This window comes from Pseudomonas alkylphenolica (genome assembly GCF_000746525.1).
In the GTDB taxonomy this organism is placed as follows: domain Bacteria; phylum Pseudomonadota; class Gammaproteobacteria; order Pseudomonadales; family Pseudomonadaceae; genus Aquipseudomonas; species Aquipseudomonas alkylphenolica.
Genome location: NZ_CP009048.1, coordinates 766,079 through 823,749, shown reverse-complemented (window position 1 = coordinate 823,749; position 57,671 = coordinate 766,079). Strand labels below are relative to the sequence as shown.

Genomic DNA, 57,671 nt, shown 5'->3' with positions numbered 1-57,671 from the left:
TCTGGCTTATGCCTGTACCTGTTCGCGCAAGCAACTGGAAGGTTACAACGGCATTTACCCCGGTCTGTGCCGCAATGCCGGCCATGCCCAGCAGGACGCCGCCATCCGCCTGCGCGTGCCGGAGCTGACCTATCGTTTCGAAGACCGTGTCCAGGGCCCTTTCGAACAACACCTGGGCCGTGAGGTAGGTGATTTCGTCATCCGTCGTCGCGACGGGCTCTATGCGTATCAGCTGGCGGTGGTGCTGGACGATGCCTGGCAAGGTGTGACCGACATCGTACGCGGCGCCGATCTGCTGGATAACACCCCGCGCCAGCTTTACCTGCAGGAACTGCTGGGGCTGTCGCAACCGCGTTATCTACATGTGCCGCTGATTACCCAGCCTGATGGCCATAAGCTGGGCAAGAGTTACCGTTCCGCGCCGTTACCCGCCGAGCAAGCCACGCCACTGCTGCTGCGAGCCCTGCGCGCCCTGGGACAAACCACCGATGCCAGCATGACGCAAGGCTCCCCGGCCGAAGTGCTGGCGCACGCTGCTTTACACTGGACCCCTGACGCCATCCCTCGTCGCCTGAGCGTGCCTGAAGCGGACCTTCACTGATCGGGTGGGAGCGGGCTTGCCCCGCGACATGATGCGACTGACAAACCGCAATCGCGGGGCAAGCCCGCTCCCACCTAGCCAAGCCTGTTACACCAACAAAGCCCAATAAATTCAAATCTTTGGCTAAATTGCTCAAGGTCGTTTGCAGCCGTCAGCCCATCCGTTACCATCGCCGCAGCCATTTGCGCCAATAATAAGTCCAAGCCGCAGCGCCCTAACCTTTGAGGCCAGCATGTATATCTATCGTTTGGTCCTGCTTCTGGTCGTGGGGATCTATCTGTTCTCCCCGGCCATCATGGACTGGTGGATCGAGCCAACCGGAGCCTGGTATCGCCCTTACCTGCTCTGGCTGATCCTGATCGTCGTGACCTTTATCCTGCAGAGCCAACGTGATGCCGATGAGCTTTAGCCTGACCCAGATGATCCTGATCAGCGCCGCCTACCTGCTGGTGCTGTTCGGCGTGGCCTGGATCAGCGAACGCGGCATGATCCCGCGCGCAATCATTCGCCACCCCCTGACCTACACCCTGTCGCTGGGTGTCTATGCCAGTGCCTGGGCGTTTTACGGCTCAGTCGGCCTGGCCTACCAGTACGGGTACGGCTTTCTGGCCTGTTACCTGGGGGTTTCCGGGGCCTTCCTGCTGGCGCCGGTACTGCTTTACCCGATCCTGAAGATCACTCGTACCTATCAGCTGTCGTCACTGGCCGACCTCATCGCTTTCCGCTTTCGCAGCACCTGGGCCGGGGCACTGACCACGGTATTCATGCTGATCGGCGTCCTGCCGTTGCTGGCCCTGCAGATCCAGGCGGTGGCCGACTCGATCAGCATCCTCACCGGCGAACCGGTCAAAGCGCGGGTGGCCATGGCCTTCTGTGCCTTGATTACCTTGTTCACCATCTTTTTCGGCTCCCGGCATATCGCTACCCGGGAAAAACACGAAGGCCTGGTGTTCGCCATTGCCTTTGAGTCGGTGATCAAGCTGCTGGCCCTGGGCGGCATTGGCCTGTACGCGCTGTACGGGGTATTCGGCGGGCCACATCAGCTGGAAGTCTGGCTGCTGCAGAACCAGACTGCCCTGGCCGCCCTGCACACGCCATTGCAGGAAGGCCCATGGCGGACCCTGCTGCTGGTGTTCTTCGCCTCGGCCATCGTCATGCCGCACATGTACCACATGGCCTTCACCGAGAACCTCAACCCGCGCTCGCTGGTCAGCGCCAGTTGGGGCTTGCCACTGTTCCTGCTGCTGATGAGCCTGGCTGTGCCTTTGATCCTCTGGGCGGGCTTGAAGATGGGCGCCAGCACCAGCCCGGAATACTTCACCCTGGGCCTGGGGATCGCCGCCAACAACCAGGCGCTGGCACTACTCGCTTATGTGGGTGGGCTGTCAGCCTCCAGCGGCTTGATCATCGTTACCACCCTCGCCCTCTCGGGCATGGCCCTGAACCACCTGGTACTGCCGCTGTACCAGCCTCCGGCCGAGGGTAATATCTATCGCTGGCTGAAATGGACCCGCCGCGCGCTGATCGTTGCGATCATCGCCGCCGGCTTCGGCTTCTACCTGACCCTGCAGAGCCAGCAGGACCTGGCCAACCTCGGCATCGTCGCCTTTGTCGCCACCCTGCAGTTCCTGCCGGGCGTACTCTCGGTACTGTACTGGCCGACCGCCAACCGTCGCGGCTTCATCGCCGGTTTGCTGGCCGGGATCCTGGTGTGGATGGTGACCATGTTGCTGCCACTGGTGGGCAACCTGCAGGGCTTCTACATCCCGTTGCTGAACATGATCTATGTGCTCGACGACACCAGCTGGCACATGGCGGCCATTGCCTCGCTGGCGGCTAACGTGTTGCTGTTCACCCTGATTTCGCTGTTCACCAACGCCAGCAGTGAAGAAGTCAGCGCCGCCGAAGCCTGCGCAGTGGATAACGTGCGCCGTCCGCAACGCCGCGAACTGCATGCCGCCTCGCCGCAGGAGTTCGCCACGCAACTGGCCAAGCCACTAGGGGCAAAGGCCGCACAGAAGGAAGTCGAACAGGCCCTGCGTGATCTCTACCTGCCTTTCGACGAACGCCGCCCCTACGCCTTGCGCCGCCTGCGCGACCGTATCGAAGCCAACCTGTCGGGGCTGATGGGGCCGAGTGTGGCTCAGGACATGGTCGAGACCTTCCTTCCTTACAAGTCGGGTAACGAAAACTACGTTACCGAAGACATCCACTTCATCGAAAGTCGCCTGGAAGACTACCACTCGCGCCTCACCGGCCTTGCCGCCGAGCTCGATGCCCTGCGCCGCTACCATCGCCAGACCCTGCAGGAGCTGCCCATGGGTGTCTGCTCGCTGGCCAAGGATCAGGAGATCCTGATGTGGAACAAGGCCATGGAAGAGCTCACCGGCATTCCCGCCAAGCGTGTGGTCGGTTCACGCCTGACCACCATCAGCGAACCTTGGCGTGGCCTGCTGCTGGGCTTCACCAACATCCCCGATGAACACCTGCACAAGCAGCGCCTGGGCCTGGACGGCCAGACCCGCTGGCTGAACCTGCACAAGGCCGCCATTGACGAGCCCCTGGCGCCGGGCAACAGTGGCCTGGTGGTGCTGGTCGAAGACCTCACCGAGACCCAGGCTCTGGAAGACAAACTGGTGCACTCCGAACGCCTGGCCAGTATCGGTCGCCTGGCGGCCGGGGTGGCCCACGAGATCGGCAACCCGGTCACTGGCATCGCTTGCCTGGCGCAGAACCTGCGCGAAGAGCGTGAAGAAGATGGCGAGATCACCGAGTTGAGTAGCCAGATCCTTGAGCAGACCAAACGCATTTCCCGCATCGTTCAGTCACTGATGAGCTTTGCCCACGCCGGCAGCCATCAGCACAGCGACGAGCCCGTATGCCTGGCCGAAGTGGCGCAGGACGCCATCGGTCTGCTGGCCTTGAACCGGCGCAATTTCGAAGTACAGTTCTTCAACCTGTGCGACCCCGAGCACTGGGTCGATGGCGACCCGCAACGCCTGGCCCAGGTCCTGATCAACTTGCTGTCCAACGCCCGCGATGCCTCACCGCCCGGCAGTGCCGTGCGGGTCAAGAGTGAAGCGAGCGAGCATACCGTTGACCTGATCGTCGAGGACGAAGGCAGCGGTATTCCGAAAAACATCATGGATCGTCTGTTCGAACCCTTCTTCACTACCAAGGACCCGGGCGAAGGTACCGGACTGGGGCTTGCTCTGGTCTATTCCATCGTGGAAGAGCATTATGGACAAATCACCATCGACAGCCCGGCCGATACCCAGAGCCAGCGTGGCACTCGGATCCGAGTCACCCTGCCGCGCCATGTCGTAGCGACGTCCGCTGTGAACTGAGACCGTCGAGAGAATTGAATCAATGCCGCATATTCTGATCGTCGAAGACGAAACCATCATCCGCTCGGCACTGCGTCGACTACTGGAACGGAACCAGTATCAGGTCAGCGAAGCCGGATCGGTGCAGGAAGCACAGGAGCGCTTCAGCATTGCCACCTTCGACCTGATTGTCAGTGACCTGCGCCTGCCCGGCGCCCCGGGTACCGAACTGATCAAGCTCGGCCAGGGCACACCGGTGCTGATCATGACCAGCTACGCGAGCCTGCGCTCGGCCGTCGATTCGATGAAAATGGGCGCGGTGGACTACATCGCCAAGCCTTTCGATCATGACGAAATGCTCCAGGCCGTGGCGCGCATCCTGCGTGACCGCCAGAACGCGCCAGCCGCGCCTGCCGAAGCACGCGGTAACGGCAAGACCGGCATCGCCGACAAAGGCAGCAGCAATGCCGCCAATGGCGAGATCGGCATCATTGGCTCCTGCCCGCCGATGCAAGACCTGTACGGCAAGATCCGCAAGGTCGCCCCGACTGACTCGAATGTGCTGATCCAGGGCGAGTCGGGGACCGGTAAAGAGCTGGTTGCCCGCGCCCTGCACAACCTCTCGCGCCGCGCCAAGGCACCGATGATCTCGGTGAACTGTGCGGCCATTCCGGAAACCCTGATCGAGTCGGAACTGTTCGGCCATGAGAAAGGCGCCTTCACCGGTGCCAGCGCCGGTCGCGCCGGCCTGGTCGAAGCTGCCGACGGCGGCACCCTGTTCCTCGACGAAATCGGTGAATTGCCGCTGGAAGCCCAGGCTCGCCTACTGCGGGTGCTTCAGGAAGGCGAAATCCGCCGAGTCGGGTCGGTGCAGTCACAAAAGGTCGATGTGCGCCTGATCGCTGCGACCCACCGCGACCTGAAAAACCTGGCCAAGATCGGCCAGTTCCGCGAAGACCTTTATTACCGTCTGCACGTTATCGCCCTCAAGCTGCCTGCCCTGCGCGAGCGCGGCGCCGACGTCAACGAAATCGCCAATGCCTTCCTCGCCCGCCAAAGCGCGCGTGTCGGCCGTAACGACCTGCGCTTCGGCCACGATGCCGAACAGGCCATCCGTCATTACTCCTGGCCGGGTAACGTCCGTGAGCTGGAAAACGCCGTTGAGCGTGCGGTGATTCTCTGCGAGAGCCCGGAAATCTCTGCCGACCTGCTGGGCATCGATATCGAGCTGAGCGACCTGGAAGACGACGAGCCGTTCGCCAGCCTGTCCGGCAATGGCAGTGCAGCCAACAATACCAGCCACGAGCCAACCGAAGACCTGTCCCTGGAAGACTACTTCCAGCACTTCGTCCTCGAACATCAGGACCACATGACCGAGACCGAGCTGGCACGCAAACTCGGGGTCAGTCGCAAGTGCCTGTGGGAACGTCGCCAGCGCCTGGGCATCCCGCGGCGCAAGAGCGGTGCCACCAGCGATAGCTGATCCCTTTCAGCTGTCAGCGAGGTGCTAAGGGGTAACACAGACAAATGTGAAAAAACTGTTACCTCGCCACAATCTCGTAACAAAAACCGGGGCTTACGGTAACGAAGCCCCGGTTTTTTTTCGCCCCAACGACACGGTGAAATCGCTCCAAGCCCTTGTTTTACTGGGGTTTGCAAAAGTTGGCACGGCACCTGCTATATGTTTGGTACAAGAACAATAACAAGCACTGCAAAAGACAATAAAAATAAGACGAATCGGCTCACGCACAATAAGAACAAGACGGCGGAGGCGCAGCTAACTGATTCTTTTGGAGAGGAGTTGTATTTGGGGCTTGCCCCACAACCAGGCAGAGAACAACAAAAACTGCACTCAAGCAGGGCCTGAACTGGTTGGATCGCATGATCATTGCAACCTCAGCGACCAAAGCAATCCGTTTGCTCTTGAATCCCGGTTAGGGAGATCGTCCACAAGCTTTGCGTTTTGTGGATAGGGCACTCAACAAAAACAAGAAGCCCGGCAAAAAAACAATAAGAGCACGCAACTACTTTCTTGGGGAGCTTCGGCTCCCCTTGTAGTTTCTCCCCTCCGCATCACCCCCCGCTTTGCTAGCGCCTACACCATCCGCCCAGTAAATGCTAGAATCCCCGCCCATCATGCGGCCATTCTTCGTTTTTGGCCGAACATTCCTTCAAACAGTGCATCCCATGCTGAAGAAGCTGTTCCAGTCGTTCCGTCCTCCCGTACGTGGCCCGCACCACAAGCGCACCACGCCTGAAGTGATCAATAGCGGTCAACACTCGCTGCAACGTGGCCAATTCAGTCGTCATGCGGTGAGTATCGTTGAGCGCCTGCAAAATGCTGGCTACCAGGCCTACCTGGTCGGTGGCTGCGTGCGCGACCAACTCCTGGGTATCACCCCCAAGGACTTCGATGTCGCCACCAGCGCCACCCCCGAACAAGTCCGTGCCGAATTTCGCAATGCGCGCATCATCGGCCGCCGTTTCAAGCTGGTTCACATCCATTTCGGTCGTGAAATCATCGAAGTCGCCACCTTCCGCGCCAACCACCCGGAAAGCGAAGCAGAAGACAGCCACACCTCGTCGCGTAACGAGAGCGGGCGCATTCTGCGTGACAATGTCTACGGCACCCTGGAAGAAGACGCGCAGCGCCGCGACTTCACCATCAACGCCCTGTACTACGATCCGGTCAGCGAGCGCATCCTCGACTACGCCAATGGCGTACACGACATCCGCAATCGTTTGATCCGCCTGATCGGTGACCCGACCCAGCGTTACCAGGAAGACCCGGTACGGATGCTGCGCGCCGTGCGTTTCGCCGCCAAGCTGAACTTCGGCATCGAGAAGCACACGGTGCAGCCGATTCGCCAGCTGGCATCGATGCTGCGCGAGATCCCGTCTGCCCGCCTGTTCGAGGAAACACTCAAGCTGTTCCTCTCCGGGCATGCCGCCGACACCTTCGAAATGCTCGTCGACCTGCAGTTGTTCGATCCGCTGTTCCCGGCCAGTGCCGAAGCCCTGGAAGAACACCCGACCTACACCCATACCCTGATCAGCCAGGCGTTGATCAACACCGACCTGCGCATCAAGCAGGGCAAACCGGTAACCCCTGCGTTCCTGTTTGCCGCGCTGCTCTGGCCGGCCCTGCCGGGTCGTGCTCTGCGCCTGCAAAGCCGTGGCATGCCGCCAATTCCGGCGATGAACGAAGCCGCCCACGAGCTGATCAGCGAACAGTGCCAGCGCATCGCGATCCCGAAACGCTTCACCCTGCCGATCCGCGAGATCTGGGACATGCAGGAGCGCCTGCCACGCCGCAGCGGCAAGCGTGCCGACCTGCTGCTCGACAACCCGCGCTTCCGTGCCGGTTACGACTTCCTGCTACTGCGTGAAAGCGCAGGTGAGGAAACCGATGGCCTGGGCCAATGGTGGACCGACTATCAGGACAGCAACGACAGCGAGCGGCGCGACATGATCCGTGACCTGGGCAGCCGCGATGAAGGCGCCTCTGCCGGCCCGCGCAAACGCAAGCGCAGCCCGAGCAAACGCAAGCGTGCCGATGGCGGCGCAGGCGAATAAGCATGGAACGCGTGTACATCGGCCTGGGCAGTAATCTGGATGAACCGCAGGAACAACTGCGCAGTGCTATTGATGCGCTGCGTGAGTTGCCCGACACATCGCTGGCAGCAACCTCTGCTTTCTACAGCAGCGAATCGCTGTCACCCGGCCAGCCTCGCTACACCAATGCCGTAGCCGCCCTGGACACTGCGTTGGCGCCTCTGGACCTGCTCGACAGCCTGCAAGCGATCGAAACCGCCCAGGGCCGTGAGCGCAAGGAGCGCTGGGGCCCGCGCACCCTGGACCTGGATATCCTGCTGTACGGCGATCATCTGATCGACATCCCGCGCCTGAAAGTCCCGCATTACCACATGCAGGCGCGACCGTTCGTCCTTTACCCGCTGGCCGAACTGGTCCCGGCCGACTTCCTGCTGGCCGACCAGCGCAGCCTTGCCAAACTGCTGGCAGATTGCCCGTTCGTCGGCCTGGAACGCCTGTAACCGGGCGTTCCCCCATACGGTTACGCCTGTAACAGTGCATTCGTAACAATGCGGTAACAGGGTAATTGACTTCAGCCCCCTCCCTCACGACTATAGGCGTCCGACGGCGCCTGTGCGCCGAAAAAAGGCGTATATAGGCCTGGAACAGGTCGCAATTAAAACACCACGATCGATGATGTGCTGTTCCAGAAGATGAATACACGCGTTGTACGCAGTCGTTTTTCACAGCGCCTGAATGAGGATTCCTTTTCATGCCAGATGTAACCCTGACCACCCTGCAGAGCCTCAAGGCCAAGGGTGAGAAAATAGCCATGCTGACCTGCTACGACGCAACCTTCGCCCAGGCTGCCAGCCGTGCCGGCGTGGAAATCCTGCTGGTCGGAGACTCGCTGGGCATGGTCCTGCAGGGTCATGACAGTACCTTGCCGGTGACCAACGCCGAGATGGCTTATCACACCGCCTGCGTCAAACGGGGCAACGAAGGCGCATTGATCCTCGCTGACTTGCCGTTCATGGCCTGTGCCACCATTGAGCAGGCTTTCGCCAACAGCGGCGCCCTGATGCAAGCGGGCGCGCACATGGTCAAAGTCGAGGGCGCCGCCTGGCTCGCGGATACCATCCGCCTTCTGGCCGAACGTGGCGTTCCGGTTTGCGCGCATATGGGCCTGACCCCGCAGACCGTGAACATCCTCGGCGGCTACAAGGTCCAGGGCCGCCAGGAAAACCAGGCGCGGCAGATGCGTGCCGACGCCATTGCCCTGGAGCAGGCTGGTGCGGCGATGCTGCTGCTCGAATGCGTACCCAGCGAACTGGCCGCGGAAATCACCCAGGCGGTGAGCATCCCGGTGATCGGTATCGGTGCCGGCAGTGCGACCGATGGCCAGGTACTGGTGCTGCACGATATGCTCGGCTTGTCGCTGACCGGACGCGTACCGAAGTTTGTGAAAAACTTCATGGTCGGCCAGAGCGATATCCAGGGTGCGCTCAAGGCTTACGTAACAGCCGTCAAGGACGTCAGCTTCCCAGGCAGCGAACACGGGTTCAGTGCATGAATACAGTCAAGACCGTCCGCGAATTGCGCGCCGCTGTGGCGCGGGCACGCAGTGAAGGCAAACGCATCGGTTTCGTACCGACCATGGGCAACCTGCACAGCGGCCACGCCGCACTGGTGACCAAGGCCGCACAGCGCGTCGATTTCGTCGTTGCGAGTATCTTCGTCAACCCGCTGCAGTTCGGCCCCAGCGAAGACCTCGACAAGTACCCGCGAACTCTCGCTGCCGACCAGGAGAAACTGCTCCAGGCCGGGTGCCACCTGCTGTTCGCCCCCAGTGTCGAGGAGATGTATCCCGACGGTATGGACGGCCAGACCCGCGTCAACGTTGCACAGCTGTCCGACGGACTGTGTGGCGCCAGCCGTCCAGGCCATTTTGAAGGTGTGGCGACCGTGGTCAGCAAGCTGTTCAATATGGTCCAGCCGGATCTGGCCGTGTTCGGTCAGAAAGACTTCCAGCAGTTGGCGGTGATCCGCGCCCTGGTGCGCGATCTGAACATGCCGATCCAGATCATTGGCGAACCGACCGTGCGTGCCGAGGATGGCCTGGCGCTGTCCTCTCGCAACGGTTATCTGAACGAAGAACAACGTGCCATCGCGCCAGCGCTGTATCGACTGCTGAGCCAGATGGCTGCGGCCATCGAACAGGGTGAACGCGACTATCCGGCCTTGATCGCCAACGGTCAGCAACAGCTGCAAAACGCCGGTTTGCGTCCTGACTACCTGGAAATCCGCCAGGCCCTTAGCCTGCGTCCGGCAACCGCCGAAGACCGCGATGTGGTGATCCTGGCCGCCGCCTACCTCGGTGCCACCCGCCTGATCGACAACCTGCATCTGAATCTCGACGACAAGTAACAAGGTCGCCCGCCGAGCCCACTCCCTGTAACCCGGGCTGATGCCTATAATTGGCATCAGCCTGCAAACGGGGCGCTGGTTTCAGTGTCCAAGGCAGTTCACGTAATAAGGAAACCTGCAGCGATGGCTTACTACCGCACCCCCCATGATGTCACCGCTCTGCCCGCCTGGCAGGCGCTCCAGCAACACCGCGAAGCCATGCAGGACTTCAGCATGCGCGAGGCATTCAATGCCGAGCCAAAGCGCTTCGAACAGTTTTCCCTGAGCACCTGCGGACTGTTTCTCGACTATTCGAAGAACCTGATCAACGGCCAAAGCCGTGACTTGCTGGTCAATCTGGCCAATGAAGTCGACCTGCAAGAGGCAATCAAGGCACTGTTCGCCGGCGAAATTCTCAACGCCTCCGAAGGCCGCCCGGCCTTGCACACCGCACTGCGCCGGCCAGTAGGCGACAAATTGAGTGTCAACGGTGTCAACGTGATGCCTGAAGTGCACAAAGTCCTCAACCAGGTCACCGAGCTGGTCGGCCGCATCCATGACGGCCTGTGGCGCGGCTACAGCGAGAAGCCGATCACTGACGTGGTCAACATCGGTATCGGTGGCTCGTTCCTCGGCCCTGAACTGGTCTCCGAGGCGCTGCTGCCCTACGCCCAGCGCGGCGTGCGCTGCCATTACCTGGCCAATATCGACGGCAGCGAGTTCCACGAACTGTCGGCCAAACTGCGCGCTGAAACCACCCTGTTCATCGTTTCCTCGAAATCCTTCAATACCCTGGAAACCCTGAAGAACGCCCAGGCCGCTCGCGCCTGGTACCTGGCCCAGGGCGGCTCGGAAGCCGAGCTGTACAAGCACTTCATCGCCGTGTCGAGCAACAAGGCCGCCGCTGTGGCCTTCGGCATCCGCGAAGAAAACATCTTCCCGATGTGGGACTGGGTCGGCGGTCGTTACTCGCTGTGGTCAGCCATTGGTCTGCCGATTGCCCTGGCCATTGGCACCGCCAACTTCAAAGAGCTGCTGTCCGGCGCCTACACCATGGACCAGCACTTCCAGAACGCCCCGTTCGAGCAGAACATGCCGGTGCTGCTGGCTCTGCTGGGTGTCTGGTACGGTAACTTCTGGGGTGCACAGAGCCACGCGATCCTGCCGTACGATCACTACCTGCGTAACATCACCAAGCACCTGCAGCAACTGGACATGGAGTCCAACGGCAAGAGCGTTCGCCAGGATGGCACACCGGTCAACCATGACACCGGTCCGGTGATCTGGGGTGGCGTCGGCTGCAACGGCCAGCATGCCTACCACCAGTTGCTGCACCAGGGCACCCAACTGATCCCGGCCGACTTCATCGTTCCGGTAGTCAGCTTCAATCCGGTTGCCGACCACCATCAATGGCTGTACGCCAACTGCCTGTCGCAGAGCCAGGCGCTGATGCTCGGCAAGACCCGTAGCGAGGCCGAAGCCGAGCTGCGCGACAAGGGCATGAGCGAAGCCGATATCCAGAAGCTGGCACCCCACAAGGTGATCCCGGGCAACCGTCCGAGCAACACCCTGGTGGTCGAGCGCATCAGTCCACGCCGTCTCGGCGCGCTGGTGGCGATGTACGAGCACAAAGTGTTCGTGCAGAGCGTGATCTGGGGTATCAACGCCTTCGACCAGTGGGGCGTGGAGCTGGGCAAAGAGCTCGGCAAGGGTGTCTATCAGCGCCTGACCGGTGGTATCGAAGAAGCTGCCGAAGACGCGTCGACCCAGGGCCTGATCAACTTCTTCCGCAGCCGCCACCGCGGTTGATCGCCCGTGTTACCCCTGGCTGAACGAACACAGCCAGGGGTAGCGGCTACACTGTCCTGACAAAAACAATCAGGACAGGACCCCGCCATGTTCGATATCAGCGCCTATCCCCATGCCGATGCCGTCAGCAAAGCGGCGCGCCTGAGCCAGGCCGAGTACCAGCGTCTGTACCGCCAGTCGATTGAAGAGCCTGACGTGTTCTGGGCAGAACAGGCCCAAGCCCTGAACTGGATCAAGCCTTGGAGCAGCATCCAGCACAGTGACATGAAGACCGGCCAGGCCACCTGGTTCAGGGATGCCCAACTTAATGTCAGCTACAACTGCATCGACCGCCACCTGGCTACACGGGGCAACCAGCCGGCGATCATCCGTGAAGGCGACAATCCTGCCGACTCCAGCATCATTACCTACCGCGAACTGCACCAGCATGTCTGCCGTCTGGCCAATGTGCTTAAACAGCGCGGAGTCAAAAAAGGTGATCGGGTATGCATCTACATGCCCATGGTCCCCGAGGCCGCCTATGCCATGCTTGCCTGCAGCCGCATCGGTGCAATTCATTCGGTGGTGTTCGGCGGTTTCTCACCCGATGCTCTGCGTGACCGTATCCTCGACGCCGATTGCCGCACCGTAATCACTGCCGATGAAGGCATTCGCGGCGCCAAGACCGTACCGCTGAAGAACAACGTCGACAAGGCGCTGCTCAGTTGCCCGGATGTCAGCACGGTGGTGGTGATCAAGCGCACCGGCGGCCAGGTCGCCTGGAGCGAAGGCCGCGACCTCTGGTACCACGAAGCGATCAAACAGGTCAGCGATGACTGCCCGCCCGAACCAATGGACGCTGAAGACCCACTGTTCATCCTCTACACCTCCGGCAGCACCGGCAAACCCAAAGGCGTACTGCACACCACCGCCGGCTACCTGCTGCAGGCCACCCTGACCTTCAAGACCGTATTCGATTACCGTGAAGGCGAAGTGTTCTGGTGCACCGCCGATGTCGGCTGGGTAACCGGGCACAGCTATATCGTTTACGGGCCGCTGGCCAATGGCGCGATCACCTTGATGTTCGAAGGCGTGCCCAACTACCCCGACACCTCGCGTTTCTGGCAGGTGGTCGACAAACACAAGGTGAACATTTTCTATACCGCCCCCACCGCGCTGCGCGCCTTGATGCGTGATGGTAATGGGCCGCTGCAGAACACTTCGCGCAAGAGCCTGCGCCTGCTCGGCAGCGTCGGCGAACCGATCAACCCGGAGGCCTGGGAATGGTATTTCAATGCGGTGGGCGAGCAACGCTGCCCGATTGTCGATACCTGGTGGCAGACCGAAACCGGCGGCATCATGATCAGCCCACTGGTAAGCAGCCGGCGGATAAAACCCGGGTGCGCCACCCAACCGATGTTCGGCGTACAACCCGTGCTGCTCGATGACCAGGGCAAGCTGATCGAAGGCCCGGGCAGCGGCATGCTGGCGATCAAGGCCAGCTGGCCCGGGCAGATCCGCAGCGTGTATGGCGATCCGCAACGGATGATCGACACCTACTTCAAACCGCTGCCGGGTTACTACTTCACTGGCGACGGCGCCCGCCGCGATGAAGACGGCGACCTGTGGATAACCGGGCGCATCGATGACGTGATCAACGTCTCCGGGCACCGCATCGGCACCGCCGAAGTCGAAAGTGCGCTGGTATTGCACGACAGCATCGCCGAGGCCGCGGTAGTCGGGTACCCTCACGATCTCAAGGGGCAAGGCATCTATGCCTTTGTCACGCCAATGAACGGGGTAAACCCGGACGACACGCTCAAGCAGGCGCTGCTGGCCCTGGTCAGCAAGGAAATCGGCAGCTTCGCCAAGCCGGAACTGATCCAGTGGGCGCCAGCACTGCCCAAGACCCGCTCCGGCAAGATCATGCGTCGCATTCTGCGCAAGATCGCCTGCAACGAGCTGGACAACCTGGGTGACACTTCGACCCTGGCCGACCCCAGTGTGGTCCAGGGCCTGATCGAAAAACGTTTGAATACATAACCGGCAGCCGGTCATGGCTGCCTCGCACGCAAGGTAACCATGGAAGCGATTCGCCGCCGTATCGAAACCCAGGTGATGAGCCTGACCGGCTTGTCCCTGGGGCAGCTTGACCTGGAAAACCCTAAGGGCGACCCCGGCCTGTTCGGCCCGGACAGCATCAGCTGGCGTGTACACGGCGACTTCCCGAGCATGCTGGTGGGCGGTATCAGTGCTCTGCTCCTGCAACTGCTGCATCCGCTGGCCCTGGCTGGGGTCTGGGATCACTCCAATTTTCGCCAGGATCTGCTCGGACGCCTGCGCCGCACCAGCCAGTTCATCTCCGGCACCACCTTCGGTGCCACCGGCGATGCCAACTGGCTGATCGAGAAAGTCCGCACCATCCATCTACAGGTCGTCGGTAGCGCTGCCGATGGGCGCCCCTATGCAGCCAGCGACCCAGAGCTGTTGACCTGGGTGCATGTGGCCGAGGTCAGCAGCTTTCTTGCCGCCCACCTGCGTTACCGCAATCCGAACCTGCCCCACGCCGAACAGGATGCCTACTACGCCGAAATCGCCCTGATCGCCGAACGCCTGGGGGCCCGGGATGTACCACGCTCGCGTCAACAGGTAACGGATTACCTGCAGGCCATGCGTCCACAGTTGTACGCCGATGAACGAAGCCAGGAAGTGGTGCAGGTATTGCTCGATGCCCCCGCGCCCAGCCGTCTGGCCAAGCCGGTGGGTAGCCTGATGTTGCGCGCGGGTATCGATTTGCTGCCTGATTGGGCCAGCGCCATGCTGGACCTGCAGCAACATTCCTTGCAACGGCGCCTTATTCGCCTGGGTATCAACAGCACAGCCCCGGTGCTGCGCTGGGCCATGCGTGACGGCTCGGCGCATCGAGCGCGGCGGCGCATGGGTATTCACTGAAGGCGACCGAGCGGTTCGCCATTAGCGATTTCCCGAGCATCTATGCCACCATGACGGTTGATCAAGGCCCCGCAGGGGCCTGTGCTGTTCTGACGCCAAATCGAATAATAGTGAGGACCCGCGCCATGCAAGATGTTGTTATCGTTGCCGCCACCCGAACCGCTGTCGGTAGCTACCAAGGAGCGCTGGCCGCCATTCCCGCCGTTGACCTCGGCGCTGCGGTGATTCGCCAACTGCTGACCCTGACCGGCATCGATGCCGAGCTGGTCGATGAAGTGATCCTCGGCCAGGTGCTGACCGCTGGTGCCGGGCAAAACCCTGCGCGCCAGGCCGCGATCAAGGCCGGCCTGCCCCACGCGGTACCGGCCATGACCCTGAACAAAGTCTGCGGCTCCGGCCTCAAGGCCCTGCACCTGGCAACCCAGGCCATCCGCTGCGGCGACGCCGAAGTGATCATCGCCGGCGGCCAGGAAAACATGAGCCTGGCCAACTACGTCATGCCCGGCGCCCGTACCGGTTTGCGCATGGGCCACAGCACCCTGATCGACAGCATGATCAGCGACGGTCTGTGGGATGCCTTCAACGACTACCACATGGGCATCACCGCCGAGAACCTGGTGGAAAAGTACGGCATCAGCCGTGAAGACCAGGATGCCTTCGCCGCCGCCTCCCAGCAAAAAGCTGCTGCCGCCATCGAAGCCCGACGCTTCGTCGACGAAATCACCCCGATCCTGATTCCTCAGCGCAAGGGCGATCCGGTTGCCTTCGCCACTGACGAACAACCACGTGCCGGCACTACCGCCGAATCGCTGGGCAAGCTCAAGCCGGCCTTCAAGAAAGACGGCACCGTCACTGCCGGTAACGCTTCGTCGCTCAACGACGGTGCCGCCGCCGTGATGCTGATGAGTGCAGCCAAGGCCCAGCAACTGGGTCTGCCGATCCTGGCGCGGATCAAGGCCTACGCCAATGCCGGCGTCGACCCTGCGATCATGGGCATCGGCCCGGTCAGCGCCACCCGCCGCTGCCTGGAAAAGGCCGGCTGGGATCTGGCCGACCTGGACCTGATCGAAGCCAACGAAGCCTTTGCCGCCCAGGCCCTGTCGGTAGGCAAGGAGCTGGGTTGGGACGCCAGCAAGGTCAACGTCAACGGCGGCGCCATTGCCCTGGGCCACCCGATCGGTGCTTCGGGTTGCCGGGTGCTGGTGACCCTGTTGCACGAGATGATCAAGCGTGATGCCAGCAAAGGCCTGGCCACCTTGTGCATCGGCGGCGGCCAGGGTGTAGCCCTGGCGATCGAACGCTGATAACAGCGGGAGGGGCTGCAACGGCCCCTCCCCTGGCGTGAACTGATAAACTGCACGTCCGCAAACCAAGGCCACGTGCATGTCCCTCTTGAATCAGGCGCTGCGCGCCGCCCTCGACGCCCGCCAGGGCCTAATCGCCGAACTGCATGCCCAGGGCACTGACTGCTACCGCCTGTTCCATGGCAGTCAGGAAGGCGCCAGCGGCCTGACCGTTGACCGCTATGGCCCGCAACTGCTGGTGCAGAGTTTCCATCAGACGCTTGAGAGCAGCGCCTTGCTTGAACTGCACGCCATGGTTGAGGCGCAGCTTGGCCTTGAGCTGCTGCTGGTCTACAACGACCGCTCCCAGGGCAACAGCCGCATCGACCGCCGTGACCCGGTTTACCAGGCCAGCGAAGCGGCCCTGGCCGACCATGTCGGTCATGAGTGGGGGCTGAACTACCGTGTCCGTGGCCGCCATGCCGGCCAAGACCCACTGCTGTTCCTCGACCTGCGCAACGCCCGCGGCTGGGTCAAGCAACACAGTGCCGGTAAGCGTGTGCTGAACCTGTTCGCCTACACCTGTGGTGTCGGCCTTAGCGCGGCAGCAGGTGGCGCCCGTGAGGTGTGTAACCTGGACTTCGCCGAAGGCAACCTGGCAGTGGGCAAGGAGAACGCGGCGCTCAACCCGGGGCTGGTGCCGATGAGCTTCATCCAGTCCGATTACTTTCCGGCGATCCGCCAGTTCGCCGGTTTGCCGATCAGTCAGCGCCGCGGTCACAAGCTGCCAGCGTACCCGCGCCTGGAGCAGCGCCAGTTCGATCTGGTGTTTCTCGACCCGCCGGCCTGGGCCAAGAGCGCCTTCGGCACCGTCGATTTACTGCGCGACTACCAGAGCCTGCTCAAACCGGCCCTGCTCAGCACCGCCGAAGACGGCGTACTGATCTGCTGTAACAACCTGGCCAAGGTCAGCCTCGACGACTGGCGCGAACAAGTACTGCGCTGCGCGGAAAAAGCCGGGCGCCCGGTACGCGACTGCCAGGTACTTAAACCGGCCAGTGACTTTCCGTCGCAGGACCAGCAACCACCGCTGAAGACCTTGATTCTTCAGCTTTAAAACAAAAAACCGGTAACTTCCGAGCTATCTTCGGAACCGATTTTACGTGCCATACTCCAAGCACTCCCGTTCCAGACAGACGACGCCGCACATGCCCAAAGGATTGAAACGCGCCCTCGGCGCCATGTTGGCCGCTTTGGCCCTGTACAGCCTGCTTGGCTTTCTGATTCTCCCAGGGGTTGCCCTGCGTATCGCCAACCAGCAATTGGCCAACTACGCCACGGTGCCTGCGCACTTGCAGCGCATCGAGCTCAACCCCTTCAGTCTTGAGCTGACTCTCTGGGGCCTGCAGATTGGCGAGCCGGACAAGAAACAGGTCGGCTTTGAACGCCTGTACGCCAACCTTGAACTCGACAGCCTGTGGACCGGTGCCCTGCACCTGGCGGGCGTCGAGCTGGAAAAGCCGCATACCGAATTGCTGTTCGCCAAGGATGGAAAACTGAACCTCGCACAGCTGTTCAAACTTCCGCCCAGCGAAGCGAAACCCGAAGCGCCACCCAGTGACCCGTTCCCGCTGCGCATCGACAGCATCAAGCTCGTCGAAGGCCTCCTGCACTTCGAGGACTTGCGGCCCAGCGAACCCATCGAGTTCCTCTACGATTCGATGAACCTGGAACTGAAGAACCTCAGCACCCTGCCTGAAGACAGCTCCGACATGACCCTGGTGGCGGTCGGACCGCACGGTGGCCGCATCGACTGGAGCGGGTCCTTCAGCCTTGTGCCCATCGCTTCCGAAGGTACGTTGAAAGTCACCGACGGTAAGATGAAAGCCTTCTGGCCCTACGTCCGCGATGCCGTGCCGCTGGTACTGGAAGAAGGCGTCATCAGTCTCGACACCCACTACAAACTGAACCTGTCCAAGGAAACCGAGCTGCTGCTCGACAATACCTCGGTGAGCATCGCACCCTTTGCCATCAAGGCGCCGGATGGTCGCCCACTGGCGCGTCTGGCACGCCTGGATGTCAGTGAAACGTCTGTAGATCTCGCCAAACAACTGGTAACCGTAGGCAAGATCCGCAGTGAGAAGCTGGAAACCTGGGCCGCGCTGGAAGCCGATGGCCAACTCGACTGGCAAAAGCTGTTCGCCAGCCAGCCGGCCAAGGCCACGCCGAAGGAGAAAGCCGAACCTGCCGCTGCCGAACCTGATAACCAGGCGCAAGCGACCCCTGCCGAGCCAGGCAAGCCCTGGCAGGTGCTGCTCAAGGATGTGCAACTGCGCAACTACCAGGTGCACCTGGCCGATCGTTCGCAGAAGCAACCGGTGGCGCTGGATGTGGGCCCGTTGAACCTCGACCTGCAGAACTTCGACAGCCTCAACCAGTCGCCTTTCACCCTCAAGCTCGATACCGGCGTGGGCAAGCAAGGCAAGTTGCAGGCTGCCGGTGAAGTCAACCTGGCGCCTGTTACCGCCAAGCTCAAGGTCAGCACCCAGGACATCGACTTGCGCATCGCCCAGGCCTACATCACGCCGTACATCCGTCTGGAGCTGCGCAGCGGCATGCTTGGCAGTGACCTCAACGTCAACCTCAGCAACGTTGATCCGCTGGCCTTCAGCATTGACGGCAAGGCGCAGGTCAACCAGTTGCATACCCTGGACACCATCAAGGATCGCGACTTCGTCAAATGGCAACAGCTCAACCTTGACGGGCTGTCCTACCGTCACGGTGATGCATTGAGCATCGGCAAGGTCAGCCTGAAGCAGCCTTATGCGCGCTTCATGATCAACGAAGACCGCACCACCAACGTCGACGACCTGCTGATCCCGCAGCCGACCACCGCGCCAACCAGTACCCAGGCGAAATCCAAGGCGCCGGCCAGCAGCGACAAGCCGTTGGGCATCCGCATCGGTGCAATCGACATCAACGATGGCTCGGCGAACTTTGCCGACTTCAGCCTGACCCCCAACTTCGCCACCGCCATCCAGCAACTCAACGGCCAGATTGGCACCATCGACAACCGCCAGCCCAAGCCGGCCAAGGTCGATATCAAGGGCAAGGTCGATCGCTACGCACCCGTGACCATCAAGGGCGCGCTGAACCCTTTCGACCCGATGGCCAGCCTGGACATCGCCACCAGCTTCAAACGCGTCGAGCTGACCACCCTGACGCCTTATTCAGGCAAGTTCGCCGGCTTTCGCATCCGCAAGGGCCGGCTGAACATCGACCTGCACTACGTCATCACCCAGGGCAAGCTCAAAGCCGAGAACAAAGTGGTGGTCGAGCAGTTGCAGCTGGGTGAGAAGGTCGAAAGCCCGGATGCGGTGGATCTGCCGATTCGCCTGGCAGTGGCCTTGCTCAAGGACACCGAAGGCAAGATCTCCATCGAATTGCCGGTGACCGGCGACCTGAACGATCCCCAGTTCAGCGTCATGCCGATCGTCTGGCAGACTCTGCGCAACCTGGTGCTGCGCGCCGCCCAGGCGCCATTCAAGTTCATCGGTGGCCTGATCACCGGTGGCGATGCCCAGGACCTGGGCAGCGTCGCCTTTGCCGCCGGTTCCAGCGATCTGGCACCTGATGCCAAGAGCGCCCTCGACAAGCTGGCGGCGGCACTCAAGGAACGCCCTGCCCTGCGTCTGGAGATCGAAGGTACCAGCGCGCAAAGCAGCGATGGACCGTTGATTGCCCAGCAACGTCTGGAGCGTGAGTACCAGAGTACCTACTACAAGATCCTCCAGCGTCGCGGTGACAAGGTGCCAGCCCAGGCTTCCGACCTGAAGGTCCCGGATGGTGACAAACCGGCGATGCTTGAAGGGATCTATCGCACCCGCATGAAGCAGCAGCCGCCGGCCGAATGGGAGCAGCTGGACCGCGAGCAGCGCACCACTCAGTTGCGCGATGCAGTGCTCAAGTCCTGGGGCGAGAGCGCTCTACTGCTGCGCCAGCTGGGTCAGGCCCGGGCCAGCAGTATCAAGGACTACCTGGTCGACAAGGGCAAGCTGGAGGACGATAGGGTGTACTTCATTGATGCCAGCCTCGGCCAGGCGGAAGCAGATGGGCGGGTAATCACGCCGCTGCATCTGGATGCTGAGTAACCGAACGGTGGGAGCGGGCTTGCCCCGCGATTGTAGACTGCCAGTCACATTGCATCGCGGGGCAAGCCCGCTCCCACCGTTCAAACAAAAGCCCCGGCAACCTGTGCCGGGGCTTTTGTTTACGCAGGTCAGTCGGTTTTCAGGCCATCAGCCGAAACCGCCTTAACGCCATCGATCTTCTTGGTGATCATGACCGCCGTGTCTTTCTGCGACTTGGTCAGCGCAGTATCGGAAGACAGGGAAACCACACCTTTATTGGTTTCTACCTTGATGTCTGTGCCTGGAATACCTTTCTCGGTCATCAGGTCGGATTTGACCTTGGTGGTGATCCAGGTGTCTTTGGTCGCTTCTGTTGCCTTGTCCATTTCACCGGCAGCAACAGTCAGCGGAGCCTGGGCAGGCTGTTGGGCAAATGCCGCGTTAGCCAGGGTCAGAGTCAGGGCGGTGGCAGTAGCGGCAGCAATAGCGAACTTCTTCATACGAGACACTCCTGTTTTTCGAAAAGTCTGCGCCGTAAGTCCTGGCAGCAGGGGTATGACTACCGTTGCAGGGTCTATGCCAGCTTTTCTAATTGATTATTTCCTTATAAATCAGTCGTTTAGAGTTAGACGAAAAAACCGCAATCGTGCAATTTGCAAGCCTCGGCAGAATCCTGCATGCAAGATGCAAGTCCGCAAGACAATTGCCACAGGCATAAAAAAAGGACCCCGAAGGGTCCTTTTCTTTACGCTACGTTCTTAGACGCCGGATGCCTTGGCAGCGGCAACGTCCTTGATCGACAGCTTGATACGACCGCGGTTGTCCACGTCCAGTACCAGTACTTCAACTTCCTGACCTTCTTTCAGGATGTCGGTCACTTTCTCAACGCGAGCATCGCTCAGCATGGAGATGTGAACCAGACCGTCCTTGCCTGGCAGGATGTTGACGAAGGCACCGAAGTCAACGATGCGCTCGACCTTACCAACGTAGATCTTGCCGATTTCAGCTTCTGCAGTGATGCTCAGAACGCGCTGACGAGCAGCTTCAGCGGCGTCTTTGGTTTCACCGAAGATCTTGATCGAGCCGTCGTCTTCGATATCGATCGAAGCCTTGGTTTCTTCGCAGATGGCACGAATGGTCGCGCCACCTTTACCGATGACGTCACGGATCTTGTCGGTGTCGATCTTCATGGCGATCATGGTCGGAGCATTTTCCGACAACTCGCTACGCGACTGACCGATGATCTGGTTCATCTGACCGAGGATGTTCAGGCGCGCTTCCAGGGCCTGGCCCAGGGCGATTTCCATGATCTCTTCGGTGATGCCGTTGATCTTGATGTCCATCTGCAGCGCGGTAACACCTTTGGCGGTACCGGCTACTTTGAAGTCCATGTCGCCCAGGTGGTCTTCGTCACCGAGGATGTCGGTCAGGACAGCGAACTTCTCGCCTTCTTTAACCAGACCCATGGCGATACCGGCAACCGGAGCCTTCATCGGCACACCGGCGTCCATCAGGGCCAGGGAAGCACCGCAGACCGAAGCCATGGAGCTGGAGCCGTTCGATTCGGTGATTTCCGATACCACGCGGATGGTGTACGGGAACACGTCAGCGGCAGGCAGCATGGCCTGGACCGAACGACGGGCCAGACGGCCGTGACCGATTTCACGACGCCCAGCACCGCCCATGCGACCACACTCGCCTACCGAGAACGGCGGGAAGTTGTAGTGCAGCATGAAGGGGTCTTTCTTCTCGCCTTCGAGGGTGTCCAGCAGCTGGGCGTCACGCGCAGTACCCAGGGTCGCAACGACCAGGGCCTGGGTTTCGCCACGGGTGAACAGCGCCGAACCGTGAGTCTTCGGCAGAACGCCGACTTCGATGTTCAGCGGACGAACAGTCTTGGTGTCGCGGCCGTCGATACGTGGCTTGCCGTTAACGATGTTTTCGCGAACGGTGCGGTATTCGATTTCGCCGAAGATTTCTTTGACTTCGCCGGCCGATGGCTGACCTTCTTCACCGGAGAACTTGGCAATCGCCTGATCGCGCAGTTCGCCCAGGCGAGCGTAACGGTCGGCCTTAACGGTGATGGTGTAAGCCTGGGAAACCGCTTCGCCCAGTTCAGCGCGAATGGCGCTCAACAGGGAAGTGTTCTCAGCCTTGGCAGTCCAGTCCCAGGTCGGCTTGGCAGCTTCGGCAGCCAGCTCTTTGACAGCCTGGATAACAGCCTGGAATTCGTCGTGGGCGAACAGTACCGCGCCCAGCATCTGGTCTTCGGTCAGCTCTTTGGCTTCCGATTCAACCATCAGAACGGCGTCGGAAGTACCAGCAACGACCATGTCCAGGCTCGAGGCAGCCAGTTGCTCGTAAGTCGGGTTCAGCAGGTAGCCGGTGCTTTCGTGGAAAGCAACGCGCGCGGCACCGATCGGGCCTTCGAATGGAATGCCGGAGATTGCCAGGGCAGCCGAGGTACCGATCATCGCAGCGATGTCCGGATCGGTCTTCTTGCTGGTGGAAACGACGGTGCAGACAACCTGCACTTCGTTCATGAAGCCTTCTGGGAACAGCGGACGGATCGGACGGTCGATCAGACGCGAGGTCAGGGTTTCTTTCTCGGAAGGACGACCTTCACGCTTGAAGAAACCACCAGGGATCTTGCCGGCGGCGTAGGTCTTTTCCTGATAGTGAACGGACAGGGGGAAGAAGCCTTTGCCTGGATCGGCCTGTTTGGCACCGACCACGGTCACCAGTACGGTGACATCGTTGTCGACGGTGACCAATACGGCGCCGGACGCTTGACGAGCAATACGGCCCGTCTCGAGGGTAACGGTCGATTGACCGAACTGGAATTTCTTGATTACCGGGTTCACGGTTTCCTACCTTCTTCAGTGGCTCTGGGGGAACTGGTTCTTGCGAATTCTTGGGCAGCACAGGGAATCGGCCCTGTCGGCAGTCCAGATAAAACTAGAGGTTGGGAGCCTGCCCTGCCCTTGCGGAAAACCGCTCAGGCGAGACAGACAGCCAACCTCATAGATACGCGCGGCGTGCTCATCGCTCCCAATGCCAGGCACTGGAAGCAATGAATGCAGCACGCCGTGCACACCACTGGCCAGGCCGCTATTAGCGACGCAGACCCAGGCGACCGATCAGGGCGCTGTAACGAGTGGTGTCTTTGCCCTTCAGGTAGTCCAGCAGCTTACGACGCTGGTTAACCATGCGGATCAGACCACGACGGGAGTGGTGGTCTTTGCCGTTGGCCTTGAAGTGGCCTTGCAGCTTGTTGATGTTGGCGGTCAGCAGTGCAACTTGCACTTCTGGGCTACCGGTGTCACCGGCGGCTTGCTGGTATTCGCCAACGATCTTTGCTTTTTCTTCAACGCTGAGTGCCATCTGGCTTCTCCAAATCAAGGGAAACCGAACAAACGGTTTCCAATAGGCCAGGGACAAATCCCTGTATTCATAAAGTGAGGCGTAACCGTGCCTATTGACAGCCATCCTCTTTGCCACCAGTACCGGACCGGGGCCCGACACTGAAGGTTTCGATCATTCTGACCGAATCAGTCGACGCGGCGCGATGCGCCCGTCTTCGCTCACTTCACCGATACCGATGAAACGACCGTTGTGATCCTGTACCCGGACCATGCCGAACTTCGGCGCGTCGGGGGCTCTGACCGGCTGACCGTGCAGCCAGTAGAAAGCACTGTGCTCGGAAAACTGCAGCAGAGGCCAGTCTTGCAGGCCGCTGTCCGAGGGCATCAGGAAGCGATCAACCGCTTCGTTGCCACCTTCGGCGTGAACCGCTTCGAGTTCCTCGAGGGTCACGGTCTGCGCCAGTTCAAATGGCCCGGCGTGCGTGCGACGCAGTTCGGCGACATAGGCGCCACAACCGAGCATCTCGCCGATATCTTCGACCAGGGTGCGGATGTAGGTGCCTTTGCTGCAGCCAACCGACAGTCGAACGCGGGTGCCTTCGCACTCGAGCAACTCCAAGCGGTTAATAGTAACAGAACGCGCCTCGCGCTCCACTACTTCACCTGCACGGGCGAGCTTGTACAGCGGCTGTCCGTCGCGCTTGAGGGCCGAGTACATCGGTGGTATCTGACTGATTTCACCACGAAATTGTGGCAGAACGGCTTCAACATCGGCGCGACCAACGGTCACTTCGCGGGTTTTCAGCACTTCACCCTCGGCATCGCCGGTGGTGGTGGTCTGCCCCAGTTGCATGACCGTCTCGTAACCTTTGTCGGAATCGAGCAGGTACTGGGAAAACTTGGTGGCCTCACCGAAGCACAGCGGCAGCACGCCACTGGCCAGCGGGTCGAGACTGCCGGTGTGACCGGCCTTCTCGGCATTGAGCAGCCAGCGGACCTTCTGCAGCGCAGCGTTGGAGGTAAACCCCAACGGCTTGTCGAGCAGGATGATGCCACTGACGTTACGACGAATACGTTTGACCTGGGCCACCGCTTACTCCTTGGTGTCCGGGGTATCGGCGGCCTGGTGCTGACTGTCTTCGGCAACAGCACGCTCGATCAGCGCCGACAGGTGGGCGCCACGCGTCACGCTCTCGTCGTAGTGGAAATGCAGCTGCGGCACACTGCGCAGCTTCATTTCCTTGCCCAATTGCATGCGCAGAAAGCCTGCGGCGGAATTGAGCACTTTAAGGCTTTGCTTGATGTCTTCAGCGCTGTCCTGGCCCATCACGGTGATATACACCTTGGCGTGGCCGACATCGCGACTGACGTCGACGGCAGTGATGGTCACAAGACCCACGCGTGGATCTTTGACTTCGCGACGAATCAGTTGCGCGAGTTCACGCTGCATCTGATCGCCAATGCGTTGGGTACGGCTATATTCTTTGGCCATTTTTGCTACCTGTAACTAAAGCGGCAAACGCCCGACCAGGCTTGAGCCTGACCGGGCGTTGCGTTCAGAGGCGCTGGCGACCGCCTTGCGACGGGCATTTCGCGCTTCCCATGCTCGATGCTTAGAGCGTACGAGCCACTTGGACTTTCTCGAAGACTTCGATCTTGTCGCCGACTTTGACGTCGTTGTAGCTCTTCACGCCGATACCGCATTCCATGCCGGCACGCACTTCGGACGCATCGTCCTTGAAGCGACGCAGCGATTCCAGCTCGCCTTCGAAGATCACCACGTCTTCGCGCAGTACGCGGATCGGACGGTTGCGGTAGACCACACCCTCGGTGACCATACAGCCAGCGATGGCGCCGAATTTCGGCGAACGGAACACATCACGCACTTCGGCGATACCCAGGATGTTCTCGCGAACATCGCTGCCGAGCATACCGGTCAGGGCTTTCTTGACGTCTTCAATGATGTCGTAGATCACGTTGTAGTAACGCATATCCAGACCTTCCTGCTCGACGATCTTGCGCGCGCCAGCATCGGCACGCACGTTGAAGCCGAACAGTACTGCATTGGAAGCCAGGGCCAGGTTGGCGTCGCTCTCGGTGATACCACCGACACCGCCACCGATCACACGAACCTGTACTTCGTCGTTGCCCAGGCCGCTCAGGGAGCCCTGCAGGGCCTCGAGAGAACCACGTACATCGGACTTGAGTACGATGTTGAGGGTCTTCTTCTCTTCCTGGCCCATGTTCTCGAAGATGTTTTCGAGTTTGCCGGCATGTGCGCGAGCCAGTTTGACTTCGCGGAACTTGCCTTGACGGAACAGCGCGACTTCACGGGCTTTCTTCTCGTCAGCCACTACCGACAGCTCGTCACCCGCATCCGGGGTGCCGTCCAGGCCGAGGATCTCGACCGGGATTGCCGGGCCGGCTTCCTTAACAGGCTTGCCGTTTTCGTCGAGCATGGCCCGTACACGGCCATAGTTCGAACCGCACAGGACCATATCGCCCTGACGCAGGGTACCGTCCTGAACCAGCACAGTAGCCACCGGGCCGCGGCCCTTGTCCAGACGCGACTCGACGACTACACCACGGCCCGGGGCCGATGGAGTGGCCTTGAGCTCGAGGATCTCGGCTTGCAGCAGAACGGCTTCGAGCAATTCGTCGACACCGGTACCCATCTTCGCGGAAACCTTGACGAACGGCGTGTCTCCACCCCAGTCCTCGGAGGTAACGCCTTCGACGGACAGCTCGTTACGGATGCGATCGAGGTCGGCACCTGGCTTGTCGATCTTGTTCACGGCAACAACCAGTGGAACGCCAGCAGCCTTGGCATGCTGAACGGCTTCACGGGTTTGCGGCATCACACCGTCGTCCGCCGCGACCACCAGGATCACGATGTCGGTAGCCTTGGCACCACGGGCACGCATGGCGGTAAACGCGGCGTGACCTGGGGTATCGAGGAAGGTGACCATACCGCGGTCGGTTTCCACGTGGTAGGCACCGATGTGCTGGGTAATACCACCGGCTTCGCCAGCAGCTACCTTGGCACGACGGATGTAGTCGAGCAGCGAGGTCTTACCGTGGTCAACGTGGCCCATTACGGTCACGACCGGTGCACGGGTCTCGGTCTCACCTTCAAACTTCAGCGATTCGGCCAGGGAGTCTTCCAGGGCAGTGTCGCTGATCAGGGTGACCTTGTGGCCCAGCTCTTCGGCGACCAGCTGAGCGGTCTCCTGATCGAGCACCTGGTTGATGGTCACCGGAGTGCCCAGCTTGAACATGAACTTGACCACTTCAGCGCCCTTGACGGACATCTGGTTGGCCAGATCGGAAACAGTGATGGTCTCGCCGATCTGCACGTCACGGATAACCGGACCGGTCGGGCTCTGGAAACCATGGGCATTGCGCTTCTTCGGCTTGCCCTTGCCACGGCCACCACGACGGAAGCCATCGCTTTCTTCGTCGGTGGTACGCGGAGCGGCACGCGGCGTTGGCGCCTTTTCCTTTTCCTTGACCTTGACCGAAACGCGTGGCGCTTCGTTACGGCGCTCGCCACCACGACGATCGTCGTCACGCGACTTGTCGTTGCGACGCACGTCGTCTTTCTTGCGCTCGGCAACCGGCGCCGGAGCGACGTCGGCAGTCTCGATCACCGGGGCCGGAGCCTGGGCAACCGGGGCTGCGGCAGCGGCAGCAGGTGCGGCAGCTGGCTGGCGACGGTTTTCTTCCTCGGCACGCTGACGTGCTTCGGCGTCGGCCTTCTCACGGGCAGCGTTTTCGGCTGCACGGCGCTCTTCCAGCTCGCGCTTCTGCTCGGCCTGGATTTCTTCCGGGCTGCGCTGAACGAATACTTTCTTCTTGCGTACTTCTACGCTGATGCTCTTGCTACCGGCAACACGCAGGGTGCTGGTGGTCTTGCGCTGCAAGGTGATCTTGCGCGGCTCTTCCACCTTCGCCTTGTGGCTGCTCTTCAAATGAGCCAGCAGAGCCTGCTTCTCATTGTCGGTCACTACCTGACCGGCGTCGGTGTGCGGCAGACCTGCCTCACGCATCTGCTGCAGCAGGCGCTCTACCGGTGCAGCGACCTCTTGGGCCAATTCTTTCACCGTGACTTGCGTCATGCACTTCTCTCCTCAGGCCGCGCCTAATTACTCGAACCAGTGGGCTCGGGCGGCCATGATCAACTTGCCGGCACGCTCTTGGTCGATGCCGTCGATGTCGAGCAGGTCGTCAATCGACTGCTCGGCCAGGTCTTCGCGGGTAACTACGCCGCGCACCGCCAGTTCCATCGCCAAATCCTTGTCCATACCCTCAAGCGAGAGCAGGTCTTCGGCCGGATGGGCGTCTGCCAGCTTTTCCTCAGTAGCGATGGCTTTGGTCAACAAACGATCCTTGGCGCGAGCACGAAGCTCATTGACGATGTCTTCGTCAAAGCCGTCGATGTTGAGCATTTCTTCCAACGGTACGTAGGCAATCTCTTCCAGGCTGGTGAAGCCTTCATCGACCAGCACCTGTGCCAGCTCTTCGTCGACTTCCAGCTCGTCGATGAAGTTGCGCAGGATGTCACCGGTTTCAGCTTGCTGCTTGGCCTGGATGTCCGATTCGGTCATCACGTTCAGGGTCCAGCCGGTCAACTGGCTGGCAAGACGCACGTTCTGGCCACCACGGCCAATTGCCTGGGCCAGGTTGTCGGCACCCACGGCGATGTCCATGGCGTGGGCATCTTCATCGACGATGATCGCCGCGACTTCAGCCGGCGACATTGCGTTGATGACGAACTGTGCAGGGTTGTCGTCCCAGAGGACGATATCCACACGTTCGCCGCCCAGTTCACCGGACACAGCCTGGACACGCGAACCGCGCATGCCGATACAGGCACCTTGCGGGTCAATGCGTTTGTCCTTGGAGCGTACGGCGATTTTGGCGCGCGAACCCGGATCACGGGACGCGGCCATGACTTCGATCAGGCCCTCGGCGATTTCCGGCACTTCGATGCGGAACAGTTCGATCAGCATCTGTGGCGCGGTACGCGACAGGATCAGCTGCGGGCCGCGGTTCTCGGTGCGGATTTCCTTGAGCAGGGCGCGCAGGCGCACACCGACACGGAAAGTCTCGCGAGAGATGATGTCTTCACGGGCCAGCAACGCTTCGGCGTTGTTGCCCAGGTCAACGATGACATTGTCACGGGTGACCTTCTTGACGGTACCGGAGATGATCTCGCCCAGACGCTCGCGGTAAGCATCTACAACCTGAGCGCGCTCGGCTTCACGGACCTTCTGGACAATGACTTGCTTGGCGGTCTGGGCGGCAATACGGCCGAACTCGATCGACTCGATCTTTTCTTCGATCACGTCACCGACTTTGGCTTCAGGATGAGTCTCCTGAATCTTCGCCGGCCACACTTCGATCGCTGGATCGTCCAGATCTTTCTCTTCGACGACAGTCCAGCGACGGAAGGTTTCGTAGCTACCGGTGTGGCGATTGATTTCCACACGCAGGTCAACTTCGTCGTCAAAACGTTTTTTGGTTGCAGTGGCCAGAGCCACTTCCAGCGCTTCAAAAATTACGCCGGCCGGTACGCCCTTTTCGTTGGATACCGACTCAACAACCAGCAGTACTTCTTTGCTCATCGTACGCCTCGCCTTTCGCAAGCCATTGGATCCGCGCGGTCCGCGGGATCCGGCACGTCTCAGTCAAAACTGGGAATAATGTTGGCCTTGTCGATCGAATCGATCGGCAACAGGAATTCGTTGTTGTCTACCTGGACAACCACATCCTGCTCCTCCACGCCACGGAGAAGGCCCTGAAAGTTACGACGACCTTCAAAGGGCGTACGCAGCTTGATCTTCACTTGTTCGCCGGCATGCGAAGCAAACTGTTCCAAAGTGAACAGCGGGCGTTCCATGCCAGGAGAGGACACTTCAAGGGTGTACTCAGAACTGATCGGATCTTCGACATCGAGAACACCGCTGACCTGACGACTGACAATCGCGCAGTCATCAACCAGGATTCCATCCTCTTTATCGATATAGATACGCAGTACCGAATGTTTGCCTTGAGAGATGAATTCGATCCCCCAGCATTGATAGCCAAGAGCCTCGACCACCGGGGCCAACAAGGCCTGCAACTGTTCTAGCTTGCTCGACACCTGAACCCCCTCGTGCATGCTATGCAAATAAAAAATGGGCGAAGCGCCCATCCCTGATACGCCGTTGAATACCGGCGTTATGACTGTTCAGCCAAGAAAAAGCCCCTGCAAAAGGGGCTCCGCTGAAACTGGTTGCGGGGGCTGGATTTGAACCAACGACCTTCGGGTTATGAGCCCGACGAGCTACCAGACTGCTCCACCCCGCGACAAAGCTGGGGCGAAAGTATACGACCGAACCCTGTTAGGGTCAATCTAACCTCCACCTACAAGAAAGCCCGCTGTAGCGGGCTGTCTTGTTTCAATTGGTACCGAGAAGGGGACTCGAACCCCTACACCCTATGGGCACAACCACCTCAAGGTTGCGTGTCTACCAATTCCACCACCTCGGCAATACTACTTTGAAACCCGTTACTTCTGCTCTTGAGCGGGAGGAACATCGCCAGTGTTAGTGGCTTCGCTCTTCTGCTCCTGGAGCACCGGTACATCATCTGTTGCCGGCTTTTGCTGCTTCACTTCAAGTACCGCTGGATCTGGCAACCCTACCTGAGTCAGCTCATGAGCTTTCTCTTTAGCAAAGTATCCTAACCCAAGAGCAGTTAAGAAGAAAGAGGCAGCTAGTATAGCAGTAAACTTACTCAGAAAGGTAGCAGAACCTTGGCTTCCGAACACAGTATTTGAAGCACCTGCGCCGAAAGATGCACCCGCTTCCGCACCTTTACCCTGTTGCAGCAACACCAGCACTACCAAACCCAGTGCGCCCATCAGATGCAAAACAACGATCACTGTTTCCAGCATTTTTCAGTTTCCTGCGGCGCGACAAATTGCACCGAATTCGTCTGCGTTCAGAGAAGCCCCACCAATCAGGCCCCCATCGATATCCGGCATGCCGAACAGTTCAGCCGCATTGGCCGCCTTCACGCTGCCGCCGTATAGAAGCCGCACATTCTTCGCGACTTCCGGGTTCTTTGCCGCCAGTTGCTCGCGAATGGCCTTATGCACATCCTGAGCCTGCTGTGGCGAGGCTGTCAGCCCTGTACCGATGGCCCATACAGGCTCATAAGCAATCACCGCACTGGCGAAGACATCAACACCGAACGCTTCGATGACGCTGTCCAGCTGACGCCCGACAATCTCAAGCGTTTTACCTGCTTCGCGCTCTTCGAGGGTTTCCCCTACACAGAGCACCGGCTTCAAACCGCAAGCCTGTGCCGCAGCGAACTTACGGTTGAGGACTTCGTCGTTCTCGCCAATGATCTGGCGGCGTTCGGAGTGCCCAATCAGTACCAGCTCGCAACCTGCCTCAGCCAGCTGGCTCGGTGCAATTTCACCGGTCAGCGCGCCTTGTTCAGGCTGTACCGCAGAATTCTGAGCGCCAACGGCGATCGACTTACCCTGCAACCCATCAATCACCTGATTGATGAACAGCGAGGAAGGAAACACCGCGACCTCAACACCGCTCGGCAAGGCCTGATTACTCAAGCCATTGATCAGCTCAGCGACGCTGGCGCGGGTACCGTGCATCTTCCAGTTACCAGCTACCATAGGGCGACGCATGCTGTACCTCGTCGGTCAAAGTGGGCGCAGATGTTACCCAACCAAATCACTGCTGGCAAGCGTATTTCAAACGCAAACTTCACTTACCAGCTTTGCCAGGGTTTCGGCGTGTGCGCGAACCTGACTTTCGTCGTCGCCTTCGACCATTACCCGCACCAATGGCTCTGTTCCGGACTTGCGCAGCAACACGCGGCCACGCCCGGCCATTTCTTCGGTTACCCGGGCAGACGCTTCTTTCACTGCCGGATGCTCCAGCGGGTCGACCTTGCTGGCACCGAAACGCACATTGATCAGCACCTGCGGGCACTTGCGCAAGGCCTGACGGGACTGGGCAAGGGTCTCGTCGCGACGCTTGAGGGCCATCAGCACCTGCAGCGCAGCGATAATCGCATCCCCCGTAGTGGTGTGGTTGAAGCACACCACATGCCCGGAGTTCTCGCCGCCAATGATCCATTCGCGCTCGAGCAACTCAGCCATCACATAGCGGTCGCCGACCTTGGCACGCACAAAGGGGATATCAAGGTCCTTGAGCGCCAGCTCCAGGCCCAGATTGCTCATCAGCGTGCCAACCACCCCACCCTGCAGCTTGCCGCGCTCCTGCAGGTCACGGGCGATGATGAACAGCAACTCATCACCATCGACGACCGCACCGGTATGGTCGACCATCAATACCCGGTCGCCATCGCCATCGAAGGCAATACCCAGGTCAGCATGACCAACCAGAACCGCCGCCTGCAGCGATTCGATATGGGTCGAACCACAGTTTTCGTTGATGTTCAGGCCGTCTGGCTGTGCCGAAAGCACCGTGACATCAGCACCCAGCTCGCGAAACACGCTTGGCGCGACCTTGTAGGTAGCGCCGTGAGCGCAATCGACCACCAGTTTGAGGCCGGCAAAATCGGTGCTGGTCGGCACACTGCTTTTGCAGAATTCGATATAGCGCCCGGCAGCATCGTTGATTCTCGACACCTTGCCCAGCTTGCTCGACTCGACCACCGTCATTGGCTGATCGAGCAACTCTTCGATCATCAGCTCGACTTCGTCAGGCAACTTGGTGCCTTGACCGGAGAAGAACTTGATACCGTTGTCATCATGTGGATTGTGCGAGGCACTGATAACGATACCCGCCTCGGCATGGAAGGTCCGGGTCAGGTAGGCGATGGCTGGGGTCGGCATCGGCCCGAGCAACATCACATCAGCGCCAGCGGCGGACAAGCCAGCCTCCAGGGCCGATTCGAACATGTACCCGGAAATGCGGGTATCCTTGCCCACCAGCACCCGGCAAGCGCCCATCTTGCGAAAGGCCATGCCCGCGGCCCAGCCGAGCTTGAGCATAAAGTCAGGGGTAATGGGGTATTCGCCGACACGGCCACGGATACCGTCGGTACCAAAATATTTTCTGCTCATAGATGCTCCATCACGCTTATTCGGCGGTTTGAACCGCTGCAATCATCCGCACTACATCGGCGGTTTCGGCGACATCGTGAACACGCAGGATGCTCGCACCCTTGGTCATCGCCAGCGCAGCCAGGGCAAGGCTGCCATAGAGCCGTTCTCCGACCGGACGACCAAGGGCCAGGCCGATCATGCTCTTGCGCGAAACGCCCACCAGCAAGGGACGCCCCAGCTGATAAAGTGCTTCCATGTGTTTGAACAGGCTAAGGTTGTGCTCCAGCGTCTTGGCAAAGCCGAAGCCCGGATCGAGGATGATCCGCCCGGCGTCGATGCCGACGGCCGCGCAAGCCGCCATTCGCTCTTCAAGATAGCTCGCTACCTCGGCCGTGACATCCTGGTAATGCGGATTGTCCTGCATGTCACCCGGCTCGCCGCGCATATGCATCAGACACACTGGCAAACCGGTAGCGGCAGCAGCATCCAGAGCACCGTCACGGCTGAGCGAACGCACATCGTTGATCAGCCCTGCACCGAGCCTGGCCGACTCACGGATGACCGCTGGCGTCGAGGTATCAACCGAGATGATCACATCGAGTTCACGATTGATGGCTTCGACGATCGGGGCAACGCGCTCCAGTTCTTCAAGCGCAGACACCGCTCGAGCCCCAGGACGAGTGGACTCGCCACCGACATCGACCAGGGTCGCACCGGCAGCCACCATCGCCTCGGCATGACGCAATGCCGCATCACGCTGGGTGAAACGACCGCCATCGGAGAAGGAATCGGGGGTGATATTGAGAATACCCATGACATGGGCACGGGACAAATCAAGAACCCGGTTGCCGCAAGGCAACCGGGTTGGGTACTGCTTTGACGTCATAAAAGCCCTTAGATTTGCGCCGCCGGGCCGCCAATCGGCGATTCCGGGCGATCACTCTGCGGTGCAGGCGTACCCGAGCCATCTTCCCAGTCACGCGGCTCGCGCGGGGTACGGCCAGCCATGATGTCGTCGATCTGCTCGGCATCAATGGTCTCGTACTTCATCAGCGCATCAGCCATAGCGTCGAGCTTGTCACGGTTATCCGTAAGGATCTGCTTGGCGGTGGCATAGCACTGATCGATGATGCTGCGCACCTCGGAGTCGATCAGCTTGGCCGTTTCGCCCGAGACGCTGGCATGCTGGGAGCCGGCGCTGCGACCCAGGAAGACTTCACCTTCTTCTTCGGCATACATCAGCGGCCCGAGTTTTTCCGACAGGCCCCATTTGGTGACCATGTTCCGGGCAATCTGGCTGGCACGCATGATGTCATTGGAAGCACCGGTAGTCACACCGTCGAAACCAAGGGTCATTTCCTCGGCGATACGGCCGCCGTACAGCGAGCAGATCTGGCTGATCAAGGCACGTTTGGACAGGCTGTAACGATCTTCCTCAGGAAGGAACATGGTGACGCCCAGGGCGCGACCACGCGGAATGATCGACACCTTGTAGACCGGATCATGCTCAGGCACGACGCGACCAACGATGGCATGACCCGCTTCGTGATAAGCCGTATTGCGCTTCTCTTTCTCGGACATGACCATGGTTTTGCGCTCGGCGCCCATCATGATCTTGTCTTTGGCCAGCTCGAACTCTTTCATCTCGACGACGCGCTTACCGCCACGGGCAGCAAACAGCGAGGCTTCGTTGACCAGGTTGGCAAGGTCGGCACCGGAGAAACCAGGGGTACCACGAGCGATGACTGCCGGGTTGACGTTGTCGCCGACCGGCACTTTGCGCATGTGCACCTTGAGGATCTGCTCACGACCGCGAATGTCCGGCAGACCGACCACGACCTGACGGTCGAAGCGGCCAGGACGCAGCAGCGCCGGGTCGAGCACATCAGGACGGTTGGTCGCGGCAATGACGATGATGCCGTCATTCATCTCGAAACCATCCATCTCCACCAGCAACTGGTTGAGGGTCTGCTCGCGCTCGTCGTGACCGCCACCCATGCCGGCGCCACGATGGCGACCAACGGCGTCGATTTCGTCGATGAAGATGATGCACGGTGCGTGTTTCTTGGCCTGCTCGAACATGTCGCGAACACGGCTGGCGCCGACACCGACGAACATTTCGACGAAGTCGGAACCGGAGATGGTGAAGAACGGAACCTTGGCTTCACCGGCAATGGCCTTGGCCAGCAAGGTTTTACCGGTACCCGGCGGGCCGACCATCAGCACGCCACGGGGAATGCGGCCACCCAGGCGCTGGAACTTGCCTGGATCGCGCAGGAACTCTACCAGTTCGCCAACCTCTTCCTTGGCTTCGTCGCAACCTGCGACATCGGCCAGCGTAGTCTTGACCTGGTCTTCGGATAGCAGACGCGCCTTGCTCTTGCCGAAGCTCATCGGCCCGCCCTTGCCGCCTGCACCACCTTGCATCTGGCGCATGAAGAACATGAATACGGCAATGATCACCAGGATCGGGAAGCTGGCGACCAGCAGTTGGGTCCAGATGGACTGTTGCTCAGGCTGCTTGCCCTCGACCACGACATGGTTGTCGACCAGATCACCGATCAGGCCGTTGTCCTGGATGGCCGGACGGATGGTCTTGAAGCTGTCGCCATCGGTACGCTTGCCGGTGATGACATAGCCATCGACCGCTACGCGCTCGACCTTGCCATCCTTGACCTGCTGAATGAAGTCGGAATAGTTGAGGGTCTGTGGCTCATTCGGGCTGGAGAAGTTGTTCATCACTGTCACCAGGACAGCCGCGATGATCAACCACAGGATCAAGTTCTTTGCCATATCGTTCAATTAGCTACCCTCTGAAGCCGGCTGACGGCGCAGCCGTGCCTCGCATGATATTCACCGGCCTAACTTACTACATAACCTACACATCTGCAGGCGCCGTCTGTAACCCTTTGTGAAACCTAGACTACACGATGTTCATCCAGGTCAGGCAGGACAGCCGATTGGAAATAACTATCGAGCACCCTGAAAGTCACCGGCCTGAAGCCTTACTCGCCGCGATAACCCCTCGCCAGCAAGTACTGCTCGCGGGAGCGATCCCGCGAAGAGTCAGGCTTGATCATCTGAACCTTGTCGAATTTCTGACGAGCGTCCTTCAGATATACGTCAAAGCCTTCGCCCTGGAAAATCTTGATCAGGAAATCCCCACCCGGCTTGAGTACCCGGGTCGCCAGATCAAGGGCCAGTTCACACAGGAACATGGACTTGGGGATATCCACAGCAGGCGTACCACTCATATTGGGGGCCATATCGGAAATCACAAGGTCTACATGTGAATTACCTACCGCCGCAAGGATCTGCTCCAGCACTTCGTCCTGAGTGAAGTCACCCTGGACAAAGGTAACGTCCGGAATACTGTCCATTTCCAGGATGTCCGAGGCAATCAGGCGGCCCTGACCGCCGATCAGACGACTGGTCACCTGCGACCAGCCACCCGGTGCAGCACCGAGATCGACTACGCTCATACCAGGGCGGATAATCCGGTACTTTTCCTGAATTTCCAGCAATTTGTAGCTCGCTCGCGAGCGGTAACCATCCTTTTGCGCCTTTTTGACATAAGGATCGTTGAAGTGTTCTTTCAGCCAGCCAAGGCTTGTCTTGGAACGCGCCACTGGGCACCTCGATGATTAGGGTCGTGATTAACTGGGCGGATCCACGGGCCCTCGGGTAAAATGGCCGCCATTTTTACAGAATCAGACACAAGGGTCAGATTATGCCGCTCAATAACGAGCAGAAGAAACAGTACAAATCCATTGGCCACGACCTGAAACCAGTTCTGATTGTGGCAGGCAACGGGCTGACTGAGGGCGTTATCGCCGAACTCGAACGCGCTCTGGCCGATCACGAACTGATCAAGGTCGAGATTCGTTCGGAAGATCGGGAAGAACGTGCCGCCGCAATCGCCGCACTGTGCAAAGCCGGTCGCGCCGAGCTGGTACAGACCATCGGCAAAAAGGCACTGATCTATCGCCGCAACCCACAGCCGAACAAGCAGCTGTCGAACATCCATCGCTACAAGTGATGTTCGCCGCGGTCAGTGGCGCGCCCTGCGCGCCCTGCCCGGCACCGGCTGCATGACCAGCAGCAAGCCGGTAAGACCCAACACCAGGTAGCAGAACAGCTGCCAGCGCAATTCCCCCGGCATGCCCACGCGCAAGGCGAAATACACCACGCACGCCAGCATTGCCATCGACAACAACTGCCCCCGCATGTCCCGCCACAGACTGGCCAGGCCCTGTGCCTGCATCAGCACCAGTGCCTGCACGCCTGCGCAAAATGCCGCAAACGCCACCAGCAACGATGCCATCAGGCTACCAATATCCTCGATCAACAGCGGCGCCAGGCCAATCTGGCCCAACGCCGGCAGCAGACCGAAATGCAGCATCCACAGGCCACCGACCCAGAACACCTGGGTCAGTTGCCAGATTGCCGGGGCGGCTGCAAAGCCCCGGCGACGGTCAGATGTGTTTGACTTCGACAATCTCGTACTCGACCGTACCGCTTGGCGTTTTGATCACCACGGTATCACCCTCTTCCTTGCCAATGATGGCCCGGGCGATCGGAGCACCGACCGAGAGCTTGCCCTGCTTCACGTCCGCTTCGTCCTCACCCACGATCTGGTAAGTCACCTGATCGCCGGTCTCGGTGTTTTCCAGGTCCACGGTGGTACCGAAAATCACTTTGCCGGTGTGGGCGATGGTGGTGACGTCGATCACCACCGAGTTCTGCAGACGGCCTTCGATATCGCGAATACGCGCCTCGACCATACCCTGCTCTTCACGGGCAGCGTGGTACTCGGCGTTTTCCTTGAGATCGCCCAGCTCGCGGGCTTCACCAATGGCCTGGCTCAGGCGCGGACGCTCGGTCTTGCTCAGGAAAAGGTGCTCTTCCTCCAGGGCGCGAGCGCCCTGGACGGTCATCGGGTACTTGGTAATGCTCATGCTTTGAGTCCTGCATGCAGATCCTGCAAGCGGCGAACGGTCTTTTCAGGACCAAACTTCAGCGCTTCGCAGATGGCTTCACCGGCCGCAATGGTGGTGGTGCAGTAAATCTTGTGCTGCAACGCATTGCGACGAATCGAGTAGGAGTCGGCGATCGACTGGCGGCCTTCGGTGGTGTTGATGATCAGCGACACTTCGTCGTTCTTGATCATGTCGACCACGTGCGGACGACCTTCGGTCACCTTGTTCACGCGACGCACTTTCAGGCCAGCCGCCTCGATAACCTTGGCGGTACCGACGGTGGCAACCACTTCGAAGCCCAGGGCGATCAGGTCGCGAGCAACACCGGCCACTTGTGGCTTGTCGTCGTCACGCACGCTGATGAACGCAGTACCGCCGGTCGGCAGCACTTCGGAGGCACCCATCTGGGCCTTGGCGAACGCTTCACCGAAGCTGTCGCCGACACCCATGACTTCACCGGTGGATTTCATCTCAGGGCCGAGGATTGGGTCAACACCCGGGAACTTGGCAAACGGGAACACCGCTTCTTTGACACTGTAGAAGTTAGGAATGATTTCCTTGGTGAAACCGATTTCTTTCAGCGATTTGCCAGCCATGACGCGCGCGGCAATCATCGCCAGCGAAGTGCCGATGCACTTGGAGACGAAAGGCACGGTACGCGAAGCGCGCGGGTTGACTTCGATCACGTAGATCTTGTCGCCCTGCAGCGCCAGCTGGACGTTCATCAGGCCGACAACACCCAGCTCCAGGGCCATTTTCTTGACCTGCTCGCGGACTTCGTCCTGAACATGGGCCGGCAGCGAGTACGGTGGCAGCGAGCAAGCCGAGTCACCGGAGTGAACACCCGCCTGTTCGATGTGCTGCATGATCGCGCCGATCACTACGTCCTTGCCGTCACAGACCGCATCCACGTCCATCTCGATGGCGCAGTTGAGGAAGTGGTCGAGCAGTACCGGACTGTCGTTGGACACTTGCACCGCTTCGCGCAGGTAGCGCTTGAGTTCGTCCAGCTCGTAGACGATTTCCATCGCACGGCCGCCCAGTACATAGGACGGACGCACCACCAGCGGATAACCGATAACGCCGGCAGCACGAATTGCTTCGTCTTCGCTGCGCACGGTGGCGTTAGGCGGCTGCAGCAGGTTCAGGCGCTGAACCATGTGCTGGAAGCGCTCACGGTCTTCCGCGCGGTCGATGGCGTCAGGGCTGGTACCGATGATCGGCACGCCGGCTTCTTCCAGGGCACGCGCCAGTTTCAGCGGAGTCTGGCCGCCGTAGTGGACGATCACGCCTTTTGGCTTCTCGACACGCACCACTTCCAGCACGTCTTCCAGGGTCAGCGGCTCGAAGTACAGACGGTCGGAGGTATCGTAGTCGGTGGAGACGGTTTCCGGGTTGCAGTTGACCATGATGGTCTCGTAACCGTCTTCACGCAGGGCCAGTGCCGCGTGTACGCAGCAGTAGTCGAACTCGATACCTTGACCGATACGGTTAGGACCGCCGCCGAGGATCATGATCTTGTCGCGGGTCGACGGGTTCGCTTCGCACTCTTCCTCGTAGGTCGAGTACAGGTAGGCGGTGTCGGTGGCGAACTCGGCCGCGCAGGTGTCAACGCGCTTGTAGACCGGGAACACTTCCAGCTTGTGGCGGTGACGACGCAGGTTCTTGTCGGTGATACCCAGCAGCTTGGCCAGACGCTGGTCGGAGAAGCCCTTGCGCTTCAGACGCAGCATCAGGTCCTTGTCGATCGCCGACAGGGCCAGGGTCTTGACCTTCTCTTCTTCTTTGATCAGGTCTTCCATCTGCACCAGGAACCAGTGGTCGATACCGGTCAGGGCGAAGATTTCGTCGCAGGTCATGCCCGAGCGCATGGCGTCAGCCACATACCAGATGCGCTCGGCACCCGGCACGGTCAGCTCGCGCTTGAGGATGCTGGCAGCGTCAGGGCTGGCCAGGTCGACTTTCGGGTCGAGGCCGCAAACACCGACTTCCAGACCGCGCAGAGCTTTCTGCAGGGATTCCTGGAAGGTCCGGCCGATGGCCATGACTTCACCCACGGACTTCATCTGGGTGGTCAGGCGGGCGTCGGCTTTCGGGAATTTTTCGAAGGCGAAACGTGGCAGCTTGGTAACGACGTAGTCGATCGACGGCTCGAAGGAAGCCGGGGTACGGCCGCCAGTGATGTCGTTCTGCAGTTCGTCGAGGGTGTAACCGACAGCCAGCTTGGCGGCGATCTTGGCGATCGGGAAACCGGTGGCTTTCGAGGCCAGGGCCGAGGAACGCGATACCCGCGGGTTCATCTCGATCACGACCATGCGACCGGTGTCCGGGCAGATACCGAACTGAACGTTGGAGCCGCCGGTTTCAACACCGATTTCACGCAGCACCGCCAGCGAGGCGTTGCGCATGATCTGGTATTCCTTGTCGGTCAGGGTCTGTGCCGGAGCCACGGTGATCGAATCACCGGTGTGCACGCCCATCGGGTCGAAGTTCTCGATCGAGCAGACGATGATGCAGTTGTCCTTTTTGTCGCGGACCACTTCCATCTCGTACTCTTTCCAGCCGATCAGCGATTCGTCGATCAGCAGCTCTTTGGTCGGCGACAGGTCCAGACCACGGGCGCAGATTTCTTCGAATTCTTCACGGTTGTAAGCAATACCGCCACCGGTGCCGCCCATGGTGAAGGACGGACGGATGATGCACGGGAAGCCGAGCTTCTCGAGCACTGCGTTGGCTTCTTCCATGCTGTGGGCGATACCGGAGCGCGGGCATTCCAGGCCGATGGCCTTCATGGCGGTATCGAAGCGCGAACGGTCTTCGGCTTTGTCGATGGTGTCGGCGTTGGCACCGATCATTTCCACGCCGAACTTTTCCAGGACGCCTTCGCGCTCCAGGTCCAGGGCGCAGTTCAGGGCGGTCTGGCCACCCATGGTCGGCAGCAGCGCGTCAGGGCGCTCTTTTTCGATGATCTTGGCAACGGTCTGCCACTTGATCGGCTCGATGTAGGTGGCGTCGGCCATGGCCGGGTCGGTCATGATGGTGGCCGGGTTGGAGTTCACCAGGATGACGCGATAGCCCTCTTCGCGCAGGGCTTTACAGGCCTGGGCGCCGGAGTAGTCGAATTCGCAGGCCTGGCCGATCACGATCGGGCCAGCGCCAAGAATCAGGATGCTTTTAATGTCTGTACGTTTTGGCATGGGTATCACTCAATTCCGCAGGTCAGTCGGCAAGCCGCTTTGAACAATCTTGGGACAGCACCTGAACGCGGCTTGCACCGGTTCAGGGCCTTCTCGCAGGTGCTCAGCGGCGCTTGGCCATGGCATCGATGAAACGGTCGAACAGAGGCGCGACGTCAGTCGGGCCCGGGCTGGCTTCAGGGTGACCCTGGAAGCTGAACGCGCTCTTGTCGGTGCGCTCGATACCCTGCAGGGTACCGTCGAACAGCGACTTGTGGATGGCGCGGACGTTGCCCGGCAGGGTGGCCTCATCAACCGCGAAACCGTGGTTCTGGCTGGTGATCATCACCACGCCGGTATCCAGGTCCTGGACCGGGTGGTTGGCACCGTGGTGACCATGACCCATTTTCACGGTCTTGGCACCGGAGGCCAGGGCCAGCAGCTGGTGACCCAGGCAGATACCGAATACCGGGATTTCGGTTTCGAGGATGTCCTTGATCGCCTGGATCGCGTAGTCGCATGGCTCCGGATCACCAGGGCCGTTGGACAGGAACACGCCATCCGGGTTGAGCGCCAGGACTTCGCTGGCCGGGGTTTGCGCCGGCACCACGGTCAGGCGGCAGCCGCGGGCGACCAGCATGCGCAGGATGTTCAGCTTGACGCCGTAGTCGTAGGCAACCACGTGGTACGGCAGCTCGGCGGCATCGATGGTCGCGTGGCTGTCGGTTTTCAGCTCCCAGACGCTGGAGCGCCATTCGTAGCTGGACTTGGTGCTGACAACTTTTGCCAGGTCCATGCCCTTGAGGCCAGGAAAACCGCGAGCGGCGGCGATTGCAGCCTCTTCGCTGATGTTGTCGCCGGCCAGGATGCAACCGTTCTGCGCGCCCTTCTCACGCAGGATGCGCGTCAGACGACGCGTGTCGATACCGGCGATCGCTACCACGTTATTGGCTTTGAGGTAGTCAGGCAGCGACTGCTTGTTGCGCCAGTTGCTCGCGATTAGTGGCAGGTCGCGAATCACCAGACCGGCCGACCAGACGCGGTCGGACTCGGCGTCTTCCGGCGTGGTACCGGTGTTGCCGATGTGCGGGTAAGTCAGGGTAACGATTTGCTGCGCATAGGAAGGGTCAGTCAGGATTTCCTGATAGCCGGTCATTGCGGTGTTAAACACCACCTCACCAACGGTTTGTCCGTCGGCTCCAATGGCTTCACCGCGAAAAATGCTGCCATCGGCAAGGGCGAGTATGGCTGGCTTAGTCAAGAAGACCTCCCGTAAATCAAGCCTGAAGGGGCGATCGCAGGTTGCAAAAAAGCGGAATGACGTATAGACACGTCACCCCGCTTTCTTAATCGAATTATCTGCGCGCTTTTAGTGGACACACTAAAGCTGTAGCTTACAGAAAAACGCTTTTTTGGTCTACCACTGATGTGCCTGAAAAGCTCAGGAATGCGACAGTGGGAGCGGGCTTGCCCCGCGAAGCGTTGCAACTGGCTAACTGCAATCGCGGGGCAAGCCCGCTCCCACAGGCAATTACCCCTCTCAGCAGAACCGATCAACGCAGGTCGAGCACGTCCTGCATGTCGTACAAGCCAGGCTCGCGCCCGTCCAGCCACAGGGCGGCACGTACCGCCCCCCTGGCAAAGGTCATGCGACTGGAAGCCTTGTGAGTGATCTCAAGGCGCTCACCGTCAGCGGCGAACAACACGGTGTGATCACCAACCACGTCGCCGGCACGCACAGTGGCGAAACCGATGGTCTGGCGATCACGGGCACCGGTCTGGCCTTCACGGCCGTACACCGCCACTTCCTGCAAATCACGCCCCAACGCATTGGCGACGACTTCACCCATGCGCAGCGCGGTACCCGACGGCGCATCGACCTTGTGCCGATGGTGAGCTTCGATGATTTCAATGTCGACATCATCACCGAGCACTCGTGCAGCCATGTCCAGCAGCCTCAGGCTGAGGTTGACGCCAACACTGAAGTTGGCCGCAAAGACGATCGGGATGTCTTTACCCGCCTCGGCCAGCAGCTGCTTCTCTTCGACACTGAAACCGGTAGTGCCGATGATCATGGCTTTGCCTGCCTTGCGACAGAACGCCAGGTTCTTCAGGGTCACCGACGGGTGAGTGAAATCGATCAGCACGTCGAACTCGTCAGCAACCTTGGCCAGATCGTCGGACAGCAGTACGCCGATCCGACCCAGCGCCGCCAGCTCACCGGCATCAGCCCCGACCAGCGAACTGTCCGGACGATCAATCGCCGCAGTCAGCCCCGCACCCGGAGCCTGCTGTACCGCTTCGATCAGGGTCTTGCCCATGCGCCCTGCCGCGCCCATTACCGCTATACGTCGCATGCCCTATTCCTTCTTACAAGTCGCCGAAGAAGCGCTTTACGCCTTCGAACCAGCCATTGGCTTTCGGCGAATGGGAACTGTCGCCTTCCAGCGAATCGCGCAGCTCTTCGAGCAGCTCACGCTGGCGACGACTGAGGTTGACCGGTGTTTCGACTGCGACGCGGCACATCAGGTCGCCAGCGCCACCACCACGAACCGGCGCCACACCCTTACCACGCAGACGGAACTGCTTGCCGGTCTGGGTACCTTCCGGAATCTTCAGCTTGACCCGGCCATCAAGGGTCGGCACTTCCAGCTCGCCACCCAGGGCAGCATCGGTGTAGCTGATCGGTACTTCGCAGTACAGGTGCTTGCCGTCACGCTGGAAGATCGGGTGTTCGCGCACGTTGATCACAACGTACAGGTCACCGGTCGGACCACCATGAGAACCGGCCTCACCTTCACCGGACAGACGAATGCGATCGCCCGTATCGACACCGGCCGGCACCTTGACCGAAAGGGTCTTGTACTCTTCGACACGCCCTTCGCCGTGACAGGAACCGCACGGATCAGTAATGATCTTGCCCTGGCCATGGCAACGCGGGCAGGTCTGCTGGACCGAGAAGAAGCCCTGCTGCATGCGCACCTGACCAATACCACCGCAGGTCGGGCAGGTCGAAGGCGACGAGCCTTTCTTGGCGCCGGAGCCATCACACGGCTCGCAGTTGACCAGTGTCGGCACACGGATATTGACCGTGGTACCACGCACCGCCTCTTCCAGGTTCAGCTCCAGGGTGTAGCGCAGGTCGCTGCCACGCTGGGCACCACCGCGCGAGCCACCACGGCCGCCACCGAAGAAATCGCTGAACACGTCACCGAAAATATCGGAAAAGTTCGCACCGCCAAAGCCGGCACCACCACCACCCATGCTCGGGTCGACACCGGCATGACCATACTGGTCATAGGCCGCGCGCTTGCTGGCATCGGAGAGCACTTCGTAAGCCTCGTTGGCCTCCTTGAATTTCTCTTCCGACGCTTTGTCATCAGGGTTACGGTCCGGGTGATGCTTCATCGCCAGACGGCGATAGGCCTTCTTCAGGTCCGCTTCACTGGAGCCGCGCTCAACTCCCAGAACTTCGTAATAGTCACGCTTTGCCATAAGTCTTTGCACTCTTGAGGACGTTCGGCAAACCTCTGCGCATTCCGCGCTGTGCCGCCAGCAGCTGCCTCAACCCCCTCCAGGAGGCCTGACAGATACTGTAAAAATTCGGGTATTGCAGACACGCCAACGCGGGAGCAAGCCCCCGCGCGGCGACATCCTACCAGCCAACCACTAGAAAGCAGTCAACCGGCCGACAACCTGTAGCAATTACTTGTTGTCTTTAACTTCTTCGAACTCAGCATCAACGACGTCGTCGTGCTTGGCTTCTTCAGCCTGCTGTGCGCCAGCCTGTGGCTGCTCGGCCTGCTGCTCGGCGTACATCTTCTGAGCAACTGGAGCCGAAACTTTCGACAGCTCTTCGACCTTGGCGTCGATGGCAGCCTTGTCGTCGCCTTTGATAGCGGCTTCCAGGGCAACCACGGCAGCTTCGATCGCAGTCTTCTCTTCAGCAGTGACCTTGTCACCGGCGTCAGCGACCATCTTGCGAGTCGAGTGAACCAGTGCATCACCCTGGTTGCGGGCAGCGGCCAGTTCTTCGAACTTGCGGTCTTCTTCCGAGTTCGCTTCGGCGTCGCGGATCATCTGCTGAATTTCTTCATCAGACAGACCGGAGTTGGCCTTGATCACGATCGACTGAGTCTTGCCAGTAGCCTTGTCTTTGGCGCCTACGTGCAGGATGCCGTTGGCGTCGATGTCGAAGGTTACTTCGATCTGTGGCACACCACGTGGTGCTGGTGGAATCTCGGCCAGGTCGAACTTGCCCAGGGACTTGTTCTGCGCAGCCTGCTTACGCTCACCTTGCAGCACGTGAATGGTCACGGCGCTCTGGTTGTCATCGGCAGTCGAGAACACCTGCGACTTTTTGGTCGGGATAGTGGTGTTCTTCTCGATCAGCGCAGTCATCACGCCACCCATGGTTTCGATACCCAGGGTCAGCGGGCTGACGTCCAGCAGCAGTACGTCTTTGACGTCACCGGCCAGTACCGCACCCTGGATAGCAGCACCCATGGCAACAGCTTCGTCAGGGTTGACGTCTTTACGCGCTTCTTTACCGAAGAAATCGGTAACCGCTTTCTGTACCAGCGGCATACGGGTCTGACCGCCGACCAGGATCACGTCGTCGATCTTGCTGACGTCGATACCGGCGTCTTTCATCGCAATGCGGCAAGGCTCGATAGTGCGCTGAACCAGGTCTTCGACCAGCGACTCCAGCTTGGCGCGGGAGATCTTCACGTTCAGGTGCTTAGGACCGGTGGCATCTGCAGTGATGTACGGCAGGTTGACGTCGGTCTGCTGGCTCGAGGACAGCTCGATCTTGGCTTTTTCAGCGGCTTCTTTCAGACGCTGCATCGCCAGCGGGTCACCTTTGAGGTTCATGCCGCTTTCTTTCTTGAACTCGTCGACGAGGTAGTCGATCAGGCGAATATCGAAGTCTTCACCACCGAGGAAAGTGTCACCGTTGGTGGCCAACACTTCGAACTGGTGCTCGCCATCGACTTCGGCGATTTCAATTACCGAAACGTCGAATGTACCACCACCCAGGTCATAAACGATCACGGTGTGGTCGCCTTTGGCCTTGTCCATACCGTACGCCAGCGCAGCCGCGGTTGGTTCGTTGATGATACGTTTTACGTCCAGACCGGCGATGCGACCGGCATCCTTGGTGGCCTGACGCTGGCTGTCGTTGAAGTAGGCCGGAACGGTGATGACCGCCTCGGTCACTGGCTCGCCGAGGTAGTCTTCGGCGGTTTTCTTCATCTTTTTCAGGATTTCAGCCGAGATTTGTGGCGGTGCCATTTTCTGGCCGTTCACTTCAACCCAGGCGTCGCTGTTGTCCGCTTTGACAATCTTGTACGGAACCATCTGGATGTCTTTCTGCACGACGTCTTCATCGAAGCGACGGCCGATCAGACGCTTTACCGCGTACAGGGTGTTGTGCGGGTTGGTGACAGCCTGACGCTTGGCCGACTGGCCAACCAGGATCTCGCCATCGTTGGCATAAGCGATGATCGACGGCGTGGTACGCGCGCCTTCAGCGTTCTCGATAACCTTGGCGCTGCCGTTTTCCAGAATGGAGACACAGGAGTTGGTGGTCCCCAGGTCGATACCGATGATTTTACCCATGTTAACTCTCCCGAAACTTGAATTTGGTTGCCGCAGCAGTGGTGGCTAACTGCGGTAATACTTGAATGCTTGACACCTAGATGGGGGCGCCAGAAACGATTTCAAGCCTGCTCGTCAATCGACGGCGAAACCGCTGCCGGGGCCTTGCTGACCACGACCATGGCCGGGCGCAGCAGACGGCCGTTGAGCTGATAGCCCTTCTGGAACACCTTGAGCACGCTGTTGGGCTCAACCTCGGCGCTTTCCTGCATGGCCATGGCCTGGTGGTGCTCGGCATTGAAGGGTTCGCCGTGCGGGTCGATCGCCTCGAGGTTGTAGCGCTTGAGGGTGTCGTGGAACATTTTCAGGGTCAGCTCGATACCTTCGCGCATCGGGCGAATGTTCTCGTCCTCGGCGCTGGACAGCTCCAGGCCACGCTCGAGGCTGTCGATGACCGGCAGCAGGTCACCGGCGAATTTTTCCAGGGCGAACTTGTGCGCCTTCTCTACGTCCTGCTCGGCGCGACGGCGCACGTTCTGCAGGTCGGCGGCGGTGCGCAGGGATTGATCCTGGGCCGCCGCCAGCTGCTCTTCGAGCACCTGTACGCGGGCGCTCAGGTCTTGGTCGCCAGTCGCTTCGGCGTTCAGATTCTGTTCATCCAGCTGTTCGTCAGCCATAAAATCTCTCCTCTCGAATAAGGTCTGCGAGCATTACTCGCGCTTCTGCCGCCTATATGGGGTCGCAAAACCCAGGTTCAAGGGCTACGAAACAGCTCACGCGCATTCGCTCATAACCCATCGCAATCAGAACCGCGCCCTGATAACCAAATTGAACTAAACGGCAGCATTGTCAGAGGATTTGAAAACACTGTATAAATAACCAGACTTAACGCCTGGGAGCCGCCCCAATGCTGGTGCACCTGTCCGTACACAACTATGCCATCGTCGAACACCTGGACCTCGAGCTCGCCCGCGGGATGAGCGTCATTACCGGTGAAACCGGGGCCGGCAAATCGATCATGCTCGACGCCCTGGGCCTGACTCTGGGTGACCGTGCCGACAGTGGCGTGGTGCGTCCAGGCGCCGACAAGGCCGACATCCTCGCCACCTTCGATCTGGCAGACATTCCCGAGGCCCGCACCTGGTTGGCCGAGCGCGACCTGGACAACGACGGCCCATGCATCCTGCGCCGAGTGATCACCGCCGAAGGCCGCAGCCGCGGCTACATCAACGGCACGCCCTGCCCGCTCGGCGACCTCAAGGCCCTCGGCGAGCTGCTCATAGATATCCACAGCCAGCACGAGCACCAGTCGCTGCTGAAGTCCGATACCCACCGCCGCCTGCTTGACGAGTACGCCGGTGCCACCGACCTGGCCCGCCAGGTGCAACTGGCCGCCCAGCGCTGGCGCCAGACCCGCCAGGAGCTGGAGCGCCTGTCCAACTCCGGCGACGAGCAGCGGGCGCAACATCAATTGCTCAGCTACCAGCTCGAAGAGCTCGACAACCTCGGCCTGGGCGAAAACGAACTGGAGCAGCTGGAGCAGGAACACAAGAACCTGACCAACGCCGAAGCACTCTTTGGTATTTGCCGTCAGGTGATCGATCACTGCAGCGAAAACGACTCAGGAAATGTGCTCAACGCCCTGACCGCCAGCCTCAATCGCCTGACCGCGGTGCAAAATGCGCCCAAGGCGCTGGGCGAAGCCGCCAACATGATCGCCAGCGCACAGATCCAGGTTGAAGAAGCGGTCGGCGAGTTGAACCGCTTCCTTGATCACTTCGACGCCGACCCCGCGCGCCTGCAGCAACTCGAAGAACGTCTCGACAGCATCTATACCCTCGCCCGCAAGCACCGCGTGCACCCAACCGAACTGGCAAACCTGCAACAGCGGCTGATGGAGGAACTCGAAGGCCTGAATGCCAATGACGAGTCCATTGAGCGTCTTGGCGAAGAACTGGCTGCCTTTGCCCGTCATTACCAGGACAAGGCCAGTGAGTTGAGCGCCTTGCGCATCCAGGCTGCCAACCAGCTGGCCGGCGCGGTCGAGCAGGAAATCCAGCGCCTGGGCATGCCCGGTGGCCGTTTCAGCATCGAACTGCACGCCAATGGCAGCGATGAGCTGTCGCCCCACGGCCTGGAGCAGGTGGAGCTACTGGTCAGTGCCAACCCCGGCCAACCGCTCAAGGGCCTGGCCAAAGTCGCCTCCGGGGGAGAACTGTCACGGATCAGCCTGGCCATCCAGGTGATCACTGCGCAAACCTCGCGCATCCCGACCCTGGTCTTCGACGAAGTCGATGTCGGGATCGGCGGCCCGACGGCGGAGATCGTCGGTCAATTGTTGCGACGCCTGGGCGAGCGCGGCCAGGTACTGACCGTGACCCACCTGCCACAAGTGGCCGCCCAAGGCCATCATCACCTGTTTGTCCACAAGGTACGCAACAGTGACGCCACGCATACCGCCGTGGCCAACCTGGGCAAGCGCGAACGCGTTGAAGAAGTGGCGCGGATGCTTGGCGGTATCGACCTGACCAAGGAGTCGCTGGCCCACGCCCGCAAAATGGTGGTCACCAGCAAGGCCTGAGGCCCGCACCAGAAAGCACAAAGGCGACCCCTGGGTCGCCTTTGATGCAGTGCAGCAAGAGGTGTTACTTACTTTTCTTGCGCACGTACAGGACCAGATTATGGTCAACCAGTTCGAAACCATGTTCGGCAACGATTTCTTTCTGGCGCTTTTCAATTTCGCTATCGAAGAACTCGATAACTTCGCCAGACTCCATGTTGACCATATGGTCGTGGTGGCCGCCATCGGCCAGCTCGAACACGGCGTGACCGCCATCGAAGTTGTGGCGCACTACCAGGCCGGCAGCTTCGAACTGGGTCAGAACACGGTAGACCGTGGCCAGACCGACATCCTCGCCTGCCTCCATCAGCGCCTTGTAGACATCCTCAGCACTCATGTGACGCTGCTCGGTAGAGTCGAGCATCTGTAGAATTTTTACTCGAGGCAGTGTCACCTTGAGACCGGCTTTGCGCAGTTCGCTATTTTCAACCATGGTCAGCTTTCTCGCCGATGCTGCTTCGCAGCTTCTCTGAATACGGGTATGATCGGGGTTTACGTTGTCCAGCCAAGATAGTGGAAGTCGCCCACCGATGCAAAACACCAAGCTCTTGCTAACCAGCCTCACCTTTGTGGGACTGCTCGCACTCGCCGGTTGCTCGTTCCCCGGGGTTTACAAAATCGACATCCAGCAGGGCAATGTCGTCACGCAAGACATGATAGACCAATTACGCCCCGGAATGACCCGTCGGCAAGTACGGTTTATCATGGGCAACCCGCTGATCCAGGATACCTTCCACACTAATCGCTGGGATTACCTGTACAGCTTGCAACCTGGTGGCGGCCAACGCCAGCAGGAACGCATGAGCATTTTCTTCAACGAGAACGATCAACTGGTCAGCCTGTCCGGCGACTTCATGCCAGGCGTCAGCCGCGACCAGGAAATCCTCGGCGGCAGCGGCGACACCAGCGTCAGCCCGGCACAGCCAGGCACCACCGTTGAGCCAGCTGAGCAGGTCAAAGAGACCCCGGCCAAGCCAGGTTCCCTGGAAGAGAAAATCCAGCGCGAAGTCGATACCATCGAAACGATCCCGGTACCGACCCCAGCCCCGCTGGAAACCTCGCCGCAGTAAGTATTCTGCAGGCAAAGAAAAGCCCGGACATTCCGGGCTTTTTTGTGCCTGTAGTTCAGCGCTTGGCTTTCTTGAAGACCCTCGCCACCTTGGCCGCGCGCTGCTTGCGCACCTCCTTCGGGTCGATCAGCAAAGGCCTGTACAGCTCGATGCGATCACCCTCAGCGACCGCCTGCTGGGCTGCCTCGTTGACGACTTTGCCGAAGATGCCGAGCGGGCACGCGCCTACATCCAGACCCGGCACTTGCTCGGCAATGCCCGACAACCGCACCGCTTCACGCAGTGTCGTGCCGGGCGCAACGTCCACAGCGAGCAACCATTGCCGCTCGGCCGTGGCGTAAACCACTTCAACCCGCAAGTTGTTTGGCCCGCTGACAGAAAGCATCGACCAGGGTATTGGCTGCCTGATTGAACAGCGGCCCGAGGGTCGCCCGCACCAGCGGTCCGGCGTAGTCGAAAGACAGGTCCAGACTGATCTTGCAGGCCTTCTCGCCCAATGGTTTGAAGATCCACAGACCGTGCAACTGATTGAACGGCCCCTCCTCCAGGTTCATTTCGATGGATTGCCCAGGCACCAGCACATTACGGGTGACAAACTTCTGGCTCATGCCCCCCTTGGCCACTTCCAGGCTGGCACGCATCAACTCGTCATTGACCTCGAGCACAGTGCTGGACGAGCACCAGGGCAGGAACTCCGGGTAGCGCGCAACATCGTTGACCAGGTCGTACAACGCCTGGGCCGGATAGGGCAGCAGGGCCGAACGTTGAATATGGGTAGTCATCCAGGTGTCACTTCCAAAGCTGAGCGGCAAACACAACCAGAATGCCGAATGGCGCCACATAGCGCATCAAGAAGAAAGTCAGAGCAAACAGCAACGGGCTGCGCATTGCCAATTCATCGCGCACCGCCTCACGCCCCATGATCCAACCCGCGAATATCACAAAGCACAAACCACCCAGCGGCAACATGACCCGCGAGGTGAAAAAGTCGATCACGCCAAAGAAGTCCAGCCCGCCGCTCACACCCCACTGGTAGAGCTGAAAACCGCTGCCATCGTTCACGAAAAAGCGTGCCTGCTGCCAGATATTGAACGAAAACACTGTACCCAGGCCGACCAACCAGCAACTGAAAGCCAGCCAGGTAGTGATCCAGCCACGGCGTACGCCAGTACGCTCCACCAGGTAGGCGACCATGGGCTCAAGCAGGGAGATCGCCGAACTCCAGGCCGCCACTGCCACTAGAACAAAGAATACGACGCCCATCAATTGGCCAAAGGCCACATTACCGAAGGCAAATGGCAAGGCGACAAACATCAGCCCCGGGCCCTCGCTAGGGTTCAGGCCGGCAGCGAAGACGATCGGGAACAGAGCCAGGCCGGCCAGCAGCGAAACAAAGGTATCGAGCAGGGCAACAGCAACGATGGTGCCGCCAATAGAGGCGTCTTTCGGCATGTAGGCCCCATAGATCAACAGCGAGCCAACACCGACACTCAACGAAAAAAAGGCGTGCCCCATGGCCGGCAACAAGCCATCCAGCAGGCGCGAGGTGTCGAAATCGAACATGAAATGCAGGCCCTGCATGAAGTGCCCGGTCGTCAGACTGTACCCCAGCAGGATCACCAGCAGCAGGAACAGCAGCGGCATCATGATCCGCAGGCTTTTCTCCAGCCCCGCCACCACGCCACGGGCAATCACCAGCGCCGACAGCAGCATGAACAGGCTGTGCCACAGCACCAGGCGCCAAGGGTCGCTGATCACGCCATTGAAGTAACCACCGACCTGATCAGCCGTCACCCCCTGAAAATCGCCCCGGCCCATATTGATGATGTAGTCGAACGACCAACCACCGACCACGCTGTAGAACGACAGGATCAGCAACGCCGTGACCATCCCGGCGAATGCCCACCAGGACCAGCGCGGCGAGTGCCCGGCCTCCAGCGCCAGGTCACGCAGGGCGTTGGCCGGGCTTTGCCGGGTGCGGCGGCCGATCAGTGTCTCGGCCAACATCACCGGAATACCGATCAAGGCAATACAGGCCAGAAACACCAGAACAAAGGCACCGCCACCGTAGACGCCGACCATGTAGGGGAATTTCCAGATACTCCCCAAGCCCACCGCGGCACCGGTCGCCGCCAGTACAAATACCCAGCGACTGGCCCAACCACCATGGACAGAAACCTTGTCCGTCGACATCAACACGCTCAACTGTGGAAAAAAAGAGCGCGCATTGTCCGGGATTCATCTCACAGGCTCAAGCGCACTGCTACCCCGTAGCCGACAGCGCAACGACTGCCTATAATGCCGCCCCTATGGCTAAACAAACGAAACATCCGACAGGGACCATCGCGCAGAATAAAAAGGCGCGACACGATTACTTCATCGAGCACAAGTTCGAGGCCGGATTGGTCCTGTCCGGTTGGGAAGTAAAAAGTCTGCGTGCCGGCAAGGCGCATCTGACCGACAGTTACGTGGTGCTCAAAGATGGCGAGGCCTGGCTGATGGGCAGCCATATCACGCCGCTGACGGCCGCCAGTACGCATGTCATTGCCGACCCGACACGCACCCGCAAACTGCTGCTCAATAAACGCGAGCTGGAGCGGCTGCATGCTGCCGTCCAGCAAAAGGGTTACACCTGCGTAGCCTTGTCGATTTATTGGAGCAAGCACCTGATCAAGTGCGAAATCGCGCTCGGCAAGGGCAAGAAGGAATACGACAAGCGCGATACTCAGCGCGAACGTGATTCCAATCGCGAATTGCAGCGTGCGGTGCGCAATAAGGGCAAGGAAGACTGATTTCGGTCTAAAGCGCCTTTGATCGCGGGGCAAGCCCGCTCCTACCAGGGTCACTCAATCCCGGTGGGAGCGGGCTTGCCCCGCGATTGCTTCAACGCCCGCTACGCCGTTCCGCTCGCGCTGTTCGCTGCACTTCCTGGCGCACTTCATCGAGCACTTCCTGCACATACAGAATGTGTCGGCTGGACACCTCGCGAGCATCCTCTGCCCGCCCTTCCACGATCGCCAAGTACAGCTCACGGTGCTGATTGATCAGCATGTCGCGGGTTTCGGCACGCTGCTTGTACATGCCGCCAATGTTGGTCACCACGTTACGCTTGAGCAGATCGAACAGCCCACGGATGGTGTGCAGCAACACCGCATTGTGGCTGGCTTCAGCAATCGCCAGATGAAAGCGTGCATCAGCAGCGCCCTCCTCGGCCCGATCCACTTCACCCGAGCGGGCGTAACAGTCCTGCAAGGTATCGAACGCTGCCTTGAGGCGCTGACGATCCGGCTCGGTCGCGCGGATTGCCGCGTAATAGGCGCACGATGCCTCCAGGGTATGCCGGAATTCCAGCAGATCGCGCTGTGCCTCAGGATTACTCTCCAGTAGCTGCAACAACGGATCGCTGAAGGTCGAACCCAACGCTTCGGCCACATAGTTGCCGCCGCCCTGGCGACTGACCAGCAACCCTTTGGCCACCAGCTTCTGGATTGCTTCACGCAATGAAGGCCGCGACACCCCGAACTGCTCAGCCAATGCCCGCTCAGCAGGCAGCCGCTGACCGGCAGTCAGGGTGCCCTCAAGAATCATCCCCTCAAGCCTGTCGACGATATCGTCGGACAAACGGCGTTGGCGGACCTGATCAAAAACCATCACATGCTCTCCACAATCCCGAGTACGTTCGGGGCCGTCTATTCTGGCCTATCCGCTCCCTGCCGACACCCATCAGATTGCAACTTTCGCTGCCGCTCAGGCCCGTTCGCCGACACCCATCCGACGAAAGTTTTCTTGGGACAAATTGACACACCCACAGCGAGGCTTTTAACCTAGCGCCTCGACATTGTAAATTGGTCTTACCAATTATCCAATGCCAGTGCTGACCAACAACAATTAGGGGCCACCCCATATGCAAACCTGGCAACAGCTCTACAGTCCGCTTGGTAGTCTTGGCCTGTCCGCGCTCGCGGCAGTCATCCCGATCGTGTTCTTCTTCCTCGCTCTGGCAGTGTTCCGGCTCAAGGGCCACGTCGCCGGCAGCATCACCCTCGGTTTGTCGATCCTGGTAGCGATCTTCGCCTTCCAGATGCCCGCCGACATGGCGCTTGCCGCCGCCGGATACGGTTTTGCCTATGGCCTGTGGCCAATCGCCTGGATCATCGTCGCTGCAGTGTTCCTCTACAAACTGACAGTCAAGAGCGGCCAGTTCGAAGTGATCCGCAGCTCCGTGCTGTCGATTACCGATGACCAACGCCTGCAGGTGCTGCTGATCGGTTTCTGCTTCGGCGCCTTCCTTGAAGGTGCGGCAGGCTTCGGCGCCCCGGTGGCGATTACCGCCGCGCTGCTGGTCGGCCTGGGCTTCAACCCGTTGTACGCAGCCGGCCTGTGCCTGATCGCCAACACCGCGCCAGTGGCCTTCGGCGCCCTCGGTATCCCGATCATCGTCGCTGGTCAGGTGACGGGTATCGACGCCTTCAAAATCGGCGCCATGACCGGCCGCCAGCTGCCGCTGCTATCGATGTTCGTGCCGTTCTGGCTGGTGTTCATGATGGACGGCCTGCGCGGCGTCAAAGAGACCTGGCCTGCCGCACTGGTAGCTGGCCTGAGCTTCGCCGTGACCCAGTACTTCACTTCGAACTTCATCGGCCCGGAACTGCCGGACATCACCTCGGCCCTGGCCAGCCTGATTTCCCTGACCCTGTTCCTCAAGGTCTGGCAGCCCAAGCGTTCGTTCGCTGGCGCCACCGGCAGCGTCGGCGCAGCAGTGGTCAAAGGCGGCAGTCAGCCTTCGCCATACAGCCTCGGCGAGATCTTCAAAGCCTGGTCGCCATTCCTGATCCTCACCGTGCTGGTCACCATCTGGACCCTCAAGCCGTTCAAGGCAGCCTTCGCCGCCGGCGGTTCGATGTACAGCTGGGTGTTCAACTTCGCCATCCCGCACCTTGATCAGCTGGTGATCAAGACCGCCCCGATCGTCGCCACCCCGACCGCGATTCCGGCCGTGTTCAAACTCGACCCGATTTCCGCCACCGGTACGGCGATTTTCTTCTCGGCGCTGATCTCCATGCTGGTCCTGAAGATCAACTTCAAAACTGGTCTTACCACTTTGAAAGAGACCTTCTTCGAACTGCGCTGGCCGATTCTGTCGATCGGTATGGTTCTGGCCTTTGCCTTCGTTACCAACTACTCGGGCATGTCTTCGACCATGGCCCTGGTACTGGCCGGCACCGGCGCGGCATTCCCGTTCTTCTCGCCGTTCCTCGGCTGGCTGGGTGTGTTCCTGACCGGTTCCGACACCTCGTCCAACGCCCTGTTCAGCTCGCTGCAGGCCACCACTGCGCACCAGATCGGGGTCAACGACACCCTGCTGGTTGCGGCCAACACCAGCGGCGGCGTAACCGGCAAGATGATTTCGCCTCAGTCGATCGCGGTAGCCTGTGCGGCCACCGGCCTGGTCGGCAAGGAATCCGACCTGTTCCGCTTCACCCTCAAGCACAGCCTGTTCTTCGCCACCATCGTCGGCCTGATCACCCTGATCCAGGCATATTGGCTGACCGGCATGCTGGTTCACTAAAGTGTCAGAGGCCGGGCGCGTTGCTGCGCGCCCGGCATCCGCCCTTTTCCACCGACGCAGCGAGACCACATGATCATTTCTGCCTCTACCGACTACCGCGCCGCAGCGCAACGCAAGCTGCCGCCGTTCCTGTTCCATTACGCCGACGGCGGCGCCTACGCCGAGTACACGCTGCGCCACAACGTCGAAGACCTGGCCAGCATTGCACTGCGTCAGCGCGTGCTGAAAAACATGTCCGAGCTGAGCCTTGAGACCCAACTGTTCAACGAAACGCTGAGCATGCCGGTGGCCCTGGCGCCGGTCGGCCTGACCGGCATGTACGCGCGGCGTGGCGAAGTCCAGGCCGCCCGTGCAGCCGCGGCCAAGGGCATCCCCTTCACGATGTCGACGGTGTCGGTCTGCCCGATCGAGGAAGTCGCTCCGGCCATCAATCGCCCGATGTGGTTCCAGCTCTACGTCCTCAAGGACCGCGGTTTCATGCGCAATGCCCTGGAGCGGGCGAAAGCCGCCGGTGTCACCACCCTGGTGTTCACCGTCGACATGCCGGTACCTGGCGCCCGCTACCGTGACGCACACTCGGGCATGAGCGGCCCGAATGCGCCGCTGCGCCGCGTCTGGCAAGCCATGACTCATCCGCAGTGGGCGCTGGATGTCGGCCTGCTGGGCAAGCCGCACGATCTGGGCAACATCTCCACTTACCGTGGCAGCCCAACGGGCCTGGCCGACTACATCGGCTGGCTGGGTGCCAACTTCGACCCGTCGATTTCCTGGAAAGACCTGGAGTGGATCCGCGAGTTCTGGGATGGTCCGATGGTGATCAAGGGCATCCTTGATCCGCAGGATGCCAAGGACGCGGTGAAGTTCGGTGCCGACGGTATCGTCGTTTCCAACCACGGCGGCCGCCAACTCGATGGCGTGCTGTCCAGCGCCCGGGCCCTGCCGGCGATCGCCGATGCGGTAAAAGGCGACCTGAAGATCCTCGCTGACTCCGGCATTCGCAGCGGCCTGGATGTGGTGCGCATGATCGCCCTGGGTGCGGACACCGTGCTGATCGGTCGTGCATTCCTCTATGCGCTGGCCACCGCTGGTGAAGCCGGAGTGAAGAACCTGCTGGACCTGTTCGAGAAAGAAATGCGCGTGGCCATGGTGCTTACCGGCGCCAAGACCATCAGCGAGATCACCCGTGATTCGCTGGTACGCGAACTGGGCGCCTGATTGCCGCGCCCGCACCGATCACCGCCTGATTGACCGGGACACATGGCGCACCAGACGCCGCGGTCCCGCGAGGAGATTGCATGAGTCTGCCCGCCGCGTTCCTCGACACGGTTGAACACCTGATCCCCCTCGAGCGGCGTTTCGACGACCCGCTCTCGACCCTGGCCTTCGGTACCGACGCCAGCTTCTACCGGCTGATTCCCAAGCTGGTGATCCGCGTCGAGAGCGAAGACGAAGTCGCCACCCTGCTCAAGGCGGCACACGCCCAGCAGGTTGCAGTCACCTTCCGCGCTGCCGGCACCAGCCTGTCCGGTCAGGCAGTGAGCGACTCGGTGCTGCTGGTGCTGGGTGACAACTGGAACGGCCGTGACATCCGCGATGGCGGCAAGCAGATCCGTCTGCAGCCGGGCGTAATCGGCGCCCAGGCCAACGCCTGGCTGACCCCGTTCGGACGCAAAATCGGCCCGGACCCGGCCTCGATCAATGCCTGCAAAATCGGCGGCATCGTCGCCAACAACGCCAGCGGCATGTGCTGCGGCACCGCGCAGAACAGCTACCACACCCTCGCCGGCATGCGTCTGCTGCTGGCCGACGGCACCTTGCTCGACAGCGAAATCCCCGAGAGCGTCACGCGTTTGCATGAAAGCCATGGCGCACTGCTCGATCAACTCGGCGAACTGGGTCGGCAGACTCGCGCCAACACCGAGCTGGCAGCCAGGATCCGCCACAAATACCGGCTGAAAAACACCACCGGACTGTCGCTCAATGCGCTGGTGGACTACGACGAACCGGTGGATATCCTCACCCACCTGATGGTCGGTTCTGAAGGTACCCTCGGTTTCATCAGCGCGGTGACCTACAACACCGTGCCGGACCATCCGCACAAAGCCAGTGCGCTGATCGTCTTCCCCGATGTCGAGACCTGCTGCAACGCAGTGCCGGTGCTCAAGCAGCAACCGGTATCCGCT

At 60.2% G+C, this 57,671-nt stretch carries 48 protein-coding genes and 2 tRNA genes (2 of these 50 running past the window's edge); 21 read left to right on the top strand and 29 right to left on the bottom strand.

What is annotated here, in order from left to right; genetic code table 11:
* The 14 genes from gluQRS to PSAKL28_RS03790 form a co-directional block, all read left to right on the top strand.
* Nucleotides 1-601, top strand: the 3' portion of a protein-coding gene (gluQRS, locus tag PSAKL28_RS03855) for a tRNA glutamyl-Q(34) synthetase GluQRS (protein WP_038606821.1). It extends 287 nt beyond the left edge of the window; the window shows 601 of its 888 coding nt (coding positions 288-888); the start codon falls outside the window, past its left edge; its stop codon occupies nt 599-601.
* A gap of 232 nt (nt 602-833) precedes the next feature.
* A complete protein-coding gene (locus PSAKL28_RS27470) occupies nt 834-1,010 on the top strand; it encodes a hypothetical protein (RefSeq protein ID WP_003250005.1) in 177 nt (58 codons plus the stop codon).
* Nucleotides 994-3,948, top strand: a complete 2,955-nt coding sequence (locus PSAKL28_RS03845) for a sensor histidine kinase (protein WP_167335108.1) — start codon at nt 994-996, stop codon at nt 3,946-3,948. The genes PSAKL28_RS27470 and PSAKL28_RS03845 overlap by 17 nt, the downstream gene beginning before the upstream one ends.
* 22 nt (nt 3,949-3,970) lie before the next feature.
* Nucleotides 3,971-5,410: a sigma-54-dependent transcriptional regulator gene (locus PSAKL28_RS03840; RefSeq protein WP_038606813.1), complete on the top strand. Its 1,440-nt coding sequence runs from the start codon at nt 3,971-3,973 to the stop codon at nt 5,408-5,410.
* A gap of 704 nt (nt 5,411-6,114) precedes the next feature.
* Nucleotides 6,115-7,503, top strand: a complete 1,389-nt coding sequence (locus PSAKL28_RS03835) for a polynucleotide adenylyltransferase PcnB (RefSeq protein WP_038606810.1) — start codon at nt 6,115-6,117, stop codon at nt 7,501-7,503.
* A gap of 2 nt (nt 7,504-7,505) precedes the next feature.
* Nucleotides 7,506-7,982 carry a 2-amino-4-hydroxy-6-hydroxymethyldihydropteridine diphosphokinase gene (gene folK / locus PSAKL28_RS03830; RefSeq protein WP_038606807.1) on the top strand — a complete coding sequence of 159 codons (477 nt, stop codon included), beginning with the start codon at nt 7,506-7,508 and terminating at the stop codon, nt 7,980-7,982.
* A gap of 251 nt (nt 7,983-8,233) precedes the next feature.
* The gene (panB, locus tag PSAKL28_RS03825; RefSeq protein ID WP_038606805.1) at nt 8,234-9,034 is read left to right on the top strand and encodes a 3-methyl-2-oxobutanoate hydroxymethyltransferase; all 801 of its coding nucleotides are present in this window, start codon (nt 8,234-8,236) and stop codon (nt 9,032-9,034) included.
* Entirely contained in the window at nt 9,031-9,888 is an 858-nt protein-coding gene (panC, locus tag PSAKL28_RS03820; RefSeq protein WP_038606803.1) for a pantoate--beta-alanine ligase, read from the top strand. The genes panB and panC overlap by 4 nt, the downstream gene beginning before the upstream one ends.
* A 123-nt stretch (nt 9,889-10,011) precedes the next feature.
* Nucleotides 10,012-11,676, top strand: a complete 1,665-nt coding sequence (gene pgi, locus PSAKL28_RS03815) for a glucose-6-phosphate isomerase (RefSeq protein ID WP_038606800.1) — start codon at nt 10,012-10,014, stop codon at nt 11,674-11,676.
* A gap of 87 nt (nt 11,677-11,763) precedes the next feature.
* Nucleotides 11,764-13,698 carry an acetate--CoA ligase gene (gene acs, locus PSAKL28_RS03810; protein WP_038606799.1) on the top strand — a complete coding sequence of 645 codons (1,935 nt, stop codon included), beginning with the start codon at nt 11,764-11,766 and terminating at the stop codon, nt 13,696-13,698.
* A gap of 39 nt (nt 13,699-13,737) precedes the next feature.
* Entirely contained in the window at nt 13,738-14,607 is an 870-nt protein-coding gene (locus tag PSAKL28_RS03805) for an oxygenase MpaB family protein (protein ID WP_038606796.1), read from the top strand.
* 125 nt (nt 14,608-14,732) lie between these two features.
* Nucleotides 14,733-15,911 (top strand): acetyl-CoA C-acetyltransferase, encoded by a 1,179-nt coding sequence (locus tag PSAKL28_RS03800; protein ID WP_038606794.1) that lies wholly within the window; start codon nt 14,733-14,735, stop codon nt 15,909-15,911.
* A gap of 79 nt (nt 15,912-15,990) precedes the next feature.
* Nucleotides 15,991-17,007: a class I SAM-dependent rRNA methyltransferase gene (locus tag PSAKL28_RS03795; RefSeq protein ID WP_038606791.1), complete on the top strand. Its 1,017-nt coding sequence runs from the start codon at nt 15,991-15,993 to the stop codon at nt 17,005-17,007.
* A 46-nt stretch (nt 17,008-17,053) separates the two neighbouring features.
* Nucleotides 17,054-20,041, top strand: coding sequence for a DUF748 domain-containing protein (locus PSAKL28_RS03790; protein WP_442604621.1), 2,988 nt, complete (start codon nt 17,054-17,056; stop codon nt 20,039-20,041).
* Nucleotides 20,042-20,169: 128 nt separating this feature from the next.
* Here the strand turns inward: PSAKL28_RS03790 and PSAKL28_RS03785 are convergent, their stop codons facing one another.
* The 16 genes from PSAKL28_RS03785 to rlmE form a co-directional block, all read right to left on the bottom strand.
* Nucleotides 20,170-20,520, bottom strand: coding sequence for a BON domain-containing protein (locus tag PSAKL28_RS03785; protein WP_038606786.1), 351 nt, complete (start codon nt 20,518-20,520; stop codon nt 20,170-20,172).
* A 258-nt stretch (nt 20,521-20,778) separates the two neighbouring features.
* Nucleotides 20,779-22,884 (bottom strand): polyribonucleotide nucleotidyltransferase, encoded by a 2,106-nt coding sequence (gene pnp / locus PSAKL28_RS03780; RefSeq protein ID WP_038606784.1) that lies wholly within the window; start codon nt 22,882-22,884, stop codon nt 20,779-20,781.
* A 250-nt stretch (nt 22,885-23,134) separates the two neighbouring features.
* Nucleotides 23,135-23,404, bottom strand: a complete 270-nt coding sequence (gene rpsO, locus PSAKL28_RS03775; RefSeq protein WP_010222985.1) for a 30S ribosomal protein S15 — start codon at nt 23,402-23,404, stop codon at nt 23,135-23,137.
* A gap of 153 nt (nt 23,405-23,557) precedes the next feature.
* Complete coding sequence (truB, locus tag PSAKL28_RS03770; RefSeq protein ID WP_038606780.1) at nt 23,558-24,475, bottom strand: tRNA pseudouridine(55) synthase TruB; 918 nt, start codon at nt 24,473-24,475, stop codon at nt 23,558-23,560.
* A 3-nt stretch (nt 24,476-24,478) separates the two neighbouring features.
* The gene (gene rbfA / locus PSAKL28_RS03765; protein ID WP_038606777.1) at nt 24,479-24,877 is read right to left on the bottom strand and encodes a 30S ribosome-binding factor RbfA; all 399 of its coding nucleotides are present in this window, start codon (nt 24,875-24,877) and stop codon (nt 24,479-24,481) included.
* A 121-nt stretch (nt 24,878-24,998) separates the two neighbouring features.
* On the bottom strand, nt 24,999-27,503 hold the full coding sequence (infB, locus tag PSAKL28_RS03760) for a translation initiation factor IF-2 (protein ID WP_038606774.1): 2,505 nt from the start codon (nt 27,501-27,503) through the stop codon (nt 24,999-25,001).
* Nucleotides 27,504-27,530: 27 nt separating this feature from the next.
* A complete protein-coding gene (nusA, locus tag PSAKL28_RS03755) occupies nt 27,531-29,012 on the bottom strand; it encodes a transcription termination factor NusA (protein ID WP_038606771.1) in 1,482 nt (493 codons plus the stop codon).
* 59 nt (nt 29,013-29,071) lie between these two features.
* Complete coding sequence (rimP, locus tag PSAKL28_RS03750; protein ID WP_038616231.1) at nt 29,072-29,530, bottom strand: ribosome maturation factor RimP; 459 nt, start codon at nt 29,528-29,530, stop codon at nt 29,072-29,074.
* 129 nt (nt 29,531-29,659) lie between these two features.
* Nucleotides 29,660-29,736, bottom strand: a tRNA-Met gene (locus PSAKL28_RS03745).
* 97 nt (nt 29,737-29,833) lie between these two features.
* Nucleotides 29,834-29,919, bottom strand: a tRNA-Leu gene (locus PSAKL28_RS03740).
* Nucleotides 29,920-29,938: 19 nt separating this feature from the next.
* Nucleotides 29,939-30,325 (bottom strand): preprotein translocase subunit SecG, encoded by a 387-nt coding sequence (secG, locus tag PSAKL28_RS03735; RefSeq protein ID WP_038606768.1) that lies wholly within the window; start codon nt 30,323-30,325, stop codon nt 29,939-29,941.
* 3 nt (nt 30,326-30,328) lie between these two features.
* The gene (gene tpiA, locus PSAKL28_RS03730) at nt 30,329-31,084 is read right to left on the bottom strand and encodes a triose-phosphate isomerase (RefSeq protein WP_038606765.1); all 756 of its coding nucleotides are present in this window, start codon (nt 31,082-31,084) and stop codon (nt 30,329-30,331) included.
* A 66-nt stretch (nt 31,085-31,150) separates the two neighbouring features.
* Nucleotides 31,151-32,491 (bottom strand): phosphoglucosamine mutase, encoded by a 1,341-nt coding sequence (gene glmM / locus PSAKL28_RS03725; protein WP_038606763.1) that lies wholly within the window; start codon nt 32,489-32,491, stop codon nt 31,151-31,153.
* Nucleotides 32,492-32,507: 16 nt separating this feature from the next.
* The gene (gene folP / locus PSAKL28_RS03720) at nt 32,508-33,359 is read right to left on the bottom strand and encodes a dihydropteroate synthase (RefSeq protein ID WP_038606760.1); all 852 of its coding nucleotides are present in this window, start codon (nt 33,357-33,359) and stop codon (nt 32,508-32,510) included.
* 8 nt (nt 33,360-33,367) lie between these two features.
* Nucleotides 33,368-35,266, bottom strand: coding sequence for an ATP-dependent zinc metalloprotease FtsH (gene ftsH, locus PSAKL28_RS03715; RefSeq protein WP_038606757.1), 1,899 nt, complete (start codon nt 35,264-35,266; stop codon nt 33,368-33,370).
* A 212-nt stretch (nt 35,267-35,478) separates the two neighbouring features.
* On the bottom strand, nt 35,479-36,102 hold the full coding sequence (gene rlmE / locus PSAKL28_RS03710) for a 23S rRNA (uridine(2552)-2'-O)-methyltransferase RlmE (protein ID WP_038606755.1): 624 nt from the start codon (nt 36,100-36,102) through the stop codon (nt 35,479-35,481).
* Nucleotides 36,103-36,203: 101 nt separating this feature from the next.
* Here rlmE and yhbY point away from each other — a divergent pair, with 101 nt between their 5' ends.
* The gene (yhbY, locus tag PSAKL28_RS03705) at nt 36,204-36,512 is read left to right on the top strand and encodes a ribosome assembly RNA-binding protein YhbY (protein WP_038606752.1); all 309 of its coding nucleotides are present in this window, start codon (nt 36,204-36,206) and stop codon (nt 36,510-36,512) included.
* A gap of 12 nt (nt 36,513-36,524) precedes the next feature.
* On the opposite strand, the gene PSAKL28_RS03700 is transcribed toward yhbY, so the two are convergent.
* The 8 genes from PSAKL28_RS03700 to grpE all read right to left on the bottom strand — a co-directional run bounded on the left by PSAKL28_RS03700 (nt 36,525) and on the right by grpE (nt 46,906).
* A complete protein-coding gene (locus PSAKL28_RS03700) occupies nt 36,525-36,971 on the bottom strand; it encodes an MFS transporter (RefSeq protein ID WP_174446935.1) in 447 nt (148 codons plus the stop codon).
* The gene (greA, locus tag PSAKL28_RS03695; RefSeq protein ID WP_084167971.1) at nt 36,949-37,431 is read right to left on the bottom strand and encodes a transcription elongation factor GreA; all 483 of its coding nucleotides are present in this window, start codon (nt 37,429-37,431) and stop codon (nt 36,949-36,951) included. The genes PSAKL28_RS03700 and greA overlap by 23 nt, the downstream gene beginning before the upstream one ends.
* Nucleotides 37,428-40,649 carry a carbamoyl-phosphate synthase large subunit gene (carB, locus tag PSAKL28_RS03690; RefSeq protein WP_038606746.1) on the bottom strand — a complete coding sequence of 1,074 codons (3,222 nt, stop codon included), beginning with the start codon at nt 40,647-40,649 and terminating at the stop codon, nt 37,428-37,430. Before carB ends, greA begins: the two co-directional genes overlap by 4 nt.
* 103 nt (nt 40,650-40,752) lie before the next feature.
* On the bottom strand, nt 40,753-41,889 hold the full coding sequence (gene carA / locus PSAKL28_RS03685; protein WP_038606743.1) for a glutamine-hydrolyzing carbamoyl-phosphate synthase small subunit: 1,137 nt from the start codon (nt 41,887-41,889) through the stop codon (nt 40,753-40,755).
* Nucleotides 41,890-42,181: 292 nt separating this feature from the next.
* Nucleotides 42,182-42,985, bottom strand: coding sequence for a 4-hydroxy-tetrahydrodipicolinate reductase (gene dapB / locus PSAKL28_RS03680; RefSeq protein WP_038606740.1), 804 nt, complete (start codon nt 42,983-42,985; stop codon nt 42,182-42,184).
* Nucleotides 42,986-42,998: 13 nt separating this feature from the next.
* Nucleotides 42,999-44,123 carry a molecular chaperone DnaJ gene (gene dnaJ / locus PSAKL28_RS03675; protein WP_038606737.1) on the bottom strand — a complete coding sequence of 375 codons (1,125 nt, stop codon included), beginning with the start codon at nt 44,121-44,123 and terminating at the stop codon, nt 42,999-43,001.
* 210 nt (nt 44,124-44,333) lie between these two features.
* Nucleotides 44,334-46,250, bottom strand: coding sequence for a molecular chaperone DnaK (gene dnaK, locus PSAKL28_RS03670; RefSeq protein WP_038606732.1), 1,917 nt, complete (start codon nt 46,248-46,250; stop codon nt 44,334-44,336).
* Nucleotides 46,251-46,351: 101 nt separating this feature from the next.
* Nucleotides 46,352-46,906, bottom strand: coding sequence for a nucleotide exchange factor GrpE (gene grpE / locus PSAKL28_RS03665; RefSeq protein WP_038606729.1), 555 nt, complete (start codon nt 46,904-46,906; stop codon nt 46,352-46,354).
* Between the two features lie 230 nt (nt 46,907-47,136).
* Between grpE and recN the strand changes: the two genes are divergently transcribed.
* Nucleotides 47,137-48,810 carry a DNA repair protein RecN gene (gene recN, locus PSAKL28_RS03660; protein WP_038606726.1) on the top strand — a complete coding sequence of 558 codons (1,674 nt, stop codon included), beginning with the start codon at nt 47,137-47,139 and terminating at the stop codon, nt 48,808-48,810.
* Between the two features lie 64 nt (nt 48,811-48,874).
* On the opposite strand, the gene fur is transcribed toward recN, so the two are convergent.
* On the bottom strand, nt 48,875-49,282 hold the full coding sequence (gene fur / locus PSAKL28_RS03655) for a ferric iron uptake transcriptional regulator (RefSeq protein ID WP_038606723.1): 408 nt from the start codon (nt 49,280-49,282) through the stop codon (nt 48,875-48,877).
* A gap of 97 nt (nt 49,283-49,379) precedes the next feature.
* On the opposite strand from fur, the gene PSAKL28_RS03650 reads away from it, so the two are divergent.
* The gene (locus PSAKL28_RS03650) at nt 49,380-49,919 is read left to right on the top strand and encodes an outer membrane protein assembly factor BamE (protein WP_038606720.1); all 540 of its coding nucleotides are present in this window, start codon (nt 49,380-49,382) and stop codon (nt 49,917-49,919) included.
* A 55-nt stretch (nt 49,920-49,974) separates the two neighbouring features.
* Here PSAKL28_RS03650 and PSAKL28_RS03645 read toward each other — a convergent pair whose 3' ends face one another.
* The 3 genes from PSAKL28_RS03645 to PSAKL28_RS03635 are packed head-to-tail and all read right to left on the bottom strand — an operon-like array spanning nt 49,975 to nt 52,112.
* Nucleotides 49,975-50,304, bottom strand: a complete 330-nt coding sequence (locus PSAKL28_RS03645; RefSeq protein ID WP_038606718.1) for an RnfH family protein — start codon at nt 50,302-50,304, stop codon at nt 49,975-49,977.
* Nucleotides 50,267-50,701: a type II toxin-antitoxin system RatA family toxin gene (locus PSAKL28_RS03640; RefSeq protein ID WP_038606715.1), complete on the bottom strand. Its 435-nt coding sequence runs from the start codon at nt 50,699-50,701 to the stop codon at nt 50,267-50,269. The genes PSAKL28_RS03645 and PSAKL28_RS03640 overlap by 38 nt, the downstream gene beginning before the upstream one ends.
* Nucleotides 50,702-50,708: 7 nt before the next feature.
* Nucleotides 50,709-52,112 (bottom strand): sodium-dependent transporter, encoded by a 1,404-nt coding sequence (locus PSAKL28_RS03635; RefSeq protein WP_038606712.1) that lies wholly within the window; start codon nt 52,110-52,112, stop codon nt 50,709-50,711.
* Nucleotides 52,113-52,228: 116 nt separating this feature from the next.
* On the opposite strand from PSAKL28_RS03635, the gene smpB reads away from it, so the two are divergent.
* Nucleotides 52,229-52,711, top strand: a complete 483-nt coding sequence (gene smpB, locus PSAKL28_RS03630; RefSeq protein ID WP_038606709.1) for an SsrA-binding protein SmpB — start codon at nt 52,229-52,231, stop codon at nt 52,709-52,711.
* 91 nt (nt 52,712-52,802) lie between these two features.
* Here the strand turns inward: smpB and PSAKL28_RS03625 are convergent, their stop codons facing one another.
* Nucleotides 52,803-53,570 (bottom strand): GntR family transcriptional regulator, encoded by a 768-nt coding sequence (locus PSAKL28_RS03625; protein ID WP_038606706.1) that lies wholly within the window; start codon nt 53,568-53,570, stop codon nt 52,803-52,805.
* Nucleotides 53,571-53,823: 253 nt separating this feature from the next.
* Between PSAKL28_RS03625 and PSAKL28_RS03620 the strand changes: the two genes are divergently transcribed.
* The 3 genes from PSAKL28_RS03620 to PSAKL28_RS03610 form a co-directional block, all read left to right on the top strand.
* Complete coding sequence (locus PSAKL28_RS03620) at nt 53,824-55,488, top strand: lactate permease LctP family transporter (RefSeq protein WP_038606703.1); 1,665 nt, start codon at nt 53,824-53,826, stop codon at nt 55,486-55,488.
* 69 nt (nt 55,489-55,557) lie between these two features.
* Nucleotides 55,558-56,703, top strand: a complete 1,146-nt coding sequence (gene lldD / locus PSAKL28_RS03615; RefSeq protein ID WP_038606701.1) for an FMN-dependent L-lactate dehydrogenase LldD — start codon at nt 55,558-55,560, stop codon at nt 56,701-56,703.
* Nucleotides 56,704-56,783: 80 nt separating this feature from the next.
* On the top strand, nt 56,784-57,671 hold the beginning of the coding sequence (locus tag PSAKL28_RS03610; RefSeq protein ID WP_038606698.1) for an FAD-binding and (Fe-S)-binding domain-containing protein. Its footprint extends 1,923 nt past the window's final position; the window shows 888 of its 2,811 coding nt (coding positions 1-888); the start codon lies at nt 56,784-56,786; the stop codon falls past the right edge of the window.

Bases quoted from the DNA above. Each gene is read 5' to 3' on its own strand.
- PSAKL28_RS03640 (WP_038606715.1), bottom strand. From the start codon at position 50,701: ATGACTACCCATATTCAACGTTCGGCCCTGCTGCCCTATCCGGCCCAG.
- smpB (WP_038606709.1), top strand. From the start codon at position 52,229: ATGGCTAAACAAACGAAACATCCGACAGGGACCATCGCGCAGAATAAA.
- acs (WP_038606799.1), top strand. From the start codon at position 11,764: ATGTTCGATATCAGCGCCTATCCCCATGCCGATGCCGTCAGCAAAGCG.
- grpE (WP_038606729.1), bottom strand. From the start codon at position 46,906: ATGGCTGACGAACAGCTGGATGAACAGAATCTGAACGCCGAAGCGACT.
- infB (WP_038606774.1), bottom strand. From the start codon at position 27,503: ATGACGCAAGTCACGGTGAAAGAATTGGCCCAAGAGGTCGCTGCACCG.
- PSAKL28_RS03645 (WP_038606718.1), bottom strand. From the start codon at position 50,304: ATGCTTTCTGTCAGCGGGCCAAACAACTTGCGGGTTGAAGTGGTTTAC.
- folP (WP_038606760.1), bottom strand. From the start codon at position 33,359: ATGACGTCAAAGCAGTACCCAACCCGGTTGCCTTGCGGCAACCGGGTT.
- PSAKL28_RS03840 (WP_038606813.1), top strand. From the start codon at position 3,971: ATGCCGCATATTCTGATCGTCGAAGACGAAACCATCATCCGCTCGGCA.
- panB (WP_038606805.1), top strand. From the start codon at position 8,234: ATGCCAGATGTAACCCTGACCACCCTGCAGAGCCTCAAGGCCAAGGGT.
- PSAKL28_RS03805 (WP_038606796.1), top strand. From the start codon at position 13,738: ATGGAAGCGATTCGCCGCCGTATCGAAACCCAGGTGATGAGCCTGACC.
- nusA (WP_038606771.1), bottom strand. From the start codon at position 29,012: ATGAGCAAAGAAGTACTGCTGGTTGTTGAGTCGGTATCCAACGAAAAG.
- PSAKL28_RS03795 (WP_038606791.1), top strand. From the start codon at position 15,991: ATGTCCCTCTTGAATCAGGCGCTGCGCGCCGCCCTCGACGCCCGCCAG.
- rpsO (WP_010222985.1), bottom strand. From the start codon at position 23,404: ATGGCACTCAGCGTTGAAGAAAAAGCAAAGATCGTTGGCGAATACCAG.
- pgi (WP_038606800.1), top strand. From the start codon at position 10,012: ATGGCTTACTACCGCACCCCCCATGATGTCACCGCTCTGCCCGCCTGG.
- PSAKL28_RS03620 (WP_038606703.1), top strand. From the start codon at position 53,824: ATGCAAACCTGGCAACAGCTCTACAGTCCGCTTGGTAGTCTTGGCCTG.
- secG (WP_038606768.1), bottom strand. From the start codon at position 30,325: ATGCTGGAAACAGTGATCGTTGTTTTGCATCTGATGGGCGCACTGGGT.
- greA (WP_084167971.1), bottom strand. From the start codon at position 37,431: ATGAGCATTACCAAGTACCCGATGACCGTCCAGGGCGCTCGCGCCCTG.
- tpiA (WP_038606765.1), bottom strand. From the start codon at position 31,084: ATGCGTCGCCCTATGGTAGCTGGTAACTGGAAGATGCACGGTACCCGC.
- panC (WP_038606803.1), top strand. From the start codon at position 9,031: ATGAATACAGTCAAGACCGTCCGCGAATTGCGCGCCGCTGTGGCGCGG.
- PSAKL28_RS27470 (WP_003250005.1), top strand. From the start codon at position 834: ATGTATATCTATCGTTTGGTCCTGCTTCTGGTCGTGGGGATCTATCTG.
- dapB (WP_038606740.1), bottom strand. From the start codon at position 42,985: ATGCGACGTATAGCGGTAATGGGCGCGGCAGGGCGCATGGGCAAGACC.
- ftsH (WP_038606757.1), bottom strand. From the start codon at position 35,266: ATGGCAAAGAACTTGATCCTGTGGTTGATCATCGCGGCTGTCCTGGTG.
- dnaJ (WP_038606737.1), bottom strand. From the start codon at position 44,123: ATGGCAAAGCGTGACTATTACGAAGTTCTGGGAGTTGAGCGCGGCTCC.
- folK (WP_038606807.1), top strand. From the start codon at position 7,506: ATGGAACGCGTGTACATCGGCCTGGGCAGTAATCTGGATGAACCGCAG.
- fur (WP_038606723.1), bottom strand. From the start codon at position 49,282: ATGGTTGAAAATAGCGAACTGCGCAAAGCCGGTCTCAAGGTGACACTG.
- PSAKL28_RS03650 (WP_038606720.1), top strand. From the start codon at position 49,380: ATGCAAAACACCAAGCTCTTGCTAACCAGCCTCACCTTTGTGGGACTG.
- rbfA (WP_038606777.1), bottom strand. From the start codon at position 24,877: ATGGCCAAAGAATATAGCCGTACCCAACGCATTGGCGATCAGATGCAG.
- yhbY (WP_038606752.1), top strand. From the start codon at position 36,204: ATGCCGCTCAATAACGAGCAGAAGAAACAGTACAAATCCATTGGCCAC.
- recN (WP_038606726.1), top strand. From the start codon at position 47,137: ATGCTGGTGCACCTGTCCGTACACAACTATGCCATCGTCGAACACCTG.
- PSAKL28_RS03785 (WP_038606786.1), bottom strand. From the start codon at position 20,520: ATGAAGAAGTTCGCTATTGCTGCCGCTACTGCCACCGCCCTGACTCTG.
- dnaK (WP_038606732.1), bottom strand. From the start codon at position 46,250: ATGGGTAAAATCATCGGTATCGACCTGGGGACCACCAACTCCTGTGTC.
- PSAKL28_RS03635 (WP_038606712.1), bottom strand. From the start codon at position 52,112: ATGTCGACGGACAAGGTTTCTGTCCATGGTGGTTGGGCCAGTCGCTGG.
- PSAKL28_RS03835 (WP_038606810.1), top strand. From the start codon at position 6,115: ATGCTGAAGAAGCTGTTCCAGTCGTTCCGTCCTCCCGTACGTGGCCCG.
- glmM (WP_038606763.1), bottom strand. From the start codon at position 32,491: ATGAGCAGAAAATATTTTGGTACCGACGGTATCCGTGGCCGTGTCGGC.
- PSAKL28_RS03800 (WP_038606794.1), top strand. From the start codon at position 14,733: ATGCAAGATGTTGTTATCGTTGCCGCCACCCGAACCGCTGTCGGTAGC.
- PSAKL28_RS03845 (WP_167335108.1), top strand. From the start codon at position 994: ATGCCGATGAGCTTTAGCCTGACCCAGATGATCCTGATCAGCGCCGCC.
- carB (WP_038606746.1), bottom strand. From the start codon at position 40,649: ATGCCAAAACGTACAGACATTAAAAGCATCCTGATTCTTGGCGCTGGC.
- PSAKL28_RS03625 (WP_038606706.1), bottom strand. From the start codon at position 53,570: ATGGTTTTTGATCAGGTCCGCCAACGCCGTTTGTCCGACGATATCGTC.
- lldD (WP_038606701.1), top strand. From the start codon at position 55,558: ATGATCATTTCTGCCTCTACCGACTACCGCGCCGCAGCGCAACGCAAG.